Below are 55,223 nucleotides of genomic sequence, written 5' to 3' on the forward strand. Positions count from 1 at the left end.
TGCGTCCGCGAAACTGATCTGGTCCATCGCTGCTGCTCCTTTGTGTATCTCAACGGTCAACACATCTGATCGGTGGACTTGTTCAGAGTTTCCCTAAAGAACCTGCGCGGCGACGCCCAGCGCAACCCGCGCGGTTATGTGGTGCGCGGCGTGTTTGAAGACGCCTACAACTACATGAAAAGCGGCCACCTGCTGCGCCAGGTCATCAACAAGCTCAACGCGATTGATTTCAACCGCCAGAACGAGCGTCATCAATTCAACGACGTCTACGAGAAAATTCTCAAAGACCTGCAAAGCGCCGGCAACGCGGGCGAGTTCTACACTCCGCGCGCCGTCACCCAGTTCATAGTCGACATGGTCAACCCCCAGTTGGGCGAAAAAGTGCTGGACCCCGCAACCGGCACCGGCGGCTTTCTGGTCTGCGCCATCGAGCACATGCGCAAGCAAGTGAAGAACACCGAGCAAGAGGCCGTGCTGCAAGCCTGCATTGGCGGCGTCGAGAAGAAGCAGTTGCCCCACATGTTGTGCGTCACCAACCTGATGCTGCACGGCATTGAGGTCCCCAGCCAGGTGGTGCATGGCAACACCCTGGTCCGCCCGCTGCGCGACTACACCGCCGCCGAGCGAGTGGACGTCGTGATGACCAACCCGCCCTTTGGCGGCGTGGAAGAACCGGGCATCGAGCAGGGTTACCCCAGCGACGTACGCACCAAAGAAACGGCGGATTTGTTTCTGATACTCATCAAACACATCCTCAAAACCAATGGCCGCGCCGCGCTGGTGCTGCCCGACGGCACCCTGTTTGGCGAAGGCGTCAAGACCCGCATCAAAGAGCAACTGCTGACAGAGTGCAACCTGCACACCATCGTGCGCCTGCCCAATGGCGTGTTTGCGCCCTACACCGGCATCAAGACCAACCTGTTGTTCTTCACCAAAGGTGCGCCCACTAAAGATGTCTGGTACTACGAGCACCCCTATCCAACGGGTGTGAAGAACTACAACAAGACCAAGCCGATCCGCATCGAAGAGTTTGACGCCGAGAAAGCCTGGTGGGGCAGCGAGGCCGATGGTTTTGCAGGGCGTGTAGAGAACGAACGCGCCTGGAAGGTGAGCATCGAACAGATCAAGGCCGCAGGCTACAACCTGGACCAAAAGAACCCCCACGCCGTAGACGCCGTCAGCCACGACCCCGAGCAACTGCTGGCCGACTACGCGCGGCTGCAAGGCGAAGCCCAGGCCCTGAGGGATGAATTGAAGCAAATATTAGCCAAATCCCTCAGTGGCCCAGGTTAAATCTGCTTATGTTGCTATCAAATTTGAACCTACTGGCCACCGCCCCCGGTGGCGTGGCGCGCCTGCGCGAGCTGATTTTGACGTTGGCAGTGCAAGGCAAGCTTGTTGCCCAAGACCCCAAGGACGAACCGGCGAGCGAGCTGCTGAAGAAGATACGGGCCGAGAAAGACCGGCTGATTGCCGAGAGGACATTGAAGCGCGAAAAGGACGAGCCAGCCTTAACCGACGATGCGCTGCCTTTTGCCTTGCCTGACTCTTGGAGTTGGGCTGCGTTAGGGGAGGTCATCGACATAGTTCGCGGCATCACTTTCCCCGCGACGCAGAAAACCAGGGAAGCTGCGCCAGGGCGAATCGCTTGCCTGCGCACGTCGAATGTCCAACAGACTATCGAGTGGGAAGACCTGCTCTTCGTGGACCGCTCGTTTATGGGGCGCGAAGACCAACTTATCCAACACCACGACATTGTGATGTCCATGGCGAACAGCCGCGAGTTAGTTGGCAAGGTAGCGCTCATCGATCAAATTCCCCACGCCGAAGCAACTTTTGGTGGCTTCCTCGGGGTCTTGCGTCCGCGCAAGATCGACCCACGTTACGCAATGGCAGTTCTGCGCACGCCATATGCGCGGTCGCTATTGATTGACAGTTCAAGCCAAACGACAAACATTGCTAACGTGTCATTGGCTAAGTTGCGGCCTTTGCCATTTCCACTTCCGCCCGAGGCCGAACAATCCCGCATCGTCACCCGCGTCGAAGACCTCATGCGCCTGTGCGACGCGCTCGAAGCCAAGGGCCAACTCGAAGCCACGCAACACGCCCAAGTCATCAGCACCCTGCTGGCCACGCTCACCGACAGCGAAACGCCCGCGCAACTGGCCAACAACTGGCACCGCGTTGCCACCCACTTCGACCTACTGCTAGACCGCCCCCAGGCAGTGGATGCACTGGAGCAAACCATCCTCCAACTCGCAGTGCGCGGCCTGCTCGTCCCCCAAGACCCGCAAGACGAACCCGCCAGCGAGCTGCTCAAGAAAATCCGCGCCGAGAAAGACAAGCTCATCGCCGTGGGTAAGATCAAACGCGACAAACCTCTGCCGCCGATTGAGGACGAAGAACAGCCGTATCCCTTGCCTCAGGGGTGGGAGTGGACGCAGACTGGCCATTTGGTGAACGACAGCGAAGCCGGTTGGAGTCCAACTTGCATCGGCAGCCCTCGACGCAGCGGGCATTGGGGTGTCTTGAAGGTCAGCGCCGTTTCATGGGGAGCGTTTGATGCCAACGCCAACAAAGAGCTTCCGGCAGACCTCGTGCCACGACCCGAATACGAAGTGCAGGATGGAGACTTCTTGCTGTCGCGTGCCAATACCGAGGAGCTAGTCGCTCGCTCTGTCGTCGTTGGTAAAGCGGTACCTTTACTGATGCTCAGCGACAAAATCATTCGGCTGGACGTTTCGAGTCTGATGCATCGCGATTTCCTAAACCTGTGCAACAACGCGCACCATGCTCGTGCTCACTACATTGCCAACGCTTCTGGCACAAGCAGTTCCATGAAAAACGTGTCGCGCGAAGTCGTACTACGAACGCCGGTTCCGCTCCCGCCCCTCGCCGAACAATCCCGCATCGTCACCCGTGTAGCCCAGTTGCGCCGCCTGTGCGCCGACCTGCGCCAGCGCCTGACCGCCAGCCAATCATCCCAAGCCCATCTGGCCGAGGCGCTGGTGCAAGAGGTCGCCTGATCATGTCCGTCGTCGGTGAAGCCACTGGTGTTATCGGCTTGCTCGGAAAAGGCTGGGGTTGGCTGGAGGACCGGCTTGACCCAGCGCGTTTATCCGCCAAGCGGCTGATTGCTGCATTCGAGTCACACGGCATAGCCCGGCAGCAGATCATTCGCTTGCTTCCACCGCAAGTGCTGCAGTCCAAACCTGAAGTTGGCATGGCGGATTTTTCCTTGCCCAAAAAGTTGAAGCTCAAGCTGTCACCGCTCTTGCTGGATTGGGCCGCTGACTATTTGAACGTGCAACGCGCGTGGCTGGACGGTGTCGATGAGTCGCCGCACGTCGTGATAGACCGTTACAAGCGCCCCGCCGAATACCGTGCCTGGCTACAGGCGCGTCAAGCCCAAGCGCCCGAGGTCGGCCGCTGGCTGAGCGTGTGGAAAGCGAAGGGCGAGGAGATTGGGCCGGAAGGCAGCGGCCCGCTGTGTTTGGTGTTCCAAGAAACGACTGAAGGCCTCGACGGCAAGGAATGGTCTCGTTACTGGTTGTTGTCAGATGAATGGCGCATGGACCATCCCCCATGCGTGGAGAACATGGTGGCGGCCGTCGCTGTGGCGCGATCACTAGGCATTCTGGTAACCGGACATGACCTGCCTATAAGCAAGTTGGCCGACGTGGCAACCGGAAAGCTGCTGATCCCACAAGCTGAGAACCATCGGTGTGGCCGGTGGTATCCAGAAGACTTAGCAGTCCCTCCACCGGGAAAGAGTTCCGAATGGCAACGCGCTGTATGGAAAGGTGCGCAAGCGTGGCTGGGAGAGGCTCACCCTCATCAGCCATCATGAACACTTGGCCGGCTTCGAACATGGCCCTCAGACACTGCCGTACTTCGCCATCAGTGCAGGAATAGCAGGCTTCGCGCAGCGCTGCAGGTTCATCAACAAGGCGTGGTCGGGCCTGCCGACGCGGTGACGGGTGCGCAGGTCGTGCTGGATCTGGCCCAGCAGCGAAGCAGCCATTTCCGCATCAGCCAACGCCCGGTGGGCACGGCCGGCGCGGGGCAGGTGGTGGTAGTCCACCAGCACCCCCAGCTTGTGGCTGGCTGCCTGGGGGTACAGCCTTCTGGAAACCAGCATGGTGCAGGCAAAGGGCTGGGCCGCCGCGGCACCGGCGCGCGCCAGCTCGGCCTGCCAGAACTTGCGGTCAAACGATGCGTTGTGCGCCACCATGGGCGTATCGCCGACAAAACGGCTGGCTGCCAGCATGACGGTGGCGGCATCGGGCGCGGTGGCCACCATGGCGTTGCTGATGCCGGTCAGGCTGGTGATGAAGGCGGGAATGTGTATGCCTGCATTCATCAGGCTCTGGAAGCGGTCCACCACGCAGCCGTTTTCGACCAGCACGATGGCCACCTCGGTGGCGCGGTCGCCCATGGCGGGCGACAGGCCGGTGGTTTCAAAGTCGATGACGGCGATGCGGGTCATACCCTTACCCTCCGCCATCTCGCCTAGACCATGTATTCAATCGCGCTTGAGCCGAGTAATGCGGCAGACTTTTTGAACCCGGAATTCAACGGCTAAGCATCCTGTATGGCGCTGAAGGCGCAACGCCTCCACTGCATCGATTCGGGCCTGAACCGGCTGCGCAAGCCAATAGGACTGGTCCCCGGGCTCCTGAGCGGTATGCAACTGGGTAAGCTTCATCGTGCGCTGCATGACCTGCCTTTACACATCAATATTCGCAGCCCGCAGCGCATTCGTCTCAATAAACTCGCGGCGCGGCTCAACGTCGTCGCCCATCAGCATCGTGAACACGTGATCGGCTTCGATCGCGTCGTCAATCTGTACGCGCAGCAGGCGGCGCACGGCCGGGTCCATGGTGGTTTCCCACAATTGGGCCGGGTTCATCTCGCCCAGGCCCTTGTAGCGCTGGCGCGCGGTGGCGCCTTCGGCTTGCACGATCAGCCAGGCCATGGCGTCGCGGAAAGTTTCGACTTTTTCTTCTTTCTGGCGCTCACCTTCGCCGCGCGTCACTTTGGCGCCTTCGCTCATCAACCCTTTGAAGGTCACGGCGGCTTCGACCAATGCGGCATAGTCGGCGCCGTGCACAAAGTCCTGCGTCAGCACACTGCTCTTGACGTTGCCGTGGTGGCGGCGGCTGATGCGCAAAATCGGCTTGTCGTTGCGGCTGTCAAACTCACCGGCCACTTCAGCGGTCGGCAACTGGGCCTGCAGCGCGGCTGCTGAACGCTCGGCGTCTTCCACGGTGTCGAGGTTCAGCGCCACGCCGTCGGCAATGGCCTTCAGCGCTTCGGCGTCCATGTAGCCGCGCAGACGCGCGATGACCTGCTCGGCCAACTGGTGTTTGCGCGCCAGCTCGGCCAGGGTGTCGCCGGTCAGCAGCGTGCCCTTGCCGGTCGAGGGGTCGGCGCCAGTCAACACGGCAGCGTCTTTCAACGCGATCTTCAGCAGGAAGCTGTCGAGTGCCGGACCGTCCTTGAGGTATTGCTCTTCCTTGCCGGACTTGACCTTGTACAGCGGTGGCTGCGCAATGTAGATGTGACCGCGCTCGACCAGCTCGGGCATCTGGCGGTAGAAGAAGGTCAGCAGCAGGGTACGGATGTGCGCGCCGTCCACGTCGGCGTCGGTCATGATGATGATGCGGTGGTAACGCAGCTTGGCAACATTGAAGTCGTCATTGCCGGTGGTGCCGCCGGCCTTGCCGATGCCGGTGCCCAGGGCGGTGATCAGCGTCAGAATCTCGTTGCTGGTCAGCAGCTTTTCATAACGCGCTTTTTCGACGTTGAGAATTTTGCCGCGCAACGGAAGAATCGCCTGAAACTTGCGGTCGCGGCCCTGCTTGGCAGAGCCGCCGGCGGAGTCACCCTCGACGATGTAGATCTCGCACAGCGCCGGGTCTTTCTCCTGGCAGTCGGCCAGCTTGCCGGGCAGACCCATGCCGTCGAGCACACCCTTTCGGCGCGTCATGTCGCGCGCCTTGCGCGCCGCTTCACGTGCACGCGCAGCTTCAATGATTTTGCCGACGATGATCTTGGCATCGTTGGGCCGCTCCTGCAGGTAGTCGGCCAGCAGTTTGCTCACGATGTCTTCGACCGGGCCGCGCACTTCGCTGCTCACCAGTTTGTCTTTGGTCTGGCTGGAGAACTTGGGCTCGGGCACCTTGACGCTCAGCACACAGGTCAGGCCTTCACGCATGTCGTCGCCGGTGACTTCAACCTTGGCTTTTTTGGCCAGCTCACTGTCATCGATGTATTTGTTGATGACACGTGTCATCGCCGCGCGCAGGCCGGTCAGGTGGGTGCCGCCGTCGCGCTGCGGAATATTGTTGGTAAAACACAGCACCTGTTCGTTGTAGCCGCTGTTCCATTGCATGGCCACTTCAACACCGATGTTGGTGTTCTGGTCACTCTGGCGGTCGCCCATGGCGTGGAACACGTTGGGGTGCAGAACCGTCTTGCCCTTGTTGATGAAGTTGACAAAACCAGTGACGCCACCAGCGCCGGCAAAGTCGTCTTCCTTGCCGCTGCGTTCATCTTTCAGGCGGATCTTCACACCGTTGTTCAAAAAGCTCAGCTCGCGCAGGCGTTTGCTCAAGATCTCGTAATGGAAGTCGTTGTTCTGCTGGAAGATGTCGGTGTCGGGCAGAAAATGCACCTCGGTGCCGCGCTTGTCGGTGTCGCCCAGCACCTGCATTGGCGACACCTCAACACCGTCGATCGTGTTGACAATGCGGTTCTGCACAAAGCCTTTGGAAAACTCCATCACATGGACTTTGCCTTCACGGCGAATCGTCAGGCGCAGCATCTTGGACAGTGCATTCACGCAGCTCACGCCCACGCCGTGCAGACCACCTGAAACCTTGTAGCTGTTCTGATTGAACTTGCCGCCGGCATGTAACTCGGTCAGGGCGATCTCGGCCGCAGAGCGTTTGGGCTCGTGTTTGTCGTCCATCTTGATGCCGGTCGGGATGCCCCGGCCGTTGTCGACCACACTGATGGAGTTGTCCAGGTGAATGGTGACCATGATGTCATCACAATGACCAGCCAGCGATTCGTCAATCGAGTTGTCGACCACCTCGAACACCAGGTGGTGCAAGCCGGTGCCGTCCGACGTGTCGCCGATGTACATGCCAGGGCGTTTGCGCACGGCTTCCAGGCCTTCCAGAATCTGGATGGAGCCCTCGCCATACCCCTCCGACGCGCCGGCCTGGTTGGTATCGATCTTGGGTTGGTAATTGGAGCTTCCCTCACCACCTTCACCGGAATGAACACCCTCTATGGCCCTGCCATTGTCGTCAGGAGTGGCTTCGTTGGGCTTGTTTGCTTCGGTCATAACTAACTTTTACCTTCGGTGAAACTACGTTTTCACAATCTCTTGAATGACCAAACCCGCTTTCACAAGCGGGTTCTGCCTTAACTTGTCATCCCGGACTTGATCCGGGATCCATGCCACACCAACCATCCAGGCTCGCGTTGCATGGATTGCGGGTCGAGCCCGCAATGACACTTTTCTCACTAAATCCGCATCGGCATCACAACGTATTTGAAAGCCGCGTTGTCGGGGATCGTCAACAAAGCCGAACTGTTGGAGTCGGCCAGCTCGATCTTCACCATGTCCTGGTCCATGTTGGCCAGCGCGTCGATCAGGTAGGTGACGTTGAAACCGATTTCGATGGCGTCGCCACCGTAGTCAATGTCAAGCTCGTCGACCGCCTCTTCCTGCTCGGCGTTGTTGGACGCCACACGCAAGGTACCAGGCTCGATGTTCAGACGCACGCCCTTGAACTTCTCACTGGTCAAAATGGCGGTGCGTTGCAGGCTGGCCAGCAGCGGCACGCGGCCCAGGGTGATGATGTTTTTGTGGTTTTTGGGGATGACGCGGTTGTAGTCGGGGAACTTGCCCTCGACCAGCTTGGTGACAAATTCCATGCCTTCGAAAGAAAACTTGGCCTGGTTGCCGGCAAACTGCATTTCGATCGCGCCTTCCTTGTCACTGAGCAGGCGCTGCATCTCCAGCACCGTCTTGCGCGGCAGGATCACTTCCTGGCGCGGCACCTCAACGTCAAGCGTGGCCGATGAAAACGCCAGGCGGTGGCCGTCAGTGGCCACCAAGCTCAGCTGCTTGCCCTCGGCGACAAACAAAATGCCGTTGAGGTAGTAGCGAATGTCGTGCACGGCCATCGCAAACGACACTTGGTTCAACAGCTCCTTGAGCACCTTTTGCGGCACCGAAAAGCTGGGGCCAAAGTTGGCCGCTTCCTGCACCAGCGGAAAGTCTTCAGCCGGCAGCGTCTGCAGCGTGAAGCGGCTCTTGCCACCCTTAAGGATCAGCTTGCTCTGCGCCGACTCCAGCGACACGGTCTGGTCGCTGGGCATGGAACGCAGGATGTCGATCAGCTTACGTGCGCCCACCGTGGTGGTGAAGTTGCCGCTGTCACCATCGAGCTCCGCGGTGGTGCGGATCTGGATTTCGAGGTCGCTGGTTGTCAACTGAAGCTGCGAGCCCGTCTTGCGGATCAGCACATTGGCCAGGATGGGCAGCGTGTGCCTGCGCTCCACGATGCCTGCAACCGACTGCAAAACGGACAAAACTTTATCCTGGGTGGCTTTGAGAACAATCACTGTCTTAACCTCTTATTTCTTTAATTCAAATTAGTAGTAGTAGATAAGGGAAGCACGTTTCTGTGGACAGCCCTATTTTCTTCTTTTTGATCAAGGACTTGGCGCTTGTTTAACCTTGTGGTCAGACACCCTCTGAAGGTGACTGACTTATATGAACAACTTCTGGAAATCCGCCTCCCCTGTGGATAAGTGCCAGGTTGTTCAAAAGTTGTCCCCACGGTTTCGCGGCGGGCTCGCATCTGGAGAAAAGTGGCTGAAAAAGTATTCATTTCAGCCTTTCAGGGTTTGTTCCAGCACATGTAATTGCTGGTTGAGTTCGGTCATTTGCTGACGCTCGGCCGACATCTTGCGCACGGCGTGCAGCACGGTGGTGTGGTCACGCCCACCAAACAGCTCACCGATCTCGGGCAGGCTCTTCTGGGTCAGCTCCTTGGCCAGGTACATGGCAATCTGGCGTGGCCGGGCAATGCTGGCGGGTCGCTTCTTGGAATACATGTCGGCGACCTTGATCTTGTAGTAGTCGGCGACGGTCTTCTGGATGTTCTCGACCGAGATCTGGCGGTTCTGGATGGAAAGCAGATCCCGCAGGGCTTCCCGGGCCAGCTGGATGGAGATTTCCTTGAGATTGAAGCGTGAATAAGCCAGGATCTTGCGCAGTGCGCCTTCAAGCTCGCGCACATTGGAGCGCACGTTTTTGGCAACAAAAAACGCAACCTCTTCGGGCATCACGGTGCCCTCGGCCTCGGCCTTGCGGATCAGGATGGCCACACGCATCTCCAGCTCGGGCGGCTCAATCGCCACCGTCAGGCCGGAGTCAAAACGCGAAACGAGGCGCTCGTGGATATCGGCCAGGCCCTTGGGATAGGTGTCGCTGGTCAGCACAATGTGCGACTTTTTGGTCAGCAAGGCCTCAAAAGCGTTGAAAAACTCTTCCTGCGTACGGTCCTTGTTGGCGAAAAACTGGACGTCGTCGATCAGCAGCAGGTCCAAGGAGTGGTAACGCTCCTTGAACTCGTCAAAGGTCTTGCGCTGGTAGGCTTTAACCACATCCGAGACAAATTGCTCGGCATGGATGTAGAGAACTTTGGCGGCCGGGTTGTCGGCCAGCAGCTTGTTGCCGATGGCGTGCACCAGGTGGGTTTTGCCCAAACCGACGCCGCCATAAATAAACAGCGGGTTGTAAAGCTGCCCCAGGCTGCTGGAGACATGCATCGCGGCAGCCCGACCCATGCGGTTGGCCGTGCCCTCGATCAGCGTGTCAAAAGTCAGCGCGGTGTTCAGCCGGTTTTTGAACGGGGCCCCGGCGACCTCTTCAGGCACACCCAAACCCACCGGTTCAGAAACGCCGTTTCCCTCGAAGCTGCGTGTCAAAGGTGCAGATCTGGCGGAGGCTTCGCGCTGAGCAAGCGCTAACTCCAAAGGAATCGGGTGGCCAGAAATCTTTTCCAGCAGGGCGGAGATACGGCCTGCGTACTGTGCGCGGATCCAGTCCAGCTTGAAGCGATTGCCGACCTGGATGGTGACCTTGGACAGGTCGGTAGCCACCTCGGCAACCAGCGGACGAATCCAGGTGTTGAATTGCTGCTCCGGCAACTCCTGGGCCAGATGGTCGACACAGCTTTGCCACAGGTCCTGGCTGGAACTGAGAACAAATGCCTCACGCATACGGGGTTTCGGCTGAACAGTCACAGGAGCCGGCAGGCTTGTGCTTGTGGATATTATTAATTTTTGGCACCCGGTATTGTAGCTCTGCGACCTAGTTATCCACAAAACTATTCGTGCGGGTTTTAACCTAGTCTGCTACCCGCAACCGGGCTCTTCCATCTCAGGCTTTACCGCCGATGCGGGGCCTAACTTGTTGCCACGCCTGCGAAATCTGCGATAATCATGGGTTTCCCTGATTCGTCGCGGGTTTGCAAGTTGTGCTGACGCTTATTTTGAGCGGCCGGACCACGCATTGCGGATTTTGCACAGGGAGCTTTGTAGCTTGTAGGACCCATCATGAAACGCACATACCAACCCTCCAAAGTCAAACGCGCACGCACGCACGGTTTTTTGACCCGCATGAAAACACGCGGCGGCCGCGCAGTGATTGCCGCGCGCCGTGCCAAAGGCCGCAAGCGCCTGGCTGTATAAGCCCGTTCCCGGCTCCTGTTGCTTTCGCGCGGACGCCAGGCGCCAGTGCAGCGGCTTCAAACCCGTCCCCAGTTTCAGGCAGTCCTTGCCGGTGCCATTGTTGCAAGAACAACGCATTTCGCATTGCACCGTAATGCGCTCGATGCCATGAACGCGCAAACCGTTCCTGCCACAAGTCATGACACGCCGGACCTGTTCCCTGTGCAGGACACCTGGGTCGGTGCGATGGTGCCTAAACGCTGGGCCAAACGCGCGGTGACGCGCAACGCCATCAAAAGACAGATCTACACCGTGAGCGCTGATTTTTTGCCCTCTTACCCCCACGCCGCCTGGGTGGTGCGCCTGCGCCGTGACTTTTCCCGCAAGGAATTTATCAGCGCCAGCTCCGATGCGCTCACGCAGGCCGTTCGCTCCGAGGTGCTGGCCCTGATGCGGGCCGGGGCGCGCACAGCATGAGCGCCTTGACCTCACTGCGCCGCGCGGCTTCTGTGATGGGCCGGTTTCCGCAAAAATGTCTGGTCGCTCTGGTCAAGGGTTACCGCTTGCTGCTGAGCCCCTGGCTGGGCTCGTCTTGCCGTTTTGAGCCGACCTGCTCGGCCTATTCCCTGCAGGCACTGCAGCAGCATGGCGCCGCCAAGGGCAGCTACCTGACGTTGTACCGCCTGGTTCGTTGCCACCCCTGGTGCAATGGTGGTTTTGATCCGGTACCGTCGTCGCAACCCACCGGCGACCGAATTTCCCTTTTCACCCGTCTGGTCACGCCTGTGACTTCGATTCCCTCTAAAAAGAAGCCGTCATGAACGACATACGCCGCACCATCCTGTGGGTGATTTTTGGTTTTTCCATGGTCCTGTTGTGGGACCAGTGGCAGCTTTTCAATGGCAACAAGGCGACGTTTTTCCCTGCACCCGCCCCGGTGGCCAGCAGCCCGGCACCCGCCGCTTCGCCCGCTCCCACGGCAAGTGTTCCCACAGGCGCGCCAGCCATCAGCGCCCTGCCGGCCCCGGTGTCGCTGCCTGGCGCGGTAGCCACACCGGGCGCCGTGCCGGCCAGCACACCGTCTGTCACGAAGCAGCGCCTGGTGGTGGGCACCGATGTGCTGTCACTGACCTTTGATACCGAAGGCGGCTCATTGATTGGTTCGTCCTTCCCGCGCCTGAAGGATGTGGATGGCAAGACCGATGGTTTTGTGCTGCTTGATGAAAGCGCGGCGCGTGTTTATGTGGCCCAGTCCGGCCTGATCGCTGGCGCCGGCGGCGGCAGCTTTCCCACCCACAAAACGCTGATGACCGCAGTGCCTGGTGAGCGCCAGCTCAAGGACGGCCAGGACAGCCTGGAAGTCAAGTTCGAGTCGGCCGAGGTCGGCGGCGTCAAGCTCGTCAAAACCTACACGCTCAAGCGCGGCGCCTACGACATCGCGGTACGTCACGACATTGTCAATACCGGCACGGCATCCGTGTCGCCGCAGCTCTACATGCAACTCGTGCGCGACGGCAACAAACTGCCGGGCGAGTCGGCGTTTTATTCAACCTTCACCGGCCCGGCGCTTTATACCGAGGCCAAGAAATACCAGAAGGTCGAGTTCAGCGACATCGAGAAGAACAAGGTAGAGGTCGAGAAACAGGCCAGCAATGGTTATGTGGCCATGGTCCAGCACTATTTCGCTTCGGCCTGGATCCTGCCCGATGGTCTGCAACGCGACATCTTCCTGCGTAAAGTGGACACCAACCTGTATGCCGTGGGCATGATCACGCCGTTGCAGGCGATCGCGCCAGGCGCCGCCCAATCCACCACCGCGACGCTGTTTGTCGGGCCGCAAATCGAAAACCAGCTGGAAGCGATTACGCCCGGCCTGGAGCTGGTCAAGGACTACGGCTGGCTGACCATCCTTGCAAAACCGCTGTACTGGCTGCTCGACAAGTTGCACGGCATCCTGCAGAACTGGGGCTGGTCGATTGTGGCGCTGGTGGTGCTGCTGAAAATCGCGTTCTACTGGCTCAATGCCAAGGCGTATGCCAGCATGGCCAAAATGAAGGCGGTCAACCCCAAGATCATGGAAATGCGTGAGCGCCTGAAGGACAAGCCACAGGAAATGCAAGTGGCCATGATGAAGATCTACAAGGAAGAAAAGGTCAACCCGATGGGCGGCTGCTTCCCCATCATGATCCAGATCCCGGTGTTCATCGCCCTGTACTGGGTGCTGCTGAGCTCGGTCGAGATGCGCAATGCGCCATGGACCTTGTGGATCAAGGACTTGTCTTCGCCCGATCCTTTCTACATTCTGCCGCTGTTGATGACGGCGACAACCATGCTGCAGACCGCCTTGAACCCGACGCCACCGGACCCGATGCAGGCCAAGCTGATGTGGTTCATGCCGCTGATTTTCAGCGTGATGTTCTTCTTCTTCCCGGCCGGTCTGGTGCTGTACTGGATCACCAACAACATCCTGTCGATTGCGCAGCAGTGGGTGATCAACACCCGCATGGGTGTGCCGCCGCAGTTCAACCTGCCGAAGTTCAAATAATCAAAAGGGCCGCGTCGCGGCCCTTTACCATTGCGGACCATGCTTGCCCGCCATCACGACCCCATTGCCGCCGTTGCCACTGCCCCCGGGCGTGGTGCGGTGGGCATTGTGCGGGTATCGGGCAAGGGACTGGCCGCTCTGGTTACCGCGATTTGCGGCAGATCCTTGCAAGCGCGCCACGCGACCTACCTGCCTTTTGTGGACGCACACGGCCAGGTCATCGATCAGGGCCTGGCGATTTATTTTCCGGCACCGCACTCTTACACCGGCGAGGAGGTGCTGGAGCTGCAAGCCCACGGCGGACCGGTGGTGTTGCAGTTGCTGCTCGCGCGTTGCCTGGAGGCGGCCGAAACCATCGACGCGGCCACGGGCCGGGCGCGACTAGCCGGCCTGCGCCTGGCCCAGCCGGGAGAGTTCACCGAGCGGGCTTTCCTGAACGACAAAATGGACCTGACCCAGGCCGAGGCGATTGCCGACCTGATCGATGCCAGCACCGAAACCGCTGCGCGTTCGGCAGCGCGCTCCCTGTCGGGAGAGTTTTCGAAAGAGGTGCATGCCCTGCTCAACCAGCTGGTGCATTTACGCATGTTGGTCGAAGCCACGCTGGACTTTCCCGAAGAGGACATTGACTTCCTGCAAAAGGCCGATGCCCAGGGCCAACTTACCGGGCTGCAGCAGACGCTAGCCGGCGTGATGCGGCGTGCTCAGCAGGGCGCAATCCTGCGCGAAGGCATCAAGGTGGTGATTGCCGGGCAACCCAACGCCGGCAAAAGTTCGCTGCTCAATGCGCTGGCGGGCGCCGAGCTGGCAATTGTCACGCCGATCGCGGGCACCACCCGTGACAAGGTGACCCAGCTGATCCAGATCGACGGCGTGCCGCTGCATGTGGTGGACACCGCCGGCCTGCGTGACAGCCTCCTGCCGGAGGTCGGTGAGGTTGAAAAAATCGGCATTGCGCGTGCCTGGCAAGAAATCGAAAGCGCCGACGCGGTGCTTTTTCTGCATGACCTGACGCGCCAGCACACGCCCGATGATCCGCACATGGCGCAGAGCTACAAAGCGGGGGATGCCGCCATCGCGGCCGACCTCGCCGGCAAATTGCCCGTTACCACGCCGGTCATCGATGTCTGGAACAAGTGCGATAGCGCGCTTGTGGCGGTGCTGGACGAGTCCCGGACTGGCGTGGTGATCTCCGCCAAAACCGGCGCTGGTTTGGAGCAGCTGCGACAGCGCCTGTTGGCACTGGTGGGCTGGCAGGCCGCACCTGAGGGTGTGTTCATGGCGCGCGAGCGCCATGTGCAGGCCTTGCAGCAGGTGGATGCGCAGCTTGCGAAGGCGGCCAGCCAGCTCAGGGCGAGGGCGCCCGCCCTGGACCTGCTGGCGGAAGACTTGCGGCAAGCACAGAACGCGCTGAGCAGCGTGACCGGTGCCTTCACGCCGGATGACCTGCTGGGCGAAATATTCTCGAAATTCTGCATCGGCAAATAAGCGCGCAACTGATCTGAATGTGGGGGCGAGCATGGCGACCGCTTGGAGCCGACTATCGACAAAGATCGGTCAGTTACAGCCGCGCATTCGATGTATCAGCTGTAAGCGAGCGTTAACATCCCTTGCGGCTTGCATGACTGGAGGCGTATCTTCCGTCCACCATGAACGCACCACTACCTGCCGCCCTCCGTTTTGACATTCAAGGCCTGGCAACCGCCATTGCGCACAGCCATGCCAGCGACGCGCTGCGCTGCCAGTTCACGCAGCAGCAGTGGGAGATTCTGGGCAGCTATATGCAGCCCTTTGCCATGCAGCAGGGCCAGGTGCTGATTGAGCAGGGGTCGAACGACCAGACGCTGTACTTTATTGAAAGCGGAACGCTCAGCGTTCATTACGAGGACGACAAGGGCCGGGTGCGGCTGGCGCTGGTGGCGGCTGGAACCGTGATCGGCGAAGGCGCATTTTTCTCGCGTTTGCCGCGCAATGCCACCGTACAGGCGACCAACCCCAGCAAGGTCTGGTGCCTGACAGCCTTGCGCTTCAAGGAGCTGACCAACCGGCATAGCCCGATCGCGCTGGAGCTCACGCTGGCCATGGGCGGCGTGTTGGCAAAACGGCTGTACAACCGGCCAAAACGCGTGGCGGTCACCTGAGGCGGCTGGCGTTGCTCCGGTATTGATAGCGGCGGGTGCTTGCTGCCAAAGGGCCAGGCCGCAAAAACATCAGCCAGACGTCTCCACCTGCCTGTCCAAGCCAGCGCCAGTGTGATTTATTGCAGGCATTTGTTCTGCCCCTCAAGCGACAAGTCGCGAAGGACTCAGTAAACTCAAGGACAAGTACGCGATCTTGCAACCTACCCGATGGCCCATGATGCGGCAGTCGTTTTTCAGGCAGTAACCCATGTCTTTATTCAACTGGTTTTCCGGCAAGCCCGTCGCTGGCGCTGCTGTCTCAGGCAAAACGCAGCCGGGCAGTGATGGCGCAGGCCTGGCCGGTGGCAACGATTACCGGCCTGCCGCCGCGTCGCTTAAAACTGCTGCAGACGGGCATGTGCGCGGCAGCAGCGCGCACAAGTCACACCGCCACGCCAAGCGGGAGCTGCTCTACACGGCGGTGCGCGAGGCCATGATCCGGGCCGGCGTTTTGTCGGCCAGCTACAAATTCAAGGTGTTGTCGCTGGACCCGCGCGGCGAGCAATTCATGGTCATGATGGACCTGTCGCAGGAGTTTGGCGGGCAGGCAGAAAGGCTGGCCGAGATAGAAGTCATGATCGCCCAAAGCGCCAAGTCGCGCTACAACATACGGGTCACGGCGGTTTACTGGCGCTTTAACGAGCTGGTGTCGGTGGTGCGGCCGGCTGCTGCGTCTCAGGCCAGCCACCGGCCGACGCCCCTTCACCATGCCGGGGCGGCCATGGCAGCCGCGGCCCTGGCCGAGCCTGCGATGGCCGCTTTGAAGCCGGCGCCGGGGGCGCATCGGTATGAGCCTATTCAGGCCGATGAGGTCGCGGCTTTCAAACAGGCACTCGCCGCTGCATCCGCCCAGGGTGTGCCGGCGGCCGAAGGCGGTGCGCCGGGCCGCAGCATACCGCGCTCCTACACGCTGCTGACCGGGTTCGAAGACACCGAGATGCCGGACTCGCCGGCCCTGGTACCCGCGCTCAGCGCGACCCAGTACGGCGACCTTCGCTGAGGGTTAAAAAGGCATCCAGCCCATACGGCGAAGGCGCAATCAGCTATTGATTTGATAGCGACGCCGGGTTCAATGCCCGGCAAAATCGAGCAAGGTGAACAAGGGCAGGCCCGACGCTTTCAGTTTGGCGGAGCCGCCCAGTTCGGGCAAATCCACGATCGCAGCACCTTCCATCACGGTAGCGCCAAGTTTCTCCAGCAGTTTTTTGCCGGCCATCATGGTGCCGCCGGTGGCGATCAGATCGTCGATCAGCAACACCCTGTCGCCGGCCTGGACCGCGTCGGTGTGCAACTCCACGGTGGCGCTGCCGTATTCCAGTTCGTAGGTTTCCTGCACCGTGGTGAAGGGCAGCTTGCCTTTTTTGCGGATCGGCACAAAACCGACGTTGAGTTCATAGGCCACCACGGCGCCGAGGATAAAGCCGCGCGCATCGAGGCCAGCCACCACATCCGGGCGCAGGTTTTTGTCCATGTAGCGGTGCACAAAGGCATCGATCAGCACCCGAAACACCTTGGGGTCCTGCAGCAGCGGCGTGATGTCGCGAAACTGCACCCCCGGCGCCGGCCAGTCCGCCACGGTGCGGATATGGTTCTTGAGGTACTGGTTGACCGTCAGGTGGCTGAGGGTATCGGGTGCTTGGGGATTCATGGCGTGCGGGCGAAAAACCGTCATTTTGCCTTGCCCGGCGCGGAGCCTGCAGCGCCTGATACGCCGGTCGGGACGCGACCGCTGAGCAGCTTTTCCTCCGCAACCGCCAGCGCCTCGGGTTTGCCGGACAGCACCAGCGCATCGCCGCCTTCGAGCAGGGTGTCGTCGTCATGGCGCAGGGGTTTGCCACTGCCGCGCCGGATGCTGACGACCCGCACGCCCACCGCATGCAGGGCCATGGCACCGAGCCGCTGCCCGGCGGCGCGCGTGCCCAGTGGCAGTGTCAGGGTGGCCAGCCGCTCCTGGTCGAGTTCGTTGACGGTGTTGTCGTCGGCGCCGTGAAAGTATCCACGCAGCAGGTTGTAGCGCGCATCGCGCTGGTCCTGCACCACACGGATCACGCGGCGCATCGGCACCCCCACCAGGGCCAGTGCATGGCTGGCCAGCATCAGGCTGCCCTCAATCGCCTCAGGCACCACCTCGGCCGCGCCTGCGGCCTGCAGCTTTTCCAGGTCGCGGTCGTCTACCGTGCGCACGATCACCGGGACGGTGGGCGAATGCGCGCGGATGTTGGCCAGCACCTTCATCGCGCTGGCGGTGTCCAGGTAGGTCACCACCACGGCGCTGGCGCGCGCCAGCCCCGCTGCCATCAAGGCCTGCAACCGCACCGCGTCGCCAAACACCACCGAGTCGCCGGCCGCTGCGGCCTGACGCACCCGGTCCGGGTCCAGGTCCAGCGCCATGTAGGGAATGCCCTCGCCGTCCAGCATGCGGCCCAGGTTCTGCCCGCAGCGGCCATAGCCGCAGATGATCACATGTTTGTTGACGTTGATGGACTTGCGCGCGATCGAGGTCATCTGCAGCGACTGTTGCAGCCATTCGCTGCTGACCAGGCGCATCACGATGCGGTTGCTGTACATGATGATGAAGGGTGTCGCCAGCATCGACAACACCATGCTGGCCAGGATGGGGTTGAGCAGTTCCGGCGGGATCAGGCTGTTGTCCTGGGCCAGTGACAGCAGCACAAAACCGAACTCACCGGCCTGCGCCAGGTACAGGCCGGTGCGCAGCGACACGCCAGCGGTGGCGCCCAGGATGCGCGCCAGGGTTGTCACCAGCAGCAGCTTGAACAGCACCGGCACCGTCAGCAAAAGCAGCACCAGCGGCCAGCGCTCAAGCACCAGCCGCCAGTCGAGCATCATGCCAATGCTGATAAAAAACAGGCCCAGCAACACATCGTGGAAAGGCCGGATATCGGTTTCCACCTGGTGTTTGAACTCGGTCTCCGAGATCAGCATGCCGGCAATAAATGCGCCGAGCGCCAGACTCAGGCCGGCCAGCTCGGTCAGCCAGGCCAGTGCCAGCGTGACCAGCAGCAGGTTGAGCACAAACAGCTCCTCGCTTTTGCGCCTGGCCACCAGCGTCAGCCACCAGCGCATGACACGCTGGCCGCCGGTCAGCAGCAGGCCGACCAGCACGGCGGCCTTCAGGCCGGCGATGGCCAGCGCCATCAGCAACTCATCCGGCGGAGAGCCCAGCGCGGGAATCAGCACCAGCAGCGGCACCACGGCCAAGTCCTGAAACAACAACACGCCGATCACGCGTTTGCCATGTTCAGACTCCATCTCCAGCCGTTCGGACAGCAGCTTGACCACCACGGCGGTGCTGCTCATGGCAATCGCGCCCGACAGTGCCAGTGCGGTTTGCCATGACATGCCCCACAGCGTGGGCGCCAGCGTGGCGAGAAACAGGGAGCCAAAGGTGACCAGCAAAATCGTCACCATCACCTGCAACATCCCCAGCCCAAACACATGGCGGCGCATGGAACGCAGCTTGGGCAGGTTGAACTCCAGCCCGATCACAAACATCAGGAACACCACCCCGAATTCGCCGAGATGCCGCACGCCGTCGGCGTCGTCCGACAAGGCCAGCGCGTTCGGGCCAATCACCACGCCCACGGCGAGGTAGCCGAGCATGGGCGGCAACTTGAGCGAACGACAGGCGACCACGCCTAGCACAGCGGCCAGCAAGTACAGCAGTGTCAGTTCGAGCGCGCTCATACATTGATGGTAGCTGAAGGCCGCCCGGCCACGCGGGACAAGACGCGCCAGCTGGCCTGCGTTTGCAGGGCGCTCTATAGAATGCGGGCATGAGCTTTGATCCCGTGAAATTTGACCCTGCGCAGGCGCTGGCGCTGGCCCACGCCACCTTTGACATTGAAGCTGCGGCCGTGCTGGGCCTGAAAAACCGGGTCGGTCCGGAGTTTGCCCGTGCGGTGCAACTGGTCCTCAACTGCAAGGGCCGGGTGGTGGTGATGGGCATGGGCAAAAGTGGCCACATCGGGCGCAAGATTGCCGCAACCCTGGCGTCCACCGGCACACCGGCCATGTTTGTGCACCCCGCCGAGGCCAGCCACGGCGACCTCGGCATGATCACCGCCGCTGACGTGTTGTTTGCGATCTCCAACAGCGGCGAGGTGCAGGAACTCACGTCCATTTTGCCGGCGGTCAAACGCCAGGGCGTGCCGCTGCTGGCCATGTCTGGCGCCCGGCAGTCCACGCTGGCCCGCCATGCCGACATCTTGCTCGACAGCAGCGTCGAGAAAGAGGCCTGTCCGCTGAATCTGGCGCCCACGGCCAGCACCACCGCCCAGTTGGCGCTGGGCGATGCGCTGGCGGTGGCCCTGCTTGATGCGCGCGGGTTCAAGGAAGAAGACTTTGCCCGCTCGCACCCCGGCGGCGCACTGGGCCGCAAGCTGCTGACCCACGTCAGCGATGTGATGCGCTCCGGTGACGCCGTGCCAGCGGTGGGCCGGCACACCAGCTTCACCGAGTTGATGCGTGAAATGAGCAACAAAGGTCTGGGTGCCGCCGCCGTGGTGGATGACGAGCGGCGGGTACTCGGCATCTTCACCGACGGCGATTTGCGCCGCCTGGTTGAAAAAGGCGTGGACCTGCGCGCCGGCATCGCCGAAGAGGTCATGCATCCGGCGCCGCGGACCCTGCGCAGCGACGCACTGGCGGTGGAAGCGGTGGCGTTGATGGAGCAATACCGCATCACCAGCGTGCTGGTGGTGGATACCAACGGCGTGTTGTGCGGCGCGCTCAACAGCAACGACTTGTTGCGCGCGAAAGTGATCTGATGAGCCCGCATGTTCCTGCCCTGCGCTTTGCGCCCGAACTGCTGCTGCGCGCGCAAAACGTCAAAGTGGTTTTTTTTGATGTGGACGGCGTGTTGACCGACGGGGGCCTGTATTTCGGGGAGTACCCGCCAGGCGACAAGCGGGCCACGCCGCAGGACAGTTTCACCACGGGCGGCGAAACCCTCAAGCGCTTCAATACGCTCGACGGCCACGGCGTGAAGCTGTTGCAACGAGCCGGCATCACGCCGGCCGTGATCACCGGGCGCGACAGCGCGGTGCTGCGCTCACGCCTGCATGCGCTGGGCGTGACCCACGTCCATTTCGGTACCGAAGACAAACTTCCGGCGGCCAAGACCACCCTGGAAGCGCTGGGGCTGGACTGGCCCCAGGCCGCCTTCATGGGCGACGACTGGCCGGACCTGCCGGTGATGCGGCGTGTTGCGTTTGCCTGTGCACCCGTCAACGCGCATGTGGAGGTCAGGGCTGTCGCCCATCATGTCACCCAGGCGCGCGGGGGCGACGGCGCCGTGCGGGAGTTCTGCGACCTGCTGATGGTGGCCAGTGGCCGTTATGCCGCGCTGCTGCAGGAGTACACGCGCTGATGGCCGCCAGCCGCCGCTGGCCTGCCCGGGGCGCCGCGCCCGGTTGGCGCCATGTGCTTGACCGTTTGTCGCGCGGGTGGGAGCGTACGGCCATCTACATTCCCGTGCTGCTGATGGGCTTGTTGGCCCTGGGGACCTACTGGCTGGTCAGAAACACCCCCGAGGCGCTGCCGCCTGAAGGCCAGAAAGCCATCAGCAGCGAGCCAGACTACTACATGCGCAAGTTCGGCATCAAGACCTTTGACGATGCGGGCCAACTCAAGAGCGATGTCACCGGCACCGAGGTGCGGCACTACCCCGATACCGACACGCTGGAGATCGACAAGGCGCTGATCCGCAGCTACAGCCTTGAAGGCCGGCTGACCACCTCGACCGGCGACCGCGCGCTGACCAATGGCGACGGCTCCGAAGTCCAGCTGATTGGCAATGCCCGCGTGGTGCGGGATGCGGCTGTGGATGCGAATGGCAAAGAGATCCAGCGGCTGGAGTTTCGCGGCGAGTTCCTGCATGTGTTTGTCAATGACGAACGCGTCAAATCGCATTTGCCGGTGGTTCTCAAGCGCGGCGCCGACCAGTTCGAAGGCGATACCTTTGCCTACGACAACCTGGACCGGGTGGCCGACCTGAAAGGGCGTGTCAAAGGGGTGCTGGTGCCCCGAAAAGCGGCCGGCAGCCTGCCCTGAACCGATCGCCCTGACGCTCTCAACGGCACAAAGGCTTGCCCATGTCCAGACTCGTTTTCATCACCGGCGCGTCCAGCGGCATTGGCCAGGCGCTGGCGCTGCGCTTTTCCCGCGCCGGTTATCGGCTGGCTCTGGTGGCGCGCCGCACGGCGGACGTCCAGTCGTGGGCTTTGGCACAAGGAATAAGAGCAGGCAGCTATGAAATATATAGCGCGGATGTGTCTGATCCGGAGAGCATTGTGGCTGCGGGCCGGGCCTGCATCGGGTCGCAGGGCCTGCCCGATGTGGTGATTGCCAACGCCGGTATCAGCATTGGCATGGACACGGCTGCGCGCGAAGACCTGGACGTGATGGCGCAGACCTTTGCCACCAACAACACCGGTCTGGCGGCGACCTTTCACCCTTTCGTGGATGCCATGGTGGCGCGGGGCGCGGGCGCACTGGTGGGCATCGGCAGCGTCGCCGGCATTCGCGGCCTGCCGGGTCATGGGGCTTATTGCGCCAGCAAGGCAGCCGTCATTGCCTATTGCGAAAGCTTGCGTGGCGAGTTGCGGTCCGCCGGCGTGAAGGTGGTGACGCTGTGCCCCGGCTACATCGACACACCGCTGACACAGAAAAACCGCTACGCGATGCCTTTTCTGATGCAACCCGACGCGTTTGCTGACCGGGCCTTCCATGCCATCGAGGCCGGCGTCAGTTACCGCGTGATTCCGTGGCAAATGGGGGTGGTCGCCAAGCTGCTGCGGTTGTTGCCGAACGCGCTGTTCGACAAGGCGCTGGCGGGCCGGCCGCGCAAGCATCGGCAAGGCGCTGAACGGTAAATGGCGCGTCCAGCCTTGCCTGCAGCCTCGGCGTTCATGACGCCGTCAGTCCCTGCGGAGCAAGCAGGTCAGCGAACCACACTGAGGTAGGCGAAGGCGGCGCGGCGCAATTCACGCGCATGGCGCGGGTTGCGGCCGGCGCGGTCACCGGCGCGTTCCATCAACTGACGAGCCACGCCGGGGGCCGATGCGGGCGTGCGACGTGCCGATATCAAGCGGAGAAAAAAGGCAGACAAGCGGGTCATAACAAAGTCCAAAGTCACCTGAGACAGGCGAAAAAGTTGCGATGACTTAAGAGTAAGGGTTTTCCCTTGGTTTGCAAGGTAATCAGCGGCCGATTCACATGCGCAAGACGCATAGTTTGGCCCGCCCCGGACATGGGCCCGTCTGCCTGGCGTCCAGGCGCCCGGTGGCATCCCGCACAATCGGTGGGTGAAGATTCAGCTCCTGTCCGACCTGCACCTTGAGTCCAACCCGCATTTTGTGGCGCGTCCGACGCCTGGCGCCGATTTGTTGGTGCTCGCGGGCGACATTGGCTCTTACCAGAACGGCTCTTTGCTCACGGACAGCGACTTCGGGCTGGCGCGGTTTTCGCCGCTGCCCTTGGCCCAGGGTGGCGCCGCCTGGCCCACGCCGGTGCTGTTTATTCCGGGCAACCATGAATACGATGGCCTCGACTTCGACGCCACCCACGCACGCCTGCGTGAAAGCTGTGAACGCCTCGGCATGGTCTGGCTGGAGCGGCAGACCGTCGTTTTGCAAGGCCTGCGTTTTATCGGCAGCACCCTGTGGACCGATTTCGACGCACTGAGCGCCGCGGCAGCCAGCGCGGGCGACATCACGCTGGGTGAGCAGCTCAAGGCCCGTGAAAAAGCCTTTCGCGCGGCCAATTTTTACCTTCGCAAAAATCACGCTTTTCAAGCCGGTCAGCCGATGCTCGCCGACGCTGTACGCGAACAGGGCCTGCAAAGTCAGGCCTGGCTGCGGCAGGCGCTCGCGGCGCCGTTTGCCGGCCCGACCGTGGTGGTGACGCATTTCGCGCCCAGTTTGCTGAGCGCCGATCCGCGTTATGGCCGGGTGCCGGGCACGGCTGGTTTTTGCAATGCGCTCGACGATATGCTCGCCGGCGCGCAACTCTGGTTGCATGGCCACCTGCATTGCCCGAGCGACTATGTGAAAAACGGCTGCCGCGTGGTCGCCAATCCGTTGGGCTATGCACGCAAGGGTGAGCAAGAGGGCTTCAGGCCCGAACTTCTGATCGAAATCGGGTTCTAGCCCTTACGCATGCAGCGTAGACAGCTAGCTTATTTATAGCGCTTCGGAAGGTGGCGCTGCTGCGGGTCAGGCCGGCCGGGCGTTCAGCCCTTCAAAACAGGTGCGCACCACCAGCTCGACGAGTTCCTGGTCGCTGTGTTGTCCGCCCGCCTTGAGAAATTCCAGCACCGGATCACAGGCGCGTGCGTACAAGGTGTAGAGCACCAGCAGTGGCGGAAGTGTGGGGTTCAGTGAGCCGTCTTGCTGGGCTTGTTCGATCCAGCCGCCGAGCTGGTCGCTGACCTGCATCAAGCCGTCGACGTAGGCCTTGTTGTTGATCAGCGTTGTGCGCAAGCTGGAGTTGTGGTGCGGCAGCGAAGGCATTTCCCCCGCCAGTTGCAGCGCCATCATCCATCGCACCATGGCCTTGAGTTGGTCCAGCGGCCGGGCCTGAGCGGGCAAACCTTCCAGAAATGCCTGCGCGCGTCCTACAACGCGGACCATGGCGGCGGCAGCGAGGTCTTCCTTGCTGGGAAAGTGTTTGTACAGGCTGGCCTTGGCAATGCCCACTTCAGCGGCGACCTGGTCTACCGTCATCAGATCAAAGCCTTTTTCCGACAGCAGGCGGTTGACGGCCTGCACGATGGCGTCCTCCCGTACGGCCAGCATATGGGCCTTGAAGGAGACTTTTAACGCCGGCTCCGCGGGCGCGGAAGGCGAAACGGGGGAGGCGAGTGTCCGGGTGATCATGCAAACATTTTAGCCGCAGGCGTCTCAAAACAAAGCCATCGATTGATTTATGAACTTTAAAGTCGTAACAATACCAAACAGTAATGCTCAATTTGTTCCAATTCAGCCCACCGCCTGATTTGTCTTTGCGGGTATCTTGCTTGGATCCATCCCAGTGTGTACCCGCCTTGTTTCCCATGCTGGATGGGCGCGGAGATATCCCATGAAAACGACCTTGACCTCCACCCTGGCGTGGTTGCTGGCAGTTGCGACGGCCCTGGGGCTGGCTTGGGCCGCGCCGAATGAAGCCAGCGTCATGGGCCGGGTTCCGGCGTTCATGGCGCGTACGCTGGACCGCCAGGCCGTCCAGGTGCCGGAGGGTTTGCCGGGCGAGCGCACGCTGGCATTGATTGCTTTCAAAAGCACGCAGAAGGCGCATATCGACGGCTGGATCCAGGGCCTGAATCTCAAAGACGACCCATCGATCAGCTGGTTGCGCATGCCGGTGCTCAACGACCCAGGCAATGCGGCCGAGCGCAGCGACATTGAGAACCGGCTGCTGCGCAAGTTTCCCGCCGACGCCGAGCGCGCCCGGATGCTGCCGGTGTTCACCGACCGTGATCAATTTGTCCGCTCGGCCGGTCTGCGCGGCATCGACCAGGTGTACGCCGTGGTCGTTAACCGGCAGGGCGAGGTGCTGGCCAGGGCCGAGGGCAGGTTCGACGCCGACAAGGCGCAAAGCCTGCGTGAAACGCTGAAGCAACGCGGCTTTTAGGGCGATGCCGCCGCGCAGAAAACGCGGATCAGGCGCTTACGCGACTTGACATGCCTAATCGCCCCCGCAACCCATGGCTGCCTGGCGCGAGCAGCTATCAAAACAGGAGCGCTGCCGAGCATCTGGCCTTGTCCTACAGGGCCACGCGCGGGATGCTGATTTGGTCTCTGCACAGCAGCGCCTAGCATCAATTCATTGTTTTCACGGGCGCCATGCGCTCTACCTGGAGATTTGACATGCTGAAATACGCCATTATTTTTGCGATTGTTTCGCTGATTGCCGGAGCCCTGGGTTTTGGCGGCATTGCGGCAGGCTCAGCGGGCATTGCCAAGATCCTGTTTGGCCTGTTCCTGATCCTCGCCGTCATTTTTGTGGTGCTGGCCGCACTGGGCGTGGGTGCTGTGAACAAGGCCCTCAAGTAAATGCAGAGCACGCTTGACTGGCCGCAGGGTGTGACACTTCCAGCCGACAAACGCGAGTCGCCAGCCGAGCCGGGCACGTCCATGTCGCGTGCCAGCACGCAGCGCGCCAGTGTGGCGCAGTTGCTGCTGGTGGCGCGCCTGAAAGCGCGCAACCGGCGCGACCTGGCCGTGGACACTCTGGAGCGCGGCGCCCATGTGATGTGGGTGACCTGCAAAAGCTGGTTCTCCTCCGGCGGGGCCGCCAAGGATTCCGATTCCAACAAAGATACCGATGCACACCGCGACCGTTGATTGCCTGCTTGACTACGATGTGGTCAGCCCCACCCATTTCCTTTTCAACATCGAGGCGGCTTTTCACGACAGCCACAAGGTGCTTGAAGAGCGCCTGAGTGTGACGCCCAGCGTCAAGGTCCGGCATTTTTGTGACGAGCGCAGTGGCAACCGGTTCTTCCGGCTCGATGCGCCACGCGGCCTGCTGTCGGTCAACTACCACGCGCAGGTCGAGTTGCACCATGCGCCGGTGCCGCTGCATCTGGACGAGGTGCCGGTGACGGCAGTGCCCGATGACGCGATGCGTTTCCTGATGCCCAGCCGTTATTGCGAGTCGGACATCATGAGTCGTGCGGCGCAGCAGTTGTTCGGGCATCTTCCGCTGGGGCTGTCGCGGGTACGCGCGATTGAAAGCTGGATCCATGACTCGATCCACTACCTGCCCGGCTTCAGCAACTCGACCACCACGGCGCAGGAGGTGTTTGTGCAGCGCGCCGGCGTCTGCCGCGACTTTGCGCACCTGGGCATCACCTTGTGCCGCGCCCTCAACATTCCGGCGCGCCTGGTCGTCGGTTATGTGTATTTCGACGAACCACCGCAGGACTTCCATGCGGTGTTCGAAGCCTGGCTGGACGGACGCTGGGTGATTTTTGACGCGACGCGCATGGCGCCGATCGACCGCCTGGTCCGCATAGGTACCGGGCGGGATGCCAAGGATGTGGCCTTTGCCACGATTTTTGGCGGCGTCACCATGCTGCGCAAGGAACTCACCATCGAGCAGGGCGATATTCGTCCTGGCCAGGCCTTCTCTTCGCAGCCCGCGGCGCTGACGGCCTGATCAGCGGTTCACGACAGGTAGCTGTTGTCCAGTCGGTCCAGCTTGCGGATCAGTGAGGGCCAGACAAAGGCGCCACCCATGCCACCGGTTTGCACCCGCATGGCTTCGGCCACCCCCCTGACGATTTGCGGATTCACCGGAATCAGTTCGCCGCCGGCCTGCGCATCAAGCTGAATGCGGCAGGTGTTTTCAAACGTGTACATGCTGAGGAAAGCGTCGGCAACGGTTTTGCCGACCACCAGCAGGCCATGGTTGCGCAGCATCAAAAAGTTGGCTGTGCCCAGGTCGGCCTGCAGGCGCGGCTTCTCGTCGTCACGGAAGGCCACGCCTTCATAGTCGTGGTAGGCCAGCGACCCCAGTACAAAGGTCGACTGCTGGCTGATCGCCAACACGCCGCATTTCTGCGCACTCACGGCGACACCGGCGCGGGTGTGGGTGTGCATCACGCAGCCGGCATCTGCACGGACTTCATGCACCGCGCTGTGAATCACAAAGCCGGCCGGGTTCACCGGAAACGGCGAATCAATCACCTTGTTGCACTTTTCGTCGACCTTGACCAGGCTGGAGGCGGTGATCTCGTCAAACATCAGGCCGTAGGGGTTGATCAGGAAATGGTGCGCGCCTGCGCCGCTGACCGACTCGGGCAACTTGGCGCTGATGTGGGTGAACACCAAGTCGCTCCAGCCGTACAGCGCGGCGAGCCGGTAACAGGCAGCGAGTTCGCAGCGCAACTGCCATTCTTCGGCGCTGACGACTTCTTTCAATGAGGGAATGTGCATTTTGTCTCCGAGGAATAGTCCGAATATTGTGCGCTATCAAATTGCTAGCTGTTGACGCCCGCGGGACAGGGGCGAGAGCCTGATTTGACACAAAAAATTAATGCTGCAACGGCGCCGCAGCAGCCTGCCGGAACGCGCTGGGGCTCTGGCCCGTGTGTTCACGGAACACGCGGCTGAAGTGCGACAGGTTGTTGAAACCCCAGGACAGCGCGATACCGGTGATGGCGCGGGCTTGCGGGCCGGCCTGCTGGATCTCGCGGATGCAGGCTTGCAGACGCAGCCGCAGGATGTAGCTGGCCAGGGTGTCGTCCTCGCCGGCAAACGCGTTGTGCAGATGGCGCTTGCTGCAATTGAGCGCCTGCGCGATCTGCTCGATGGACAGCGCCGGGTCCCGCAGGTTGGTGGCGACATAAGCGCGGATGCGGTCTTTCAGCGCTTCGCGTTGGGTCAGCGCGGTGCTCTGTCCGGCCAGCTCGATCAGTGACAGCCGCACCAGCTGGGCAATCAGTTCCCCCGCGCCCTGGGCGGCGGCGGCGCTCATGTTGGGCAGCTCCTGGTAGGTGCTGCGCATGGTGGTCAGCGCGACGCGCGAGATGCCGCTGGCGCCGCCGACGTGGCGCGCCATCAGTGTGTCGAGCTGCAGGCCACGTTCAACGATCAGTGCCTTGGGCAGCATCACGATCAGGTGCTCCACGCGCTCGGGGTTTTCGACCGCGTAACAACCGGTGGTGTCGTAAATGGTCCAGCCGCCAGGGCCAACCCAGGCCTGGCGGCCCATCTGTTCGACGCCAGCGCGGCCGTGCATGGGCGCCACGATCTTGAGGTAGCCGGCATCGCTGGCACGCACCATGCCGGCGGTGCGCACGACCCGGTGGCGGTTCGCTTCGAGCCGGGTCAGGATCACCTCGCCCGCATGGGCCGACGCCATGTGGCCATCGAAGTCGGTGTCGCCGTAGAGGTCAGACTCCAGGCCGCCGAAATGTTTCCAGATCCACTCGCGCCAGACCGGCGCGCGTTCACGCGGCGCGACATTGTCGGTCGATACCAGGGTGGCCGCTGTCATGCTTGTCTCCGGTTTGGCGAGCTTGGTGCCGGGATGCGCCGCGCAGCGCCGCCCCAAGTAAACATGGCTCCCTCGGGGGGCAGCAAAGTAAGCAAAGCGACACGCGTGGAGGCCATCTTCATGAGAAAGATTATGGGCGTTGGGACCGGTCCTGTTGCAGCGCGGGGCCAAGGGTTAACCCCAGCCGCCGTGCGCTGCCTGACAACTGCTTTGTGCGCGCTCAGCAAAGCAGCGACCGCAGGCCGTGCCTATCATGGGTTTTCCACTGCCCGCCGGGCGCCTATAACGAGGAGACATCATGGTCCAGCCATCCAGACGCACATTGATCCAGGGCGCCGCTGCTGCCGTCGGCGCAGCCGCCTTTGCACCGCAACTGTTGGCCCAGGCCGCGCCCGTGCGTGTCGGTTACGCCATGTCGCGCACCGGCCCATGGACCGGCGGCGCGCAGGTCAGCCAGGAACCCAACTACCTGCTGTGGGCCGAGCAGCAGAACGCTGCCGGCGGCATCGATGTCAAGGGCGTGCGGCGCCAGATCGAGCTGATCAGCTCCGACGACCGCAGCGACACCGAGACCGTGGTGCGCACCTACGAAAAGCTGATGGGCAGCGACAAGGTGGACCTGGTGCTGCCGCCCTGGGGCAGCAATGCCAACTTCGCGGTCGCCCCGCTGGCCAACCGTTTCGGCTACCCCTTTCTGGCGCCGACGGCGCTGTCGCGCCGGCTGGTAGAAATGAAGCTGCCCTATTTCTTCCTGCTGCTGCAGCAGCCGGCGCCCATGACCAATGCGCTGGTCGACATGCTCAAGGCCAACGGCTGCAAGACCTTGGCCTGTATTTACGTGGACGACCTGTTCGGTCTGGAAAATTACTCGGCGCTGAAGGTGGCGCTGCAGGGCAGCGGCATTCAATTGGTGGAAGACAAGAGCTACCCCGCCGGCGTGAAGGACCTGTCGCCGGTGTTGCGCTCCATCAAGGACAAGAACCCTGACGCCTTCGTCGGCTTCACCTACCCGCCCGACACCATCCTGGCCAGCAAGCAGGCCAAGGAAGTCGGCCTGAACCCGAAGTTTTTCTACGCTTCGGTGGGCACCGCTTTCCAGCTCTACCGCAACGTGATGACGGCGCCCGGTGCCGAGGGTGTGCTGGGCATGGGTTCTTGGAACAGCAAGACCAGCCCTGGTGCCAAGGCCTACTTCGATGCACACACCAAAAAATACGGCGGCAAGGAACCCGATCGCTGGGCCTCCGGTGCCGCCTGGGCCGGCCTGGAAATCCTGACCGCCTCGGTCAACAAGGTCGGCCTGGACCGCAAGGCGATCCGCGACTATGTGGCCAACACCACCCACAAGACCATCATCGGCGACATCAAGTTCACCGGCAGCGAAAACACCGCCACGCCGGGCAGTGTGAGCCAGTGGCAGAACGGCGAGTTCGAGGTGGTCTGGCCGCAGAAAATCGCCACCGCCAAGTTGAACCCGGCCAAGCCGGCCTGGAAATAAACAGACTCCCCCTCGAAGCGCCTGCTGCGCCTCCCCCTCGAGGGGGCGACACCTGCGGCCCGGCAAAGCCGGTTCCGCGGTGTCCCTGAAACAGACACCCATGTCCCTTTTTTCCTGGTTTGAACTGATCGCCTCCGGGCTGATCACCGGCGGCATTTACGCGCTGGTCGCGCTCGGCCTGAATTTGCAGTACGGGCTGATGCGCATCCTGAACATCGCGCACGGCGAGTTCCTGATGCTGGGCGCCTACCTGACCTGGATGGCGCACACCACGCTGGGCATCTCGCCGCTGCTGATGGTGCCGGTGTCCTTTCTGGTGCTGATGGCACTCGGCCTCGTCATTCACAAGCTGTGTTTCAGGCGTCTGACCGTGACCTCGCCAAATCTCGACATCTTCGAGGCGCGCGGCCTGATGGTGGCTTTTGGCTTGATGTTCCTGGTGCAAAACTTTGCCTCCTTCATGTGGGGCGGCGACCTGCGCGGGTATGACTACCTGGCCGATCCGGTGAAGATCGGCGAGGCGCAGTTTGCCGGCAACAAGCTGCTGGTGTTTGGCCTGGCGCTGCTGTTTGCCGGAGCGCTGATTGCGCTTTTGCGTTTCACCCTGCTCGGCAAGGGCGTGCGTGCGTTGATGCAATCGCCGACCGGCGCGCAACTGGTCGGCATCGACACCCAGCGCCTGCACCTGCTGATGTTCGGCATTGGCCTGGGTCTGTCGGGCGTGGCCGGTTGCCTCTTGTCCATGGCCTACACCATCACACCGTCCATGGGTGAGCCCTACACCGTGACCGCGTTGATTGTCATCACCCTGGGCGGCTTCGGCAGCATGAGCGGCGCGCTGGCCGGCGGTCTTCTGCTCGGCGTGGTTGAAGCGCTGGGCATGCATTTCACCAATCCTTCGCTGAAGGCCCTGCTGTCGTACAGCGTGTTTATCGCGGTGCTGCTGCTGCGGCCGCGCGGCCTGTTTGCCAAATAAGAAGAACATGAAAGACAAACAGATTTTGGTGCGCGACCTGCTGCTGCTGCTGGCCTTTGCCGGCTGGGCGCTGGCGCTACCGCATTACGGCAGCGAGTTTGTGGTGTCGATGGCGCTGACCTGCCTGATGTATGTGGCGCTGTCATCGAGCTGGGGCCTGTTTTGTGGCAGCACGCGTTACCTGTCGCTGGCGACCTCGGCCTTTTTCGGCATCGGTGCCTACACCAGTGCCGTCGCACTGGAGAGCCTGCCCTGGCTGGGTGCCATCGCGCTGGGCGCCGGCATTGCCACCGTGGTGGCCGTCGTCATGGGCGCGGCGGTGCTGCATCTGCGCGGCACCTACTTCGCGGTACTGACCTTCGGCATGACCGAGCTGATCCGCCACGCCGTGACCTATTTTGAAAAGAAAGTCACCGGCACCGTCGGCCGGGTGCTGACGGTGGTGCCGGACCGCGACACGATTTACCTGACGGTGCTGGCGCTGGCGTTGCTCGCGGTGTTGGTGTCCATCATCGTGCGGCGCAGCCGCTTTGGCCTGGCGTTGATGGGCATAGGCGCGGACGAGCAGCGCGCGCAGACCCTGGGCGTGAACACCCGGCTGATCAAGATTGCCGGCTTTGCGATGACGGCGGCTTTTGCCGGCGCGGTCGGTGCGGCGATGGCGGTGCGCTGGACCTATATCGACCCACACACGGTGTTCAATCCCTTCATCGGCTTCCAGACCGTGCTGATTGCACTGATCGGCGGCGCGGTCACGCTGTGGGGCCCGTTGATTGCGGCCATCGTGTTCAGCGTGCTGGCCGAGACCCTGCGCCTGCAGGCGCCGCAGATCTACATGATGTCGCTGGGCCTGCTGCTGATCCTGAGCGTGCTTTACCTGCCGGGCGGGCTGGCTTCCTTGCGCGGGTCGACCTTCAGCGGCTGGTGGCAGGACAGCCGGGGTTGGTGGCGCAGTCTCGGCAAGAAGGAGCGCAACAATGGTTGAGCGCTTGCTGCAGGCGCGCGACATCACCGTGCGTTTCGGCGGGTTGACCGCCGTCGATGCGGTGAGCGCCGACTTTCATGCTGGCGAGCTGGTCGGCATCATCGGCCCCAACGGCGCTGGCAAGACCACGTTTTTCAATGCGATCTCGGGCGTGATCGCGCCGACCTCGGGGCAGCTGATGACCAGCGGCAAAAATCTGAGCGGCCAGGGGCCGCACCGTTATGCCGCCGCTGGCATTGCGCGCACCTTCCAGACGCCGCGTGTGTTTCCCGACATGCTGGTGCGTGACAACATCGGCTTCGGTCTGAAGTTCGCGGGGCGTCGGCGCGCGGGCGTCTGGCAGTTGCGTGACGAGGCCGGCATCCTGGGCCTGATCGGCCTGTCGGCGCAGGCCGAGCTACCGGCCGGCGCGATTACGCCCTCACAGCAGCGCCTGCTTGAAATCGGCATGGCGCTGGCGACACGGCCGCGTTTGCTGTTGCTCGACGAGGTCGCGGCCGGCCTGACCGAATCAGAAATTGAAGCCATGGCGCTGCTGATACGCCGCATGCGTGACGAACTCGGCCTGACGGTGGTGTGGATCGAACATGCGGTGACCACCCTGCTACGTCACGTCGAACGGGTGATCGTGCTGCACCAGGGCCGCAAGATTGCCGACGGCACGCCTGCCGAGGTGGTGCGAGATGCAGAGGTGATTGAAGCCTACCTGGGTGATGAGATGACGGAGGGCACAGCATCATGATGTGGCACGCCTCCCCCTTCGTACTCGGTGGCGCCAGCCAGGCCCATCTGAAGGTGAACGGCCTGAGCGCCGGTTACGGCGCCTTCCTCGTGCTGCGTGATCTGGCGCTCGAAGTCAAACCCGGCCTGACGGTGATCCTGGGCCCCAATGGCGCGGGCAAGACCACCCTGCTGAAAGCGCTGTCTGGCCTGATCCCGCGCAGCGGCGAGGTGTCGCTCAATGGCCAGACCCTGCCCAAAAAAACCAGCGACATCGTCAAGGGCGGCATGGCGCTGGTGCCCGAGGGCCGGCAACTGTTTCCGCAGATGACGGTCACCGAAAACCTCGAACTCGGCGGCTGGCTGGTGGCCAAGGCCGAACGCGCGCGGCGCCTTGAGCAGGCGTTTGATGATTTCCCCAAGCTGCGCGAACGCGCGCAACAACTGGCCGGCACCATGAGCGGCGGCGAGCAGCAGATGGTGGCCGTGGCGCGCGCCATGATGAGTGCGCCGCGCCTCTTGATGCTGGACGAGCCCTCGCTGGGCCTGGCGCCGCGCATGGTCGATGAGCTGCTGGCGATCACACGCCGCATCGCCGACGCCGGCACCACCGTGTTGATGGTCGAGCAGAACGTGAAGAAAGCGCTGGCCGTGGCCGACCGTGGCTATGTGCTGGAGCGCGGCACGCTGGTGGCCAGCGGGCCGGCGAAGCTGCTGGCGCGTTCGTCGGTGATCCGCGAGGCTTACCTCGGCGCCGGCGCCGCAGTGCCGGCCGTAAAGACCGTTTGAAATTTCCCTGACTTTTTTTTGGAGAACCCCATGTCCGACATGTCCATGCTGATCAACGGCCTGAAGGTCAGCGCCGAAAAAGGCGCCACCTTTGAACGCCGCAACCCGCTCGACGGCAGCATCGCCACCCGCGCACCGGCGGCCTCCGTCGCTGACGCGCTGATGGCCGCCGACGCTGCCGCCGAAGCCTTCAAAAGCTGGAGCCAGACTGGCCCCGGTGCGCGCCGCGCGCTGCTGCTCAAAGCCGCCGATGCGCTGGAGGCCAAGACGCCGCAGTTCATCGAGGCGGTGGCGGCAGAAACCGGCGCGTCCGGCATGTGGGCCGGCTTCAACGTGATGCTGGCCGCCGGCATGATCCGCGAGGCGGCCGCACTGACCACGCAGATCAGTGGTGAGGTGATTCCCTCGGACGTGCCCGGCAATCTGGCCATGGGCATGCGCCAGCCGGCGGGTGTGGTGCTGGGCATTGCCCCGTGGAACGCGCCCATCATCCTCGGCGTGCGCGCGATTGCCACGCCGCTGGCCTGCGGCAACACCGTGATTTTCAAGGGCTCGGAAAACTGCCCGCGCACCCACCAGCTAATCGCGGAGGCGTTTGAAGATGCCGGCTTCCCGCCCGGCGTCGTCAACTACATCACCAATGCGCCGCTGGATGCTGGCGCCGTGGTCGAGGCCATCGTGGCGCACCCGGCGGTGCGGCGCATCAATTTCACCGGCTCGACCAAGGTCGGCCGCATCATCGCGATGACCTGCGCCAGGTATTTGAAACCGGTGGTGCTGGAGCTCGGCGGCAAGGCGCCGCTGGTGATCCTGGACGACGCCAACATCGACGATGCGGTCAACGGCGCGGCTTTTGGCTGTTTCGCCAACAGCGGGCAGATCTGCATGTCGACCGAACGCATCATCGTCGACGCAAAAATCGCGGATGAATTTGTCAAGCGCTTCTCTGCCAAGGCCAAGGCCCTGCCACTCGGCGATCCGCGCAAGCCCGACCCGGTGGTGCTGGGTTCGGTGATTGGCATGGGCACGGTGGAACACTGCAACGCGCTGATCGACGACGCACTTGCCAAGGGCGCCAAATTGATGTGTGGCGGCAAGGCCGAGAACACCCTGATGCCGGCCACGGTGCTGGACCACGTGACGCCAGCCATGCGCATCTACCATGAGGAAACCTTTGGCCCGGTCAAATGTGTGGTGCGTGTCAGCGGGGTGGAAGAAGCCGTCGCCTGCGCCAACGACAACGAGTACGGCCTGTCGGCGGCGGTGTTCGGCGCTGACATCGCCCGCGCCTTTGGCGTCGCGCAGCGCATCGACTCCGGCATCTGCCATGTCAACGGCCCAACGGTGCACGACGAGGCGCAGATGCCGTTTGGTGGCGTCAAGGGCAGCGGGATGGGGCGTTTTGGTGGCAAAGCAGGGGTGGCCGAGTTCACCGAGCTGCGCTGGATCACGATCCAGACCACGCCAAGGCATTACCCGTTCTGACCCGGGATCGATGTCCGGGAACGGATGCCTTTGGCGTATGCCAACACACGCTGGTTGGCGCGGCCCAGAACCGGCTGTCTGCTGAATTCCTGGCCCTTGTCAGTGTTGGACGCTCATTTTTTGATAGCTGTCTGCGCTTGCTGCATAGGGGCTGACCCCTTTTTTTGTGCATCAACGGCCAGCGCGCGGAGGGTGAGACGGTGAACCGCGCAAACGACAAAAAACTTTACGACATCCACACGCTCGCGTCATGGCGTGCTTACACGGGCTGCGCAAACTCACTTTCAAGCTGACGCCATCCTGGCAGCCGGCTTGTCTTCCCAACCCAAAGGACGCTCCCATGACTTCCGTCTTCAAACCCCTGAAATCCGTCAACACCCTGGTTCTGGCCGGCATCCTGGCCGCTGCCAGCCTGGCCGCCGTGGCACAAACTGCGGTACCCGCTGCGCCGGCCGCGGCAGGCGCGGCTGCCCACGCCGGCCACCACGGCCCGTATCGCCACGATCCGGCCAGGATGCAGGCGCACATCGCCAAACGCCAGGCCGAACTCAAGGCCAAGCTGGCCATCACGCCTGCGCAGGAAGGCGCATGGTCTGCCTACACCACAGCCCTGCAGCCGCAGGCACGCAGCGCAGAGCCGCGCCCCGACCGCGCGGCGATGCGTGCCGAGCTGGAGAAACTGACCACGCCCCAGCGCATTGACAGGATGAATGCACTGCGCACCCAGCGCATGACCGAGATGAACGCGGCCATGATCAAACGCGGCGATGCCACCAAAAGCTTTTACGCAGCCTTGAGTGCCGACCAGCAAAAGGTGTTTGATGCGCAGCCCATGGGTCGCGGCGGCAAGGGCCACGGCGGCCACCAGGGTCACCACAAAGGCTGAGTGGTGAACTGACATCCCGCGCCGCTGTATCGGCGCCGCATCGGCCCGCGCACCCTCCACGGATGCGCGGGCTTTTTTGTTTCAGCCACCGAAAGCCGCACGCAAAAAACGCCCGGTTCTTGCGAAACGGGCGTTGACGCAAGCCCGAGGGGCTTGGCGATCAGATACAGGCTTACTGTGGTGCAGTGCGCGCAGGGGAGCTGGGGCCGGAATCCATGCCCTTGCCGGTGCTGTTTGCGGCTGCCTTGGCCTGGCGAGCGGCTTTGCGTTCGGCACGTGCTGCTTTACGCTCTGCAGATGTCTTGGACGTTGCTTTTGGACCGCTTGGAGCCATGGAGCCCGAGACGGTCGAATCGCCCTGAGCGCTTGCGCCGGCTTTGCTGCCGCCGGGCACTTGGGCCTTCACTTCGGCGCGGGTGTTGGCCGACATGCCGCCGCTGCCGGCGGGCATCGCTGCACCGGAAGGTGTGCCGCCGCCTTGGGCGGGTGCAGCTACTTTGGCACCAGAGTTGGTGTTGATTTCGCTTTTGACTTCAGCGCGTGTGGCGGGCATGGTGCCTGCGTCTGCAGGACGCTGGACCGTGGGGCCACCTTGAGCCGGGGTCGGGTTCGAGGTGGTTTGCGCAGTTGCAAAGCCGGCGGTGGCCATCATGGCGGCCAGCAGAATCGATTGAGTTGTCTTGTTCATCATGTTTCCTTGGAGGGTTGAAGGGGGACCTTGTGAGAGGTTTTGCTCGCTGAGCGCCCCCACACACTGAATTTAAATCACGCCGAACGGCGCGGCTATCGGTTGAATGGCTGGCCCGACGTAGGACGCAAGCCGCACAGGGAGCAGGCTGCGATCTCTTGCGGCCTGCTCCTGCTGGTTGGCCTTACTGCGGTGGGGGCGTGATCTGGCCGCTGGTGTTGCCGGTGCCCTGAACATTGACCCGGCCTGACGCGCTTGCGTTGCTGGCGGGCAGATTGTTCTGGATGCCGCGGTTGGCCCTGGCGGCCACGTTGCCCACGGCGTTTTTGGCACGGTAGGCGCCGCTCTTCGTGGCGTCGGCTGCGTTGTCAACCGCACCTTCAACCTTGTTGCCGGTACGCTGAACGGCATTGCCGGTGCGCTTGACGGCCCGCTTCACGGTGCCGTCGCTGTTGACGGATGCGTTGGTACTTGCATTTGTACTTGCATTGGTGTTCGAGCTGACCGAGCCGCTGGTAGCGCCGCCGGAGGAGGCGTTGGAGCGCGTGTCACTGTCAATGTTGGCGTTGACGCCAGTGCGCACACCGACACCGGTGTTGCTTGTCGCGCCGGTTCCCGATGTCGCGGTACCTGCACCAGCGCCGGCATTCACACCTACGCCTGCGCCCACCGACAGTTGGGCATGGGCCGCAAACACCAGCGTGGCACTCAGGGCCATCGCGGCGGGAAGGGATCGCATTGAAAACTTGTTCATGGTTGACTCCTGATAACTCGCTTGAATTAAAACCTGTTTGCAAAGGTCCGCGAGGAACCTTCACAAAAGCCAGATCCAAGTGGATTGGTTGATTTGAATTTAGCGCCGAACCGAAAACCGGCTTATCGGCTGGCCACCACCAAGTGCGTAGGACGCGGCCCTTTACAAACCCTTCATACAGAGGGTGTGGGACCTGAGCGGTGCCACGAAAAATGAGCTTGCTGTCCTACAGTTTTCCTGTTGCCGCCCAAGCAACAATAGGGACTTCCCTTTCCTGCAGTTTTATCGCTGCCGCCCCATGCTTGCTTCCGAGTCCCTTATCCAGGTCGGCCCAACGCCGACTGTTGTCACGCCTCCCGCGGACGATGCCGACGCACTGGCCGAAACGCAGCAGGTGATCGCTGCAGCGGCCCTGAGTTTTTCCCTGAAGGTGCTGACGGTCAACATCCACAAGGGCTTTACCTTTTTCAACCGCAAGTTCATCCTGCATGAACTGCGTGAAGCGGTGCGTACGGTCGGTGCGGATGTGGTGTTTTTGCAAGAAGTGACAGGCACCCACGCGCGCCATGAAAGCCGGGTCGCCAACTACCCGGCCACGCCCCACTACGAGTTTCTGGCCGACAGCATCTGGCCGCAGTTCGCCTATGGCCGCAATGCGGTCTATACCAACGGTCATCACGGCAATGCCGTGTTGTCCAAGTTTCCGATCGTCAGTTTTGAAAATCGCGACGTCTCCATCAGCGGGCCCGAGCGCCGTGGTCTGCTCCATTGCGTGTTGCAAGTTCCCGGCCGCGAGATCAACGTGCATGCGATTTGTGTGCACCTGGGCCTGGCGGAGTCGCATCGCCTCAAGCAACTCCACATGTTGTGCGACATGGTGCGCAAGGATATTCCGGCAAACGCCCCGGTGATTGCTGCGGGCGATTTCAATGACTGGCGCCACCGCGCGCACGACGTGCTCGAGCAGGGCGCCGGCATGCACGAAGTGTTTGTGCAGGCCAACGGCAAGGCGGCGCGGACCTTCCCGGCGCGTTTTCCGGTGTTGCGGCTGGACCGCATCTACGTGAGAAACGCGATTGGTCATGCACCGGTGGTGCTGCCGCCCAAGCCCTGGTCGCACCTGTCGGACCACGCCCCGCTGGCGGCCGAAATCGAAATTTGATTGTCAAGTTAGAGGAGTGTTGGTGATGCGCGGACGGTGGGTGCCAGGCAACAAGTTCACGCTGCTCGAAAACGGCGAAGACTTTTTTCCGCGGGTTTTCGAATGTATTGCTGCAGCCGAACGGGAGGTGCTGCTGGAGACCTTCATCCTGTTTGAGGACAAGGTGGGCAAGGCCTTGCAGGAGGCGCTGCTCACCGCAGTACGCCGCGGCGTGCAGGTGGACATCACCATCGACGGTTACGGTTCGCCGGACCTGTCGCCCGGGTTCATCTCGGCGCTGACCTCGGCCGGGGTGCGTGTGCACGTGTTCGACCCGAGTCCGCGCCTGTGGGGCTACCGCACCAACCTGTTTCGCCGCATGCACCGCAAGATCGTGGTGGTGGACGGCAAGCGCGCCTTCGTGGGCGGCATCAATTATTCGGCCGACCACCTGGCCGACTTCGGGCCCGAGGCCAAGCAGGACTATGCGGTCGAGGTCGAAGGCCCGCTGGTGGCCGAGATCGAACAGTTTGTGCGGGCCCAGCTTCAGCTCGGCCAGCAGACCGAGGGGCCGATCAAGCGCTTTCTCAAGCGCAAGATGGCCCCGCCCGTCCCCGGCAGTCAGCCGGCCGCCGGCAGCGCCGATGCCATGCTGGTCACGCGCGACAACCGCGACCACCAAAATGACATCGAGCGCCATTACCGCATCGCCATCCGTGGCGCGCGCCAGCGCATCTTCATCGCCAATGCCTATTTTTTCCCCGGCTACCGGCTGCTGCGCCAGTTGCGCAAGGCGGCCAAACGCGGCGTGGACGTGCGGCTGATCCTGCAGGGCGAGCCCGACATGCCCATCGTCAAGATCGCTGCCAGCATGCTCTACCACCACCTGCTGGGCGCGGGGGTGAAGATTTATGAGTACAGCGACAGGCCGCTGCACGGCAAGGTGGCACTGACCGACAACGAATGGTCCACCGTCGGCTCCAGCAATCTTGACCCCTTGAGCCTGTCGCTCAACCTGGAAGCCAACGTCATCATCAAGGACCGTGCCTTCAACCAGCACCTGGCGCAGAACCTTGAAAAGCTGATGCAGGCCAGCTGCCGTCAGGTCAAGGCCAGCGACCTGCCCGAGTCGCCCATGTGGGTCAAGCTGCGCAGCTTTTTTGTGTTTCATCTGTTGCGGCGCTACCCGGCCTGGTTCGGTTGGCTGCCGGCGCATCTTCCGCGCCTGACGCCGGCCGAAAAACTGCTGGTTGAACCAGGGGTTGACCACATCAACGAGGGCCAGACCTCATGACAGCCGCAAGCACCACCCGCAGCCTCGCTCCGCGCAGCGGCATCACCGGCAAACCCTGGTGGCCCTGGCTCAAACGGGGCGCCACGCTGGTGTTTTTCGGCCTTGTCACCTGGCTGCTGGTGGAGCAGGCGCGCGCCATCGCGTGGGACGAGGTGTTTGCCGCCTTGCGTGCCTACCGGCCGGCGCTGCTGCTGGGTGCGCTGGGGCTGGCCCTTGCCAGCTTTTGTCTGTACAGCTGTTTTGACCTGCTGGGCCGGCACTACACCGGCCACACGCTGCGCACCTCGACGGTGATGCTGGTCACCTTCATCAGTTATGTCTTCAACCTGAACCTCGGCTCGCTGGTCGGGGGTGTCGCTTTCCGCTACCGCCTGTATTCACGCCTGAAGCTGGACACCGCCACCATCACGCGGGTGCTGACGCTCAGCATGCTGACCAACTGGACCGGTTACCTGCTGCTGGGCGGTCTGGTGTTCGCGTTTGCCACACCGGAGCTGCCGCCCCACTGGAAGATGGGCAGCGGTGGTTTGCAGGTGCTGGGTTTTGGGCTGCTGGCCGGCGCGGCCGCTTACCTGCTGCTGTGCGCACTGTCGCGCCAGCGCAGTTTCAGCCTGCGTGGCCACGCGCTGGAGCTTCCTTCCGGCCGGCTGGCGCTGCTGCAGGTGGCCATGGGCGCGGCCAACTGGCTGATCATGAGCGGGCTGATGTTTTTGCTGCTGCAGCAAAAAGTGGCCTTCCCCACCGTGGCCGGCGTGTTGCTGGTGGCGGCGGTGGCCGGCGTAGTGGCGCATGTGCCCGCCGGCCTGGGTGTGCTGGAGGCGGTGTTTGTGGCGCTGCTGTCGCACCAGATCCCCACGCACCAGCTGCTGGCCGCGCTGGTCGCCTACCGCGTCATTTATTACCTGGTGCCGCTGGTGATTGCCACCGCGGCCTACCTGGTGACGGAAGCACGGGCCAGGTCGCTGGCCGGCGGTGGAGCACAGAGCCCGGCAGCCTGATCTGTGGGCAGGGTCCGTTTTACGGATGTTTTAGGCCGTTAGCCCATGTCCAGCAAGTATTTATTGCTATTAATTAAATAGCATACAGGTTGACCTGCGATCAGGGTCAAACTGTACATAAATATAGTCAAACTAGAATTTACTGTATATTGATACAGTGTCCAATCTCACCACCCAGCGCAAACTCGCGATCCTGGCAGACGCGGCCAAATACGACGCCTCCTGTGCGTCCAGCGGAACCTCGGGCCGCAATTCGGTGGGCGGCAAAGGCATAGGCTCGACCGAAGGCTCCGGCATCTGCCACAGCTACGCGCCCGACGGCCGCTGCATCTCGCTGCTGAAAATCCTGTTCACCAATTTCTGCACCTACGACTGCGTGTATTGCGTGAACCGCGTCAGCAGCAACGTGCCGCGCGCGCGCTTCTCGGTGGACGAGGTGGTGCAGCTCACGCTGGACTTCTACCGCCGCAACTGCATCGAGGGCCTGTTCCTGTCCTCGGGCATCATCCAGAGCCCCGACTACACCATGGAGCGCGTGGTCGAGGTGGCGCGGGTGCTGCGCGAAGACCACGACTTCCGCGGCTATATCCACCTCAAGACCATTCCCGATGCCTCGCCCGAGTTGCTGGCCCGCGCCGGGCGCTATGCCGACCGGCTGAGCATCAATGTCGAGCTGCCCACGGTGCAGGGCCTGCAGGCGCTGGCGCCCGAGAAAGACAGCGCCGCCATCAAGCGCTCGATGGCGCGCATACGCGTACACATCGACGAGTCCAAAGGCGCGGGCCGCGACGATGCGCGCACCAGCGTGATCTCCCTGCCGCGTTCGCTCAAGGCCGGCCGCGCCAGCGCACCACGCTTTGCGCCGGCCGGACAGAGCACACAGATGATCGTCGGCGCTGACGCCACCTGCGACAGCACCATCCTGCAGGCCAGCGCCACGCTGTACGGCGCCTACCGGTTGCGGCGTGTCTACTATTCGGCCTTCAGCCCGATTCCCGACGCCTCGCTGAGCCTGCCGTTGCGCCAGCCGCCGCTGATCCGGGAACACCGTCTCTACCAAGCCGACTGGCTGATGCGCTTTTACGGGTTTGCGCACGACGAGATCGTGCCGACCGCCGGCGGCCCGGCAGGCGGCATGCTGTCGCTCGACATGGACCCCAAACTCGCCTGGGCGCTGGCCCACCGCGGGCAGTTCCCGGTGGACCTCAACCGTGCGCCGCGCGAAATGCTGTTGCGGGTGCCCGGGCTCGGCGTCAAGGCCGTGACACGCATCCTGCAGGCGCGCCGCGTGCGCCAGTTGCGCGCCGACGATTTGCTGCGCCTGCATGTGCCGCTGAAAAAGGTCCTGCCTTTCGTGCTGCTGGCCGACCACCAGCCCGGCGCAACGCTGGATGCGCTGAATCTCGCGGCCCGCCTCACGCCGCGCGCGCAACAAACCGACCTGTTTGACGACGCCAACAGCGCGGTGCCGGCGTCCACAGCCTCGGCACCTTTACCTACAGCCGCGCGCCCTGCGCCGGCCGCACCATCAGCAACAGGCGCCGAGGCGCTTCGCAGCACAGAAAGGACTCTGGCATGGGCGTGATGAATGACCCGCTGACAAACGATCTTTTCCCGCAAGCACTGTTGCCGGTGACCCTGCAGGGCCCGGCCGACCTCGAAGGCTTCCGGCTTGCCGCGCGTGCGCTGCTGGCGCAACAGATGTTGCCCGAGCAGGTGAGCTGGCACAGCAGCGATGCGCCGGTGCAGGACCTGTTTGCATCCGACATCACCGTTGCAGTCGAGGCCACCACGGCCATTCACAAGGCAGCTTTCAGCAACGCGCCGCCGGTCAGCGTGCCGCCCGAATTTGTCACCCTCTGCGAAACCGCCATCCTGCACAGCGATCCGAACCGCTTCGGCCTGCTCTACCGCATCCTCTGGCGGCTGGTGCATGAGCCTGCCTTGCGGCAGGACCCGCTGGACGCCGACATGGTCAAGGCGCAGCAAATGGCGCAGGCGGTGCGCCGCGACAAACACAAGATGAAGGCCTTTGTGCGTTTCCGCACTGTGCAGGACGAGACCTTCCGCAACAACCCTGAAGGCGGGCCACTGCATGTGGCCTGGTTTGAGCCGGAGCACCACATCGTCGAGGCGATTGCGCCGTTTTTTGCGCGCCGCTTCACGCAGATGCGCTGGGCCGTGCTGACACCGGAGCGCAGCATCCAGTGGGACGGCGCGCAACTCACTTTTGGACCCGGTGCCAGCAAGAGCGACGCGCCGCCGCCGGACGCCGGCGAAAAGCTCTGGCTCACCTATTACGAAAACATCTTCAACCCGGCGCGCCTGAAGCTGAAGATGATGCAAAAGGAAATGCCGCGCAAGTACTGGCACAACCTGCCCGAGGCCGTGCTGATCGCGCCGCTGGCCGCCGGCGCACATGAGCGCAGCGCGAACATGGTCGATGAAGTAGCCGCCGGTCCGAAGCGACGCCTCCCCACCATCAAGGTGTTGCCCGTGACCATGGCGGCCGATGAGGACGCTCCCGGGCGCTCACTGGCCACCTTGCGCGACCTCACCAACCATTGCCGCGAGTGTCCGATCGGCGCCTGCGCCACGCAGTCGGTCTGTGGTGAGGGCCCCTTGCAGGCGAAGTTCATGTTCGTCGGCGAGCAACCGGGTGACCAGGAGGACCTGCAGGGCCGGCCTTTTGTTGGCCCCGCCGGGCAACTGCTGGACCGCGCTTTCGACGAACTTGGCATCCAGCGCGGCGACGTGTTTGTCTCCAACGCCGTCAAGCACTTCAAGTACGAGTTGCGCGGCAAGCGCCGCATCCACAAGACACCGACGCAGCGCGAAGCTGCTGCCTGCCAGCACTGGCTGGACGACGAAATCGCCATGGTGCAACCCCGGCTGCTGGTTGCGCTGGGCGCCACGGCCGCGCGTTCCTTGCTGGGCCGTGCCGTGCCGGTGCTGGCCAACCGCGGTCAGGTTTTTGAACGTGACGATGGCCGCAAAGTGCTGGTGACCCTGCATCCTTCGGCACTGCTGCGTTTGCCAGCCGAGGAGCGCGAGGCCGCGTACGCCGCCTGGCTGGCCGACCTTGACATGCAATAGCGGTCCAGCGCCGTCCGGCATGGGCCGAGGCCGCAAAGGCCTGAAAACTCAGGCGCGCGCCGCCTGCAGCAGGTCGCGCGTACGCACCGCCTCGCGCCGCGCCGCCTCGGCAAAGTCGTCGCCCGACGAGGCGTAAATGATGGCGCGCGAGGAGTTCACGATGATGGGCGCGCCGGGCCGCCAGCCGGCCTTGACCGTGGCCACTGCGTCGCCGCCCTGCGCGCCGACGCCGGGAATCAGCAGCGGCAGGGTTGGCGCCACCCCGCGCACGCGTTCGATCTCGGCGGGGTAGGTCGCACCGACCACCAGGCCGAGCTGGCCGTTGAGGTTCCACGGACCCTGCGCGAGGCGCGCCACATGTTCGTAGAGCAGGGGCTGACCTTCCACCGAGGCAAAACGCTGGTTTTGCAAATCATCGCCGCCGGGGTTGGAGGTGCGACACAGCAGGAAGGCGCCCTTGCCTTTGTGCTTGAGATACGGCGCGACCGAATCAAAACCCATGAAAGGCGACAGTGTCACCGCGTCGGCGCCATAACGCTCGAAAGCTTCGATGGCGTACTGCTCGGCAGTGCTGCCGATGTCGCCGCGTTTGGCGTCCAGGATGATGGGCACCTGCGGCGCAACGCGGCGCATGTGCTCCATCAGGCGCTCCAGCTGGCCTTCGGCACGGTGCGCGGCAAAGTAGGCAATCTGCGGCTTGAAGGCAATCGACAGATCGGCCGTGGCATCCACAATCGCGGCGCAGAAGTCGTAGATCTTGTTGGCGTCGCCCTTGTAGCGGCCCGGAAATTTCAGCGGGTCCGGGTCCAGCCCGACGCAGAGCATGGATTGGTTCTGGCGCTCTGCCGCGCCCAGCATCTCGATGAAAGTCATCCCTTATTGTAAGAAGGCGGCAAAAAACCACCCGCGCCCGCAAAGCCGGACAATCAACACATCGACCGACCATGGAAATCGCGCCAAGATGCAACTGACCCGTCAACAACTCATCATCCTGGTCCTGCTGACGCTGGCCTGGGGCTTCAACTGGCCGGTCATGAAGCTGGGCATTGCCGACTTTCCGCCTTTGACCTTTCGTGCGCTGTCGATCTGGCTCGGGCTGCCGGTGCTGGGCCTGGCGATGGTGGTGATGAAGGTGCCGTTTTTTGTGCCGCGCGACAAGTTTCGCGAGCTGTTCTGGCTGGCCTTTGCCAACATGTTTGTCTGGCACGCGCTGATCATTGTTGCGCTCAAACACCTGAGCAGTGGCCGCGCCGCCATCCTCGGCTACACCATGCCGATTTTTTCAGCGCTGCTCGGCGCCTGGTTTTTCGGCAACACGCTGACGGCGCGCAGCTGGGTCGGCGTCGGCGCGGCGGCGCTCGGCGTGTCGCTGCTGCTGTGGCACGAGCTGACCAACCTCAGCGGCGCGCCGCTGGCCGTGTTGTGCGCGTTGGTCGGCGCCGCAACCTGGGCATTGGGCACCCACAAGCTGCGCAACACCACCATGCCGGTCGCCACCTTGACCATTTCGTTCTGGATGACAGCCATGACGGCGGTGGTACTCAGCGTGCTCGCGCTGCTGTTTGAAGTGCCGCAGTGGAAAGCGCCGTCCGCCGCCACCTGGTGGTCGATCGGCTACAACGCGGTGCTGATTTTTGGTTTTGCGCACGCTGCCTGGTACTTCCTGGCGCGCAGCCTGCCGCCGGTCGCGTCTTCACTCAGCGTGATGATGATTCCCATCCTTGGCGTGTTCTCTGGCGCGATGGGACTGGGCGAGGTGCTGCACTGGCAGGACTGGGCCGCCGTCGTGCTGATGGTGGTGGCGATTGCGTCGGTGCTGGTGCCGGGCCGCACCGCTCTGTCATCCCGGACCTGAGGCGCCTGCCCCGGACTCCGATCCGGGGGGATCCATGCTGGCACTATGCATTGCAGGGGTCATCGCCGCATGGATTGCGGGTCAAGCCCGCAATGACAGCTAACCGGCCAGTTGTGCTTGCGCAAGACACAGGTCATCCCAGGCCTTGGCCTTGTCGCCCAGGCTGCGCAGCAGATAGGCCGGGTGGTAACTGACCACCACCGGCACGCCTAGGTAGCTGTGCACCTGGCCGCGCAGCTTGCCGAGCGGGATTTTCTGCACCTCGGGCAGGCTGTCCTGCAGCAGCGACTGCGCCGCGAACTTGCCCAGCGCGAGAATGATTTTCGGCTGCAGCAGCTCGACCTGGCGCTTCAGATAAGGCGCGCACTGCGCGACCTCGGCCGGGTCGGGGTTGCGGTTCGCCGGGGGCCGACACTTGAGCACATTGGTGATGAAGATGTTCTTCGCGATGCCGGGCCGCGCTGCGTCGTCGTTGCCCCGTTGCAGCCGCATCGCCAGCAGCATGTTGTCAAGCAGCTTGCCGGCCTGGCCGACAAAGGGCTCGCCGGCGATGTCCTCCATTTCACCGGGTGCTTCGCCGACGATCAGCCAGTCGACCGACGGTGCTTTGTCGCTAGCGGCGGGGCCGACGCCGAACACGGTGCTTTTGCGGCTGCTGCACAACGCGCAGGCCCGGCAGCCGGCGACGGCGGCCTGCAGCGCCGGCCAGGCCATCAGCTCAATACCTGCGGGGCGGGGCTTCAGGCCGGACACAGGCGCTGCGGGTGCGCGTGGGGCAGGCGCCGGCGCAGTCGGCGGTGGGCGCAGTGCAGGTGCGGGCGCGGTGGGCGGGCGCTGGCGCTCAGCATCAAATCGGGCCTCAGCCCCTGGCAGGCGGGGGCTGACAGCTACTGAATTCATAGCAAACGGAGCGTCCGGTGAAGCCGCCACCGGGGGCGGTTGCCACAGGCGCACACCCATTTCGCGCAGCATGGCGCGCTGGCGTTTGTCGAGGTCCAGGCTCATGACAGGCCCAGGCTCATGACGACGGCGTCTTCGCGCTGGCCGTTGGCGGCAGGGTAATAGGCACGGCGGGTACCGACCTGGCGAAAGCCGTAATGTTCGTACACGGCGCGCGCGCGCGCGTTGCTCACGCGCACTTCCAGCCACAGCCACAACGCGCCCTGCCCGCGCGACCAGATCACCAGCGCATCAAGCATCACGCGGGCCCAGCCCTGGCCCTGGTGTTCCGGCGCCACCGTGATGTTGAGCAGATGCACCTCGTCCACACCTTTCATCGCCACAAAGTAGCCGAGCAGTTCACTGGCGCTTTCTATCCCGCCTGCCAGCAACTGCGCCTGGTACCCGGCCTTGAGAGAGTCGCTGAAGTTGCCCCGGCTCCAGGGGTGCGCGTAGGCGCTGTTTTCCACCCGCAGCACCGTGTCGAACCATGTGGCGGTCATCGGTTCGAAACGGGCTTCGATGGGGTGTAGAACAGCGTTCATGAGGGGGAGTCGAGCGCAGCCTGGGCCTTGACCCTGGCGCGCTCTTCGGCGGTCAATGCTACTTTATCGCGCACATACAGCGGCAGCGCTGCCGCCGCGTCGACCGCGTGGCCGGCCGCCAGCAGCGCAGGCGCCAGCCGCAGCATGGCGCTGGCGGTGGGCAGGACGTCAAAACACTGCGCCGCGGGCCAGGCCGGCAGGCGGCCCGCGTAGGCCGTGAAGACGTTGCCGGCCAGCAGCGTGTCGCTGGTTGGCGGCACAAAGTCCTCGGGGCGGCGCAAGGTGCAGGTGTCCAGCGTCGCCCAGGTGCCGTGCGCCCAGGCAAAACGCTGCACATACATCTCGTCCATGCGGGCGTCGAGCAGCGCTGTGAACTGCAGCGCATCCGCGTCGGGTTGACGCAGGAAGCGTGCTTCTTCAGCCACTGCCAGCAAGGTGTCCAGCGGCAACACCGGCAGCTTCGCGCCCAGGGCCAGTCCCTGCGCGACCGAGCAGGCGGTGCGCAGGCCGGTGAAAGAGCCGGGCCCGCGGCCGAACACCAGCGCGTCGAGCTCCGCCAGCTTCAATCCGGCTTGCGCCAGCAGGTCCAGGATGGACGGAATCAGCGTGCGGGAGGCCTGCGCCGCGCCCGGACCGGTGTGTTGCCAGACGCGGTCGCCGTCGCTCAGCGCCACGGACAGGGTGTCGGTGCTGGTGTCGAAGGCCAGGAGTTTCATGGGTTTCACTGTCAAATCAGGCCTTGGCCCTTGTCGGGCGAGCGTTATCAGCTATCAAATCAGGAGCAATAGCCGCTGCGCGCTGCGCCTGCATCCGCACGCCAAACACAATGCCCACCGTCACCAGCGCCAGCCCGGCCAGCAGGTTCCAGTGCAGCGGCTCACCGAGGAAGATGACCGCGCCGAGCGCCGACAGGCCGGGCACCAGGGCGGTGATCATGGTGGAGCGCACCGGCCCGAAATGCTGGACCATCTTGGTGAAGGTGATGCCCGAAATCACCACCGAGCCCATGCCCTGGAACACCATCTGGAAAACAATCTCGCCCCAGGGCGCGCTGGCCAGTTGGGTGACAAGCGCGCCCGAGGCCACCAGCAGGGCGTAGACCGGCACATAGACCACAAAGGCAAACACGCTGATCGCAATCGTTGCCTGCACCGCCTGCAGCGCATGTTTGCGCACCAGCACCGAATACACGGCCCAGCAGGTGGATGCGCTCAGGAACAGCAGGTCACCCTTCCAGACCTGGCTACCTTCATCGGTCCAGGCGCGCAGCAGGCTGGCGCCGCCGACCAGCACATCACCGAGAAAAATCAGGCCCAGACCGATGGCGCGAACCGGCGTCACGCGGTCCTTCAGGATCAGCACCGCCATCAAGGTGGTGCTCAGCGGCAAGGTGCCGGGCAGCAGCACCGAGGCATGCGCGGCCGGCGCGAAATAAAAGCCGCTGTAGGCAAGGCCGGCGTAAGCGATGCCGCCGACCGAACCGATCAGTGCGGTCAGCTTGAAACCCAGCGGCGACAGGCCCAGCCAGCTGGGCGGCGCCAGGCCCGGCGCGGCATCCCGTGCGCGTTTCCAGACCAGCCAGGCGCCCCAGGGCAGCAGCACCAGCGCCGCGCCGGCAAACCGGAGCAGGCAGATGTCCAGCGGCGTCAGGTTGCGGTGCGCGGTCGCGCGGGCAATCACGATGAAGGCGGTCCAGATGGCGACGGTCACGATGGCTGCAAGCACACCGACGGTCTTGGGAGAAAAACGCATGCCCTGATTATCCGTGCAGGTCGGCGCCCAGCCAGCTTGCCCGGATAATCAGCCGATGTTTGTGACTCCCCTTCCCGCCCGGCTGCTGCTGGCCACCGCCCTGGCGTTGCTGCCGGGCTGGGTGCTGGCGCAGAAAGCCCCGTCCGCCGCAACATCAGCCAAACCGGTGCTGCCGGCGGTCGTGGCCAAGGCGCTGGCTCGCGCCCAGGTCCCGACGGATGCCGTCACGCTGCTGGTGGTGGACGCTGCGGGCAAGGCTGAGCCGCGCCTGGCCCACCGTGCAGACCAGCCGATGAACCCCGCCTCGGTCATGAAACTGGTAACCACCTACGCCGCGCTGGACCTGCTGGGGCCCGACTTCGTCTGGAACACCCGCGTGCTGATGGATGGCAACATGTCCGACGGCGTGTTGCACGGCAACCTGATCGTGCGCGGCGGCGGCGACCCCAAAATGGTGGTCGAACGTCTGCAGGCACTGCTGGCGCAAATCCAGTACAGCGGCGTGAAAGTGGTGCGCGGTGACATCGTGCTGGACCGCAGCGCCTTCCAGGCATCGGTACAGGACGCCGGTGAGTTCGACGGTGAACCGCTGCGGCCTTACAACGCCAGCCCTGACGCGCTGTTGATCAACTTCAAGTCACTGGTGATGCGTTTCACACCGGACCCGTTAAACAACCGGGCGTTGGTGGCCGTGGAGCCGCCGCTGGCCGGCATCGTGATCGATGACAGCGTGCCGCTGGCGAAGGTGGCGCGCTGCGGCGACTGGCGCAGCGAGCTGCGCGCCAGCGTCGACAACCCGAACCGCCTGCAGTTCAACGGCAGTTATTCGGCGGCCTGCGGTGAACGTGTCTGGCCCAGCGCCTACGCCGACCCCGCGAGTTTTGCAGCGCGCGCCATGGAGGGCTCCTGGCGCGCCATGGGCGGGCTGCTGACGGGCACGGTGCGCGACGCCACGGCCGGCGAGCTGGCGCTGATACGCGCGCGCGGCACGCTGTCGGGCGAAAAAGCCCCGCTGCGGCTGGACGCGCCTTCGCTGCCGCTGCGCGAGATCGTGCGCGACGTGAACAAATACTCCAACAACGTGATGGCCCGGCACTTGTTCCTGAGCCTGAGCCGGCAGGCGCCAGGCGGGCAGCTTGACCAGGCCTCGCCCGAGACCGGCCGCGCGGCGCTGGCTGCCTGGTGGAAAAAAGCACTGCCGCGGCAGCCCGCACCCGTCATGGACAACGGCTCGGGCCTGAGCCGCAGCGAGCGCATCAGCGCGACCAGCCTGGCAGCCATGCTGCAACATGCCGCGTCAAGCCGCGTGGCGCAAGATCTGCTTGACTCGCTGCCGGTCGCCGGCATGGACGCCACCATGCGCGAACGCGCCAAAAATGTCGCCGGCCAGGCCTTTATCAAAACCGGCTCGCTGCGCGACGTCACGGCGGTGGCGGGTTATGCCAACGGCGTCAGCGGCGCGCGCTACATCGTTGTCGGCATGGTCAACCATCCGAATGCCGGGGCGGCGCGGCCGGCGCTCGACGCCTTGATCCAGTGGGCGGTGCAGGAGCGCTGAGCCTTGAACGGATTCGAAGCGCTCCTGATTTAACAGCAGCTTGCGCCCGCCCGTCATGGGCCAGGGGCCGATTTGATGCGATTGAGCGCGTGGACGGCGACGAGAAAGAGGCGCTCGATAACGAGGCTCAGGGCAGCGACGCCCCACCCAGTGTCGGCGCCATAAAACTGGCTCGGCGCGTGTTGCCTGCCTTGACCGCCCAGTGCGTGCCGCGGTCCAGCACGGAGACGTTGCCGTCTGTGCTCACAGGTCGACCGGCATAACGTGACTTGGGTAGCAGCCAGACCATTTCATGGAGACTGTCGGGGTGCTCCACTTCAAACTGTGACACGCCCGCTGCATCGCGCTTCTCGGTCCAGGCGACGGCCTGCCGCGTGGTCATGAAATCGGCCAGCCGTGTCATGGTGTACCAGCGAAACTGTTCAGGACCTTTGGCCTTGGCGTAAGCCAGCAGGTCTTGCAGCACATCGGGCCAGACATTGGCGCCGTTGGGGTGCATGTAGATCATGCGGGTGGTGTTGTGCCCGACCGCAAAGTCCACAGATTCGCGGTACCAGTTGATGATGTCCTGCTTGGGCACCTGGTTGACCTGAAACTCTTCAAAGGTGGCGTATTGACCGGCTGGCGTGACAGGAAATACCCACAAGCCCGGGTTGCGCAGTTGGCCATCCCGGTATTGGCGGGTAGGCCCCAGGCCGGTATGACCGCCAAAATAAACCGCCACCACACCCTGCTGCTCCAGCCAGTCCATGGCCCAGGTCGGGTTGTTGCCGACGGGCGGCGAATACTGCCGCATCGGTGGTCCTAAAACCCCGTCGATCAGTACCTTGACTTTTTGAACAAGTGGCAAAAAGGCACTCGGAACGCCATCCGGCGTGGACGTCGTCAACCCCAGATAGGGTCGCAAGGCGTGACTGACGGTGCGCCGGATGGAGGCCACGTTCTGCTCAAGATAGGGCAGAAAAGTGGCGCGGTTGGATTCGTTGGCGTTGAGCCCGTAGTAATCGTGGTTCCAGCCCCCGTGGCTGCCGATGGCGTGCCCCTTCCCGGAAAAACGACGCAAGATATCCTGCGCCACCGGGTTGTTGTCCAGGTTCCAGCCTTTGCCGTCACCAACAGTGACCGCATCAGGGCCGGTCGTCATGTCGATAGAAAACGGCCCGTCATCGAAGATGCCCAGTTTTTCCAGTGTCAGCGTCGGCTGCTGTGCGGTGAAGGAGTCCAGGTGCCAGTCCAGCGTCAGTCCAGGCACCGCATTGGGCACCGGAGACAGCTGCGCCAGTCGAAGGACCTGGTGCGCAAAATAATGCAGAAAGCCGTGCAGGGGCAGGCCATCGGTGCGCACCACCTTGAGATAGGTCAAGGGCAGATTGACAAACAACACCTGGCCACGGCCCACTTTGTTCACACCTGCCACCAGACCGGCCTGCGGCGATGTGGCCAGCGTTTTGCCGTTGAATGCGCCACGCGTCACAAAGCTCGAATATTTCAACTTTCCCAGAAGGTAGCCGCTGTAGGTTTCCAATACATCGCCGGGCAGTGCCGCACCGGCCAAGCGGCCGGTTGCCAGCTCGCTTGTCGTGCTCTCGGGCAGATACGTCGAAAGCGGCGAAGGCGCATCAGCGGATGACGCAGCGGGACCGTCGTCCGCGACATAAGAAATCGACTTGCCCGGCGGAACCTGCAAAGCGCGCAGGGTGCTGCGCATGGCGGTCACCGGACCGACCACGGTGCTTTTTTCACGCAGATCGTCATACAGTCCATAGTCCACCCCGGCCAGGTCGCTCAACCTTGCCCGAGGAATGGCGTAGGTTGGTTTCTGGTTACCGTCCAGTGCGAAGATGCCAAAGTCGTGAACCAGCAAGGTGTTGCCTCCCGCCGTGGTGTAGTCGCGCACGGCCTTGAGCAAGACGTCGGTGGCGATGGGGTGCAGCACGTCAGGCAATACAAGCCCGGCGTATTTGAGGGCTTCTGGCCCGAGCGCCATGAACTGGCGGTCCGTCACAGGCTGTAGTCGCACGCCATCTTCAGAGGCAGCATCCATCCAGGCTGTCACTTCGGGTGAATCCAGCTTCTGCCCGTCCGGGACCAGCAGCATCAGCAGGCCGGGGTCGGCGACCGTGGGTGGTTTGTCAGCGACGCCCGGTCGGACGCTCACAGACGCGCCGGCGGGGGCGTTTTGCTCCGAGCAAGCGCCCAGCGCTGCGATCAGCAGTACTGGGAAAAAACAGAGCAGGACGGTATGGCGGGAAGAGCGAAAAAGTGTGAGCAAGGAGGCAAAAGGCATTGGAGGCAAACGCAGTCATGGATTTCGGCTGCGCAGTGACCCTTCACCTTGCGCAATTATCAAAAAACCATAACCCTGCACCGTGTCAGTTCCCGCGCAGATGGGATGACACACCTGTAGGACATCACGCCGTAAACGCCTGTGCTTACATGGCGCGGGCTGCATCCAGGTACGCCTTGACCCGTTGCGCCAACGCAATGTCGCCTGGCGTCTCGGGCAGCCACGCCTCGACCGGCAGGGCCTTGCCGCCAGCGTCGACGGCCACAAAGACCACCACACAGTCGGTGATGACTTCCATCTGGCCGGTTTTCATGTCGCCGGCGCGCACTTCAACAGAAATGTTCATGCTGGTGCTGCCGGTATATGCCAGCCGTGCCTCCACCTCCACCAGGTCGCCAATCATGATGGGCCGCTGGAAGCGGATGCTGCCGACTGATACCGTGACGCAATAACGCTTGGCCCAGCGGGTGGCGCAGGCATAACCGGCTTCGTCAATCCATTTCATGACCGTGCCGCCGTGGACCTTGCCGCCGAAGTTGATGGTGCTGGGTTCGGCCAGAAAGCGCAGGGTGATCGATGACATGGCTGCTCCGGCCCGCTCGGGGCATCAGGGTCTCAAGAAGAAGTGGGCGCGGCCTGCCGCTGCAGGGCGTCCAGGCGTTTGTGCATCAGGCCAAACCACAGCGGTGGCACCATTGCCAGCATCAGGCAGCCCGCGTAACCGGTGGGCAACTGCGGGCCCGGTAGCGCGGCCAGGCTGGGGTAGGCCTTCCAGGCATGCATGTGGTGGTCGGAATGGCGCTGCAGATTGGCCAGCATCGAGTTGGTCAGCAGATGGTCGGCATTCCAGGCGTGCATGACACCAAAGGCCTCCCGCCGCCGGCCCTGCTGGCGGCGCTGCAAACCGTAATGCTCGATGTAGTTGACAACTTCCAGCAGCAGAAACGCCACCGCCGACTGCGCCGCAAAAAATGCTATTATTTTAATAGCTGCTGGCGCAGGAAAATAAAGGGCTGCAAGCACAAAAGGCATCAAGGAGCCGGCTGCGCTCCAGGCCAGTGGGCTGCGAAACCAGCTGCTTTTGAACTGGGCGATCCGCTGCGCCTCCAGTTGCCAGCCACTGGCCAGGCTACCCCACAAGGTGCGTGGCAAAAAGCGGTACAGGCTCTCGCCACGCCGGGCCGACGCCGGGTCCTCGTGGGTGGCTGCGCGCGGGTGATGGCCTCGGTAGTGCTCGACCATGAAGTGACCGTAACAGACGCTGCTCATGAGCACCCAGGCGCATGCGCGGTCGAACTTTGATTTGCTGTGACCAAGTTCGTGGGCAAAGGTGATGCCTTGGGAGCCAGTGATAAAACCGACGCTGAAAGCCACGCCGAGCAGTGTCAGCCAATCAGACCGCAGCGCTGCGTGGGCGCCTGCCGCAATCAGGACCAGTTGCAGCGGCACATACCCGCGCAGCACCCAGCGAAAGTAGCTCAGGCGGGCCGGTGCACTGATCGGGCCGGGCGACCGGCCGCCACCGGGCAGCCAGACATCGGCCGCAGCAATGATGATCCAGAGGCCCAGGGTCCACAGCGCCGATTGCGCCGGGGCCTGCAAGATGCCGAACAGCGTCATCAGGGGCAGCAGCCATGCGAGGAGAAATCTCAGATCAGAAATTCGCATGGCGGGTACTTTCGCATGTCCGGTAGTGGCTGGCAAGCTTCCCTGGCGCTATGCCGCGCGTCACATCCCTGGGTAATCAATGGCAAGCCACAGCGTGGGACCCCCGCGCTGAAAAATCCGCGGTACTGATGATCTCCCAGACCTTCGTATCAAGAGCGGGGCTCAGCGACACGCCTGTCAAGAAAATCAGCGATTGCATCATTGACCCGCTCCGGGTGTGTGACTGGGCCCATATGCCCAAGGCCATCAAACGTCATAAGCTCAACCCGCGGCAAGACTGCAGTCAAAAGCCGCGCCACACCCAATGCAGAGGGAGGGGACGACTTTCCGACCATATAGAGAGTTGGAATGTCTAAATCGCGAAATGTCTGCAACGTGGCAGGTTCCGTCGTTAGCGCATGCCCCCAGCGGCGAACGTTGACCATGGAGGCCTTTATCGGGGCTTGCCTTGACTCCGGCGTGGTATCCCAGCTGGATGCCCCCATCCAGTAATCAATAAAGTGCTTCGCGGCCCGGGAAGAATCACCGTCGTCGAGCGCTTGGCCAGCGGCCTGGACGGCCAGCCGGATTCCATCGGCAGCATTGGGCGGCGGGGACTCTGCGTCAATCAATGAGAACAGGGTGGGCTCATACAAAACCATCGCTCGCACGCGCCGGGGGTCCCTCAGGGCTACTTTGAGCGCTATTGCGCCGCCATAGGAGTGGCCCACCAAAAAGAGCGGTTCACCCACGGCGCGCAATACGGGGTCAATGAAATCTACTTCGTCATCCAGACTGATGGTTTGATCAGATGACCA

54 protein-coding genes (1 of these 54 running past the window's edge) are annotated in these 55,223 nt (G+C 62.9%); 33 read left to right on the forward strand and 21 right to left on the reverse strand.

The genetic code is table 11. The features are described from left to right. Nucleotides 1–72 precede the first annotated feature (72 nt). From ACH2CW_RS06540 to ACH2CW_RS06550, 3 genes are read left to right on the forward strand one after another with little or no spacing between them, the layout of a single operon-like run. The gene (locus ACH2CW_RS06540; protein WP_395056309.1) at nt 73–1,293 is read left to right on the forward strand and encodes a class I SAM-dependent DNA methyltransferase; all 1,221 of its coding nucleotides are present in this window, start codon (nt 73–75) and stop codon (nt 1,291–1,293) included. Nucleotides 1,294–1,301: 8 nt separating this feature from the next. Beyond that, on the forward strand, nt 1,302–3,026 hold the full coding sequence (locus ACH2CW_RS06545; protein WP_395056311.1) for a restriction endonuclease subunit S: 1,725 nt from the start codon (nt 1,302–1,304) through the stop codon (nt 3,024–3,026). A 2-nt stretch (nt 3,027–3,028) separates the two neighbouring features. Further along, nucleotides 3,029–3,850 carry a hypothetical protein gene (locus ACH2CW_RS06550; protein ID WP_395056313.1) on the forward strand — a complete coding sequence of 274 codons (822 nt, stop codon included), beginning with the start codon at nt 3,029–3,031 and terminating at the stop codon, nt 3,848–3,850. Nucleotides 3,851–3,877: 27 nt separating this feature from the next. Here ACH2CW_RS06550 and ACH2CW_RS06555 read toward each other — a convergent pair whose 3' ends face one another. The 4 genes from ACH2CW_RS06555 to dnaA all read right to left on the reverse strand — a co-directional run bounded on the left by ACH2CW_RS06555 (nt 3,878) and on the right by dnaA (nt 10,311). Next, complete coding sequence (locus ACH2CW_RS06555; RefSeq protein WP_395056315.1) at nt 3,878–4,489, reverse strand: PolC-type DNA polymerase III; 612 nt, start codon at nt 4,487–4,489, stop codon at nt 3,878–3,880. 240 nt (nt 4,490–4,729) lie between these two features. After that, the gene (gene gyrB, locus ACH2CW_RS06560; protein ID WP_395056317.1) at nt 4,730–7,357 is read right to left on the reverse strand and encodes a DNA topoisomerase (ATP-hydrolyzing) subunit B; all 2,628 of its coding nucleotides are present in this window, start codon (nt 7,355–7,357) and stop codon (nt 4,730–4,732) included. A 182-nt stretch (nt 7,358–7,539) separates the two neighbouring features. Beyond that, nucleotides 7,540–8,646: a DNA polymerase III subunit beta gene (dnaN, locus tag ACH2CW_RS06565; RefSeq protein ID WP_395056319.1), complete on the reverse strand. Its 1,107-nt coding sequence runs from the start codon at nt 8,644–8,646 to the stop codon at nt 7,540–7,542. 270 nt (nt 8,647–8,916) lie between these two features. Continuing rightward, nucleotides 8,917–10,311 carry a chromosomal replication initiator protein DnaA gene (gene dnaA / locus ACH2CW_RS06570; RefSeq protein WP_395056321.1) on the reverse strand — a complete coding sequence of 465 codons (1,395 nt, stop codon included), beginning with the start codon at nt 10,309–10,311 and terminating at the stop codon, nt 8,917–8,919. Between the two features lie 336 nt (nt 10,312–10,647). On the opposite strand from dnaA, the gene rpmH reads away from it, so the two are divergent. The 7 genes from rpmH (at nt 10,648) to ACH2CW_RS06605 (ending at nt 16,486) form a co-directional block, all read left to right on the forward strand. Next, nucleotides 10,648–10,782 (forward strand): 50S ribosomal protein L34, encoded by a 135-nt coding sequence (rpmH, locus tag ACH2CW_RS06575; RefSeq protein ID WP_007862708.1) that lies wholly within the window; start codon nt 10,648–10,650, stop codon nt 10,780–10,782. A 45-nt stretch (nt 10,783–10,827) separates the two neighbouring features. Continuing rightward, nucleotides 10,828–11,238, forward strand: coding sequence for a ribonuclease P protein component (locus ACH2CW_RS06580; protein ID WP_395056323.1), 411 nt, complete (start codon nt 10,828–10,830; stop codon nt 11,236–11,238). 35 nt (nt 11,239–11,273) lie between these two features. Continuing rightward, on the forward strand, nt 11,274–11,582 hold the full coding sequence (gene yidD / locus ACH2CW_RS06585; protein ID WP_395056431.1) for a membrane protein insertion efficiency factor YidD: 309 nt from the start codon (nt 11,274–11,276) through the stop codon (nt 11,580–11,582). Next, entirely contained in the window at nt 11,579–13,306 is a 1,728-nt protein-coding gene (yidC, locus tag ACH2CW_RS06590) for a membrane protein insertase YidC (protein WP_395056325.1), read from the forward strand. Before yidD ends, yidC begins: the two co-directional genes overlap by 4 nt. Before the next feature lie 39 nt (nt 13,307–13,345). Next, entirely contained in the window at nt 13,346–14,794 is a 1,449-nt protein-coding gene (gene mnmE, locus ACH2CW_RS06595) for a tRNA uridine-5-carboxymethylaminomethyl(34) synthesis GTPase MnmE (RefSeq protein WP_395056327.1), read from the forward strand. A gap of 161 nt (nt 14,795–14,955) precedes the next feature. After that, on the forward strand, nt 14,956–15,447 hold the full coding sequence (locus tag ACH2CW_RS06600; protein ID WP_395056329.1) for a Crp/Fnr family transcriptional regulator: 492 nt from the start codon (nt 14,956–14,958) through the stop codon (nt 15,445–15,447). Nucleotides 15,448–15,694: 247 nt separating this feature from the next. After that, nucleotides 15,695–16,486 (forward strand): hypothetical protein, encoded by a 792-nt coding sequence (locus tag ACH2CW_RS06605; RefSeq protein ID WP_395056331.1) that lies wholly within the window; start codon nt 15,695–15,697, stop codon nt 16,484–16,486. A gap of 69 nt (nt 16,487–16,555) precedes the next feature. On the opposite strand, the gene ACH2CW_RS06610 is transcribed toward ACH2CW_RS06605, so the two are convergent. After that, nucleotides 16,556–17,134 (reverse strand): adenine phosphoribosyltransferase, encoded by a 579-nt coding sequence (locus ACH2CW_RS06610; protein ID WP_395056333.1) that lies wholly within the window; start codon nt 17,132–17,134, stop codon nt 16,556–16,558. Nucleotides 17,135–17,154: 20 nt separating this feature from the next. Continuing rightward, the gene (locus ACH2CW_RS06615; RefSeq protein ID WP_395056335.1) at nt 17,155–19,194 is read right to left on the reverse strand and encodes a cation:proton antiporter; all 2,040 of its coding nucleotides are present in this window, start codon (nt 19,192–19,194) and stop codon (nt 17,155–17,157) included. Between the two features lie 89 nt (nt 19,195–19,283). On the opposite strand from ACH2CW_RS06615, the gene ACH2CW_RS06620 reads away from it, so the two are divergent. Genes ACH2CW_RS06620 through ACH2CW_RS06635 form a run of 4 tightly spaced genes read left to right on the forward strand, consistent with a single transcriptional unit; the run spans nt 19,284 to nt 22,382 of the window. Beyond that, a complete protein-coding gene (locus ACH2CW_RS06620; protein ID WP_395056337.1) occupies nt 19,284–20,276 on the forward strand; it encodes an SIS domain-containing protein in 993 nt (330 codons plus the stop codon). After that, on the forward strand, nt 20,276–20,878 hold the full coding sequence (locus ACH2CW_RS06625) for a KdsC family phosphatase (protein WP_395056339.1): 603 nt from the start codon (nt 20,276–20,278) through the stop codon (nt 20,876–20,878). The genes ACH2CW_RS06620 and ACH2CW_RS06625 overlap by 1 nt, the downstream gene beginning before the upstream one ends. Continuing rightward, entirely contained in the window at nt 20,878–21,561 is a 684-nt protein-coding gene (gene lptC / locus ACH2CW_RS06630; RefSeq protein ID WP_395056341.1) for an LPS export ABC transporter periplasmic protein LptC, read from the forward strand. Before ACH2CW_RS06625 ends, lptC begins: the two co-directional genes overlap by 1 nt. 41 nt (nt 21,562–21,602) lie before the next feature. Next, nucleotides 21,603–22,382, forward strand: a complete 780-nt coding sequence (locus tag ACH2CW_RS06635) for an SDR family oxidoreductase (RefSeq protein ID WP_395056343.1) — start codon at nt 21,603–21,605, stop codon at nt 22,380–22,382. Between the two features lie 68 nt (nt 22,383–22,450). On the opposite strand, the gene ACH2CW_RS06640 is transcribed toward ACH2CW_RS06635, so the two are convergent. Continuing rightward, nucleotides 22,451–22,627 (reverse strand): hypothetical protein, encoded by a 177-nt coding sequence (locus ACH2CW_RS06640; RefSeq protein WP_395056345.1) that lies wholly within the window; start codon nt 22,625–22,627, stop codon nt 22,451–22,453. Nucleotides 22,628–22,814: 187 nt separating this feature from the next. Here ACH2CW_RS06640 and ACH2CW_RS06645 point away from each other — a divergent pair, with 187 nt between their 5' ends. Continuing rightward, on the forward strand, nt 22,815–23,657 hold the full coding sequence (locus ACH2CW_RS06645; protein WP_395056347.1) for a metallophosphoesterase: 843 nt from the start codon (nt 22,815–22,817) through the stop codon (nt 23,655–23,657). A gap of 66 nt (nt 23,658–23,723) precedes the next feature. Here the strand turns inward: ACH2CW_RS06645 and ACH2CW_RS06650 are convergent, their stop codons facing one another. Then, nucleotides 23,724–24,386 carry a TetR/AcrR family transcriptional regulator gene (locus ACH2CW_RS06650; RefSeq protein WP_395056349.1) on the reverse strand — a complete coding sequence of 221 codons (663 nt, stop codon included), beginning with the start codon at nt 24,384–24,386 and terminating at the stop codon, nt 23,724–23,726. Nucleotides 24,387–24,588: 202 nt separating this feature from the next. Between ACH2CW_RS06650 and ACH2CW_RS06655 the strand changes: the two genes are divergently transcribed. The 4 genes from ACH2CW_RS06655 to ACH2CW_RS06670 all read left to right on the forward strand — a co-directional run bounded on the left by ACH2CW_RS06655 (nt 24,589) and on the right by ACH2CW_RS06670 (nt 26,670). Beyond that, nucleotides 24,589–25,140, forward strand: a complete 552-nt coding sequence (locus tag ACH2CW_RS06655; RefSeq protein ID WP_395056351.1) for a hypothetical protein — start codon at nt 24,589–24,591, stop codon at nt 25,138–25,140. A 236-nt stretch (nt 25,141–25,376) separates the two neighbouring features. Continuing rightward, nucleotides 25,377–25,562, forward strand: coding sequence for a DUF1328 domain-containing protein (locus tag ACH2CW_RS06660; RefSeq protein WP_395056353.1), 186 nt, complete (start codon nt 25,377–25,379; stop codon nt 25,560–25,562). Continuing rightward, nucleotides 25,563–25,853: a hypothetical protein gene (locus ACH2CW_RS06665; RefSeq protein ID WP_395056355.1), complete on the forward strand. Its 291-nt coding sequence runs from the start codon at nt 25,563–25,565 to the stop codon at nt 25,851–25,853. Then, nucleotides 25,834–26,670, forward strand: a complete 837-nt coding sequence (locus tag ACH2CW_RS06670) for a transglutaminase family protein (RefSeq protein WP_395056357.1) — start codon at nt 25,834–25,836, stop codon at nt 26,668–26,670. The genes ACH2CW_RS06665 and ACH2CW_RS06670 overlap by 20 nt, the downstream gene beginning before the upstream one ends. A gap of 8 nt (nt 26,671–26,678) precedes the next feature. Here the strand turns inward: ACH2CW_RS06670 and ACH2CW_RS06675 are convergent, their stop codons facing one another. Together ACH2CW_RS06675 and ACH2CW_RS06680 are read right to left on the reverse strand one after the other, a co-directional pair. Next, nucleotides 26,679–27,449, reverse strand: coding sequence for a class II aldolase/adducin family protein (locus ACH2CW_RS06675; RefSeq protein WP_395056359.1), 771 nt, complete (start codon nt 27,447–27,449; stop codon nt 26,679–26,681). 97 nt (nt 27,450–27,546) lie between these two features. After that, the gene (locus ACH2CW_RS06680; RefSeq protein ID WP_395056361.1) at nt 27,547–28,512 is read right to left on the reverse strand and encodes a helix-turn-helix domain-containing protein; all 966 of its coding nucleotides are present in this window, start codon (nt 28,510–28,512) and stop codon (nt 27,547–27,549) included. A 298-nt stretch (nt 28,513–28,810) separates the two neighbouring features. On the opposite strand from ACH2CW_RS06680, the gene ACH2CW_RS06685 reads away from it, so the two are divergent. The 7 genes from ACH2CW_RS06685 (at nt 28,811) to ACH2CW_RS06715 (ending at nt 35,851) form a co-directional block, all read left to right on the forward strand. After that, nucleotides 28,811–30,010, forward strand: coding sequence for an amino acid ABC transporter substrate-binding protein (locus ACH2CW_RS06685; protein WP_395056363.1), 1,200 nt, complete (start codon nt 28,811–28,813; stop codon nt 30,008–30,010). Nucleotides 30,011–30,110: 100 nt separating this feature from the next. Then, on the forward strand, nt 30,111–30,986 hold the full coding sequence (locus ACH2CW_RS06690) for a branched-chain amino acid ABC transporter permease (protein WP_395056365.1): 876 nt from the start codon (nt 30,111–30,113) through the stop codon (nt 30,984–30,986). 7 nt (nt 30,987–30,993) lie between these two features. Continuing rightward, the gene (locus ACH2CW_RS06695; protein WP_395056367.1) at nt 30,994–31,971 is read left to right on the forward strand and encodes a branched-chain amino acid ABC transporter permease; all 978 of its coding nucleotides are present in this window, start codon (nt 30,994–30,996) and stop codon (nt 31,969–31,971) included. Next, nucleotides 31,964–32,713, forward strand: coding sequence for an ABC transporter ATP-binding protein (locus ACH2CW_RS06700; RefSeq protein ID WP_395056369.1), 750 nt, complete (start codon nt 31,964–31,966; stop codon nt 32,711–32,713). The genes ACH2CW_RS06695 and ACH2CW_RS06700 overlap by 8 nt, the downstream gene beginning before the upstream one ends. Beyond that, nucleotides 32,710–33,480, forward strand: a complete 771-nt coding sequence (locus ACH2CW_RS06705; protein WP_395056371.1) for an ABC transporter ATP-binding protein — start codon at nt 32,710–32,712, stop codon at nt 33,478–33,480. The genes ACH2CW_RS06700 and ACH2CW_RS06705 overlap by 4 nt, the downstream gene beginning before the upstream one ends. 30 nt (nt 33,481–33,510) lie before the next feature. After that, a complete protein-coding gene (locus ACH2CW_RS06710; RefSeq protein WP_395056373.1) occupies nt 33,511–34,965 on the forward strand; it encodes an aldehyde dehydrogenase in 1,455 nt (484 codons plus the stop codon). A 340-nt stretch (nt 34,966–35,305) separates the two neighbouring features. Then, a complete protein-coding gene (locus ACH2CW_RS06715; protein ID WP_395056375.1) occupies nt 35,306–35,851 on the forward strand; it encodes a Spy/CpxP family protein refolding chaperone in 546 nt (181 codons plus the stop codon). Nucleotides 35,852–36,023: 172 nt separating this feature from the next. Here ACH2CW_RS06715 and ACH2CW_RS06720 read toward each other — a convergent pair whose 3' ends face one another. Beyond that, complete coding sequence (locus ACH2CW_RS06720) at nt 36,024–36,539, reverse strand: hypothetical protein (RefSeq protein WP_395056377.1); 516 nt, start codon at nt 36,537–36,539, stop codon at nt 36,024–36,026. A gap of 184 nt (nt 36,540–36,723) precedes the next feature. Then, on the reverse strand, nt 36,724–37,293 hold the full coding sequence (locus tag ACH2CW_RS06725; protein ID WP_395056379.1) for a hypothetical protein: 570 nt from the start codon (nt 37,291–37,293) through the stop codon (nt 36,724–36,726). Nucleotides 37,294–37,591: 298 nt separating this feature from the next. Here ACH2CW_RS06725 and ACH2CW_RS06730 point away from each other — a divergent pair, with 298 nt between their 5' ends. The 5 genes from ACH2CW_RS06730 to ACH2CW_RS06750 all read left to right on the forward strand — a co-directional run bounded on the left by ACH2CW_RS06730 (nt 37,592) and on the right by ACH2CW_RS06750 (nt 43,822). Further along, a complete protein-coding gene (locus ACH2CW_RS06730) occupies nt 37,592–38,455 on the forward strand; it encodes an endonuclease/exonuclease/phosphatase family protein (RefSeq protein WP_395056381.1) in 864 nt (287 codons plus the stop codon). A gap of 25 nt (nt 38,456–38,480) precedes the next feature. Then, on the forward strand, nt 38,481–39,728 hold the full coding sequence (gene clsB / locus ACH2CW_RS06735) for a cardiolipin synthase ClsB (protein WP_395056383.1): 1,248 nt from the start codon (nt 38,481–38,483) through the stop codon (nt 39,726–39,728). Then, on the forward strand, nt 39,725–40,726 hold the full coding sequence (locus ACH2CW_RS06740; protein WP_395056385.1) for a lysylphosphatidylglycerol synthase domain-containing protein: 1,002 nt from the start codon (nt 39,725–39,727) through the stop codon (nt 40,724–40,726). The genes clsB and ACH2CW_RS06740 overlap by 4 nt, the downstream gene beginning before the upstream one ends. Before the next feature lie 157 nt (nt 40,727–40,883). Then, complete coding sequence (locus tag ACH2CW_RS06745; protein WP_395056387.1) at nt 40,884–42,311, forward strand: putative DNA modification/repair radical SAM protein; 1,428 nt, start codon at nt 40,884–40,886, stop codon at nt 42,309–42,311. Next, nucleotides 42,302–43,822: a UdgX family uracil-DNA binding protein gene (locus tag ACH2CW_RS06750; RefSeq protein ID WP_395056389.1), complete on the forward strand. Its 1,521-nt coding sequence runs from the start codon at nt 42,302–42,304 to the stop codon at nt 43,820–43,822. The genes ACH2CW_RS06745 and ACH2CW_RS06750 overlap by 10 nt, the downstream gene beginning before the upstream one ends. A 48-nt stretch (nt 43,823–43,870) precedes the next feature. Here the strand turns inward: ACH2CW_RS06750 and pyrF are convergent, their stop codons facing one another. Further along, complete coding sequence (gene pyrF / locus ACH2CW_RS06755; RefSeq protein ID WP_395056391.1) at nt 43,871–44,695, reverse strand: orotidine-5'-phosphate decarboxylase; 825 nt, start codon at nt 44,693–44,695, stop codon at nt 43,871–43,873. A gap of 88 nt (nt 44,696–44,783) precedes the next feature. Here pyrF and ACH2CW_RS06760 point away from each other — a divergent pair, with 88 nt between their 5' ends. Continuing rightward, a complete protein-coding gene (locus tag ACH2CW_RS06760; protein ID WP_395056393.1) occupies nt 44,784–45,677 on the forward strand; it encodes a DMT family transporter in 894 nt (297 codons plus the stop codon). A gap of 99 nt (nt 45,678–45,776) precedes the next feature. Here the strand turns inward: ACH2CW_RS06760 and ACH2CW_RS06765 are convergent, their stop codons facing one another. From ACH2CW_RS06765 to ACH2CW_RS06780, 4 genes are read right to left on the reverse strand one after another with little or no spacing between them, the layout of a single operon-like run. Further along, nucleotides 45,777–46,682 carry a uracil-DNA glycosylase family protein gene (locus ACH2CW_RS06765; protein ID WP_395056395.1) on the reverse strand — a complete coding sequence of 302 codons (906 nt, stop codon included), beginning with the start codon at nt 46,680–46,682 and terminating at the stop codon, nt 45,777–45,779. Next, nucleotides 46,679–47,161 carry a ribosomal protein S18-alanine N-acetyltransferase gene (rimI, locus tag ACH2CW_RS06770; protein WP_395056397.1) on the reverse strand — a complete coding sequence of 161 codons (483 nt, stop codon included), beginning with the start codon at nt 47,159–47,161 and terminating at the stop codon, nt 46,679–46,681. The genes ACH2CW_RS06765 and rimI overlap by 4 nt, the downstream gene beginning before the upstream one ends. Beyond that, a complete protein-coding gene (gene tsaB, locus ACH2CW_RS06775; RefSeq protein WP_395056399.1) occupies nt 47,158–47,877 on the reverse strand; it encodes a tRNA (adenosine(37)-N6)-threonylcarbamoyltransferase complex dimerization subunit type 1 TsaB in 720 nt (239 codons plus the stop codon). Before tsaB ends, rimI begins: the two co-directional genes overlap by 4 nt. Nucleotides 47,878–47,893: 16 nt before the next feature. Next, entirely contained in the window at nt 47,894–48,913 is a 1,020-nt protein-coding gene (locus tag ACH2CW_RS06780) for a DMT family transporter (protein ID WP_395056401.1), read from the reverse strand. A 55-nt stretch (nt 48,914–48,968) separates the two neighbouring features. Between ACH2CW_RS06780 and dacB the strand changes: the two genes are divergently transcribed. Further along, nucleotides 48,969–50,471: a D-alanyl-D-alanine carboxypeptidase/D-alanyl-D-alanine-endopeptidase gene (gene dacB / locus ACH2CW_RS06785; RefSeq protein ID WP_395056403.1), complete on the forward strand. Its 1,503-nt coding sequence runs from the start codon at nt 48,969–48,971 to the stop codon at nt 50,469–50,471. A gap of 127 nt (nt 50,472–50,598) precedes the next feature. Here dacB and ACH2CW_RS06790 read toward each other — a convergent pair whose 3' ends face one another. The 4 genes from ACH2CW_RS06790 to ACH2CW_RS06805 form a co-directional block, all read right to left on the reverse strand. Next, nucleotides 50,599–52,629: a hypothetical protein gene (locus tag ACH2CW_RS06790; protein WP_395056405.1), complete on the reverse strand. Its 2,031-nt coding sequence runs from the start codon at nt 52,627–52,629 to the stop codon at nt 50,599–50,601. Between the two features lie 274 nt (nt 52,630–52,903). Then, nucleotides 52,904–53,341, reverse strand: coding sequence for an acyl-CoA thioesterase (locus tag ACH2CW_RS06795; RefSeq protein ID WP_395056407.1), 438 nt, complete (start codon nt 53,339–53,341; stop codon nt 52,904–52,906). A 32-nt stretch (nt 53,342–53,373) separates the two neighbouring features. Then, nucleotides 53,374–54,426 carry an alkane 1-monooxygenase gene (locus tag ACH2CW_RS06800; RefSeq protein WP_395056409.1) on the reverse strand — a complete coding sequence of 351 codons (1,053 nt, stop codon included), beginning with the start codon at nt 54,424–54,426 and terminating at the stop codon, nt 53,374–53,376. Between the two features lie 149 nt (nt 54,427–54,575). Further along, on the reverse strand, nt 54,576–55,223 hold the 3' portion of the coding sequence (locus ACH2CW_RS06805) for an alpha/beta fold hydrolase (RefSeq protein ID WP_395056411.1). The gene runs 168 nt beyond the window's last position; 648 of the gene's 816 nt are visible here — the last part of the coding sequence; the start codon falls outside the window, past its right edge — the gene reads right to left on this strand; its stop codon occupies nt 54,576–54,578.

The organism is Polaromonas sp. (assembly GCF_043778355.1).
In the GTDB taxonomy this organism is placed as follows: Bacteria; Pseudomonadota; Gammaproteobacteria; order Burkholderiales; family Burkholderiaceae_C; genus Polaromonas.

Excerpts from the sequence above, each read along its gene's own strand:
- ACH2CW_RS06545 (WP_395056311.1), top strand. The coding sequence starts at position 1,302 with ATGTTGCTATCAAATTTGAACCTACTGGCCACCGCCCCCGGTGGCGTG.
- ACH2CW_RS06550 (WP_395056313.1), top strand. The coding sequence starts at position 3,029 with ATGTCCGTCGTCGGTGAAGCCACTGGTGTTATCGGCTTGCTCGGAAAA.
- ACH2CW_RS06555 (WP_395056315.1), bottom strand. The coding sequence starts at position 4,489 with ATGACCCGCATCGCCGTCATCGACTTTGAAACCACCGGCCTGTCGCCC.
- gyrB (WP_395056317.1), bottom strand. The coding sequence starts at position 7,357 with ATGACCGAAGCAAACAAGCCCAACGAAGCCACTCCTGACGACAATGGC.
- dnaA (WP_395056321.1), bottom strand. The coding sequence starts at position 10,311 with ATGCGTGAGGCATTTGTTCTCAGTTCCAGCCAGGACCTGTGGCAAAGC.
- rpmH (WP_007862708.1), top strand. The coding sequence starts at position 10,648 with ATGAAACGCACATACCAACCCTCCAAAGTCAAACGCGCACGCACGCAC.
- yidD (WP_395056431.1), top strand. The coding sequence starts at position 11,274 with ATGGGCCGGTTTCCGCAAAAATGTCTGGTCGCTCTGGTCAAGGGTTAC.
- yidC (WP_395056325.1), top strand. The coding sequence starts at position 11,579 with ATGAACGACATACGCCGCACCATCCTGTGGGTGATTTTTGGTTTTTCC.
- mnmE (WP_395056327.1), top strand. The coding sequence starts at position 13,346 with ATGCTTGCCCGCCATCACGACCCCATTGCCGCCGTTGCCACTGCCCCC.
- ACH2CW_RS06600 (WP_395056329.1), top strand. The coding sequence starts at position 14,956 with ATGAACGCACCACTACCTGCCGCCCTCCGTTTTGACATTCAAGGCCTG.
- ACH2CW_RS06605 (WP_395056331.1), top strand. The coding sequence starts at position 15,695 with ATGTCTTTATTCAACTGGTTTTCCGGCAAGCCCGTCGCTGGCGCTGCT.
- ACH2CW_RS06610 (WP_395056333.1), bottom strand. The coding sequence starts at position 17,134 with ATGAATCCCCAAGCACCCGATACCCTCAGCCACCTGACGGTCAACCAG.
- ACH2CW_RS06615 (WP_395056335.1), bottom strand. The coding sequence starts at position 19,194 with ATGAGCGCGCTCGAACTGACACTGCTGTACTTGCTGGCCGCTGTGCTA.
- ACH2CW_RS06620 (WP_395056337.1), top strand. The coding sequence starts at position 19,284 with ATGAGCTTTGATCCCGTGAAATTTGACCCTGCGCAGGCGCTGGCGCTG.
- ACH2CW_RS06625 (WP_395056339.1), top strand. The coding sequence starts at position 20,276 with ATGAGCCCGCATGTTCCTGCCCTGCGCTTTGCGCCCGAACTGCTGCTG.
- lptC (WP_395056341.1), top strand. The coding sequence starts at position 20,878 with ATGGCCGCCAGCCGCCGCTGGCCTGCCCGGGGCGCCGCGCCCGGTTGG.
- ACH2CW_RS06635 (WP_395056343.1), top strand. The coding sequence starts at position 21,603 with ATGTCCAGACTCGTTTTCATCACCGGCGCGTCCAGCGGCATTGGCCAG.
- ACH2CW_RS06640 (WP_395056345.1), bottom strand. The coding sequence starts at position 22,627 with ATGACCCGCTTGTCTGCCTTTTTTCTCCGCTTGATATCGGCACGTCGC.
- ACH2CW_RS06650 (WP_395056349.1), bottom strand. The coding sequence starts at position 24,386 with ATGATCACCCGGACACTCGCCTCCCCCGTTTCGCCTTCCGCGCCCGCG.
- ACH2CW_RS06655 (WP_395056351.1), top strand. The coding sequence starts at position 24,589 with ATGAAAACGACCTTGACCTCCACCCTGGCGTGGTTGCTGGCAGTTGCG.
- ACH2CW_RS06660 (WP_395056353.1), top strand. The coding sequence starts at position 25,377 with ATGCTGAAATACGCCATTATTTTTGCGATTGTTTCGCTGATTGCCGGA.
- ACH2CW_RS06665 (WP_395056355.1), top strand. The coding sequence starts at position 25,563 with ATGCAGAGCACGCTTGACTGGCCGCAGGGTGTGACACTTCCAGCCGAC.
- ACH2CW_RS06670 (WP_395056357.1), top strand. The coding sequence starts at position 25,834 with ATGCACACCGCGACCGTTGATTGCCTGCTTGACTACGATGTGGTCAGC.
- ACH2CW_RS06675 (WP_395056359.1), bottom strand. The coding sequence starts at position 27,449 with ATGCACATTCCCTCATTGAAAGAAGTCGTCAGCGCCGAAGAATGGCAG.
- ACH2CW_RS06680 (WP_395056361.1), bottom strand. The coding sequence starts at position 28,512 with ATGACAGCGGCCACCCTGGTATCGACCGACAATGTCGCGCCGCGTGAA.
- ACH2CW_RS06685 (WP_395056363.1), top strand. The coding sequence starts at position 28,811 with ATGGTCCAGCCATCCAGACGCACATTGATCCAGGGCGCCGCTGCTGCC.
- ACH2CW_RS06690 (WP_395056365.1), top strand. The coding sequence starts at position 30,111 with ATGTCCCTTTTTTCCTGGTTTGAACTGATCGCCTCCGGGCTGATCACC.
- ACH2CW_RS06695 (WP_395056367.1), top strand. The coding sequence starts at position 30,994 with ATGAAAGACAAACAGATTTTGGTGCGCGACCTGCTGCTGCTGCTGGCC.
- ACH2CW_RS06700 (WP_395056369.1), top strand. The coding sequence starts at position 31,964 with ATGGTTGAGCGCTTGCTGCAGGCGCGCGACATCACCGTGCGTTTCGGC.
- ACH2CW_RS06705 (WP_395056371.1), top strand. The coding sequence starts at position 32,710 with ATGATGTGGCACGCCTCCCCCTTCGTACTCGGTGGCGCCAGCCAGGCC.
- ACH2CW_RS06710 (WP_395056373.1), top strand. The coding sequence starts at position 33,511 with ATGTCCGACATGTCCATGCTGATCAACGGCCTGAAGGTCAGCGCCGAA.
- ACH2CW_RS06715 (WP_395056375.1), top strand. The coding sequence starts at position 35,306 with ATGACTTCCGTCTTCAAACCCCTGAAATCCGTCAACACCCTGGTTCTG.
- ACH2CW_RS06720 (WP_395056377.1), bottom strand. The coding sequence starts at position 36,539 with ATGAACAAGACAACTCAATCGATTCTGCTGGCCGCCATGATGGCCACC.
- ACH2CW_RS06725 (WP_395056379.1), bottom strand. The coding sequence starts at position 37,293 with ATGAACAAGTTTTCAATGCGATCCCTTCCCGCCGCGATGGCCCTGAGT.
- ACH2CW_RS06730 (WP_395056381.1), top strand. The coding sequence starts at position 37,592 with ATGCTTGCTTCCGAGTCCCTTATCCAGGTCGGCCCAACGCCGACTGTT.
- clsB (WP_395056383.1), top strand. The coding sequence starts at position 38,481 with ATGCGCGGACGGTGGGTGCCAGGCAACAAGTTCACGCTGCTCGAAAAC.
- ACH2CW_RS06740 (WP_395056385.1), top strand. The coding sequence starts at position 39,725 with ATGACAGCCGCAAGCACCACCCGCAGCCTCGCTCCGCGCAGCGGCATC.
- ACH2CW_RS06750 (WP_395056389.1), top strand. The coding sequence starts at position 42,302 with ATGGGCGTGATGAATGACCCGCTGACAAACGATCTTTTCCCGCAAGCA.
- pyrF (WP_395056391.1), bottom strand. The coding sequence starts at position 44,695 with ATGACTTTCATCGAGATGCTGGGCGCGGCAGAGCGCCAGAACCAATCC.
- ACH2CW_RS06760 (WP_395056393.1), top strand. The coding sequence starts at position 44,784 with ATGCAACTGACCCGTCAACAACTCATCATCCTGGTCCTGCTGACGCTG.
- ACH2CW_RS06765 (WP_395056395.1), bottom strand. The coding sequence starts at position 46,682 with ATGAGCCTGGACCTCGACAAACGCCAGCGCGCCATGCTGCGCGAAATG.
- rimI (WP_395056397.1), bottom strand. The coding sequence starts at position 47,161 with ATGAACGCTGTTCTACACCCCATCGAAGCCCGTTTCGAACCGATGACC.
- tsaB (WP_395056399.1), bottom strand. The coding sequence starts at position 47,877 with ATGAAACTCCTGGCCTTCGACACCAGCACCGACACCCTGTCCGTGGCG.
- ACH2CW_RS06780 (WP_395056401.1), bottom strand. The coding sequence starts at position 48,913 with ATGCGTTTTTCTCCCAAGACCGTCGGTGTGCTTGCAGCCATCGTGACC.
- dacB (WP_395056403.1), top strand. The coding sequence starts at position 48,969 with ATGTTTGTGACTCCCCTTCCCGCCCGGCTGCTGCTGGCCACCGCCCTG.
- ACH2CW_RS06795 (WP_395056407.1), bottom strand. The coding sequence starts at position 53,341 with ATGTCATCGATCACCCTGCGCTTTCTGGCCGAACCCAGCACCATCAAC.
- ACH2CW_RS06800 (WP_395056409.1), bottom strand. The coding sequence starts at position 54,426 with ATGCGAATTTCTGATCTGAGATTTCTCCTCGCATGGCTGCTGCCCCTG.